The sequence below is a fragment of the Rhizobium sp. CECT 9324 genome, assembly GCF_918741265.1.
Taxonomy (GTDB): domain Bacteria; phylum Pseudomonadota; class Alphaproteobacteria; order Rhizobiales; family Rhizobiaceae; genus Allorhizobium.
Genome location: NZ_CAKKMZ010000001.1, coordinates 4,097,501 through 4,141,280, shown reverse-complemented (window position 1 = coordinate 4,141,280; position 43,780 = coordinate 4,097,501). Strand labels below are relative to the sequence as shown.

Sequence of the window (43,780 nt, the reverse complement as noted above, 5' to 3'; positions counted from 1 at the left end):
GCGTTCGACGTGGGGCCTGCACGTCCTGACCAGACTCCCTCAGTGTTCGCTGTAGGTGTCACGGCGCAGATCGTCGGCTTCCGTGGTGACTTGATCGTCGGGGATGACGTGGAGACGAACACCAACTCCATGACCCCCGACATGCGGGAGAAGCTGGCAGACTCCGTCCGAGAGTTCGACGCCATCATCAAGCCGGGTGGACAGATATCTTCCTGGGTACCCCCAGACGGAAGCCTCGATCTACAACGTCCTTGAGAAGGAGCGCGGGTACGTCATCAAGATCTGGCCTGCACGTTACCCCAACGGCAAGCAGCGTCGATCATACGGCTCCAGGCTGGCCCGCTGGGTTAGCTGGATGTTGGAGAAGGACCCAAACTCTACCGGCACCTCAACCGAGCCTACGCGCTTCAGTGACGAGGATCTGAGGGCACGAGAAATGTCCTGGGGCAAGGCGGGCTTCGCCCTCCAGTTCATGCTTGATACGAGCCTTAGCGACGTCGAGCGGTACCCCTCCGACTTGGCGATATCATGTGCATGTCTCTGGATCGCAGGACCGGGCCAGACCTCGTCTCCTGGGGCTCTGGGGACCACCTGGCACTCAAGGACGTCCAGACGATCAGCTTCGATGGGGACCGCGTCCACAGGCCTGCCAGCGTTCTGACAGCTTCTCCAAGTGGGAGCAAATCGTTGCCTTCATCGACCCCTCAGGCAAGGGCAAGGATGAGACCACGCTTACGATTGTCGCCGTGCTGCACTCCACCGCGTACTGCCTCAAGCAGGCGGGCTGGCTGGACGGTCACGGGAGAAGACCCTGAAGGAGATCGCCAACCTCCTGGTCCAGTTCAACGTGATGACTTGTCGCGTCGAGGAGGACTTCGGCCAGGGCATGTTCGCCAGCTTCTCCAGCCCCACGTCAAGAAGGCCTGGGAGGAGACCCTGAAGCAGCAGCCCCGGCACCCCGAGGACAAGCGGAAGGCGACAGAGATCGTCACCGAGCGGGCCAAGAAGCAGCAGAAAGAACTCCGCATCATCCAGACCCTGGAGCCCGTCTTCGCGGCCCATCGTCTCGTGTGGTGGCCAAGGAGGTCTTCTGGAGGACTACGCCACTACCCAGTCCCGTGACGGAACCGAGCTTCGGGACCGCTACAGCCTCATGTACCAGATCACACGTCTGGCCCGTGAGAAGGACTGCCTCACGCACGACGACCGCGTGGAGGGCCTTGCTGTGGGCCGTGAGCATGGTCCTGGAACGGTTGGGCCTCATGCCCGCCGAGCAGGCTGAAAAGGCCGAGGAGGAACGCCGGGAGAAGGAACTGGCGAAGTTCTTCAAGGACGCCGATGAAGTCACCGGAGGCGGGGCCGGAAGACGTGCTCTCAGGCGTGGTCTTCGAGGTGGTGGTAGGCGCTAAAAACTTACAACCTGGAGAGGATTAATAGGCCTGTACTAGAGGAGCCCCCCTAGGTAGCTACTACAGGGGTAAGACCTACAGGAGTTGGGAGAGACCATGTCTCTTCCTCTCCACCCCCTTCAAGTTTGCCACTAAAGGCTTCTCTCTCAGTAGTGCTCAAAGTGACCTACTTCCTGTCTCCTCCTCCATGTCCTCCCTCATGTCTCCCCCTCTTGTATAGCGGGGTGGGATGGTAATCCTCCCTACTCAAGGTGCTCAATATGACCGACTTCCTGTTTCTCCTCCAGTATGACCCCAAGTTCCTCCCCGGTACTACCTCGTGGTAGCCCAGGAGAAGGTGCAGGGTGCAATGAACTCCCTCCAAGTCCACATGGCCCGCCTCAAAGGGTATGGTGCTCCACTTCCCGGATCGCTCCAGGGGTAGCTCACGCGAGCCATCCGATTTACGTGACAACGCTGCGACTTCCCCCCTCTGGGGGTACGGCTGGGTAACGTGATAACATTACATGGCGGTGGCGGCTTCCAAAGGCCACTAGGCGGGGGTGCGCGGGGTGTAACCCATTGAGTTTCCTACACTTTGGACTTGCTTATGGATCAAGTACGCCCGCCACAAGCCACCATTCAGGCCCTAGGGTTGCGCATCATGCATGGCTCGCGGGGTACACTATGCGACATTGTGGGAGGTCGTTCTACAGATCGAATCAGTGACTCTTTTCGGTGACTTTGAGCATTCACTCATGGGGACCATGGGGAAGGGGTGAGGCATGGCCACCATCCACCCTAGACCATGAGGGCGACACAAGGCGGTCACTCTGAGCACTAGTGATGGTCTAGCGCCCGCATGGCCTGCCCTCATGTCCTGACCTCATGGCGCACCCTATATAGAGGCGTACGGCCTGCCCTCATGTCGTGGCCTGATGGTCCACCGGGAGACGGCGACACTATGGCGTTACATATGGTCTAGCGTGGCCTAATGAGGCGTAAGGCAGGGCGTAAAGGGAGACATTAGGGTAGAGATGATGCAGAAAGAACGACATTAAAACAGATACTTAGCGTTTTTATTCGCTATCAGTGCATTTTTCTGTTTACACACTACGACAAAGCACATAGTGTGGTTTTCACAAGAGAGGCGGTGACGCACTCTTGGGGGTCTAGGCCCCACGGTAACTGGCATGGCCGCCAAGCATAGAGAGCCAAGCCCCAGAGTGTGAGGAGCGCTTTGTATAACCTAAGGATGGCCCACGCGGAACGCGGGAAGGGAGAGACGCCAAGGGTGAGAGAGGTCTAGGGGTAAGCATCCCCTACTGACGAGACAAGCAAGTCGAAACCTCAAAGGCGGTCACAATGCGCAAGCTACGCTTTGCATACTACGCAATTACATGCGGCATGGACACGGCGCGGACGCTACAGCGTCTTGACGACATTCTGGCACGGATGAAAGCAGCAAGGAGCTACTGACAATGCGCACCATCTATCTAGGCGACACACTCCGCCGCAACCCTGACCAAAAGCCGACCACGCGCATTCACCACAAGACAGTCCAGATGGAACGCGCACCACGCGGAAACGACATGCCAGTCTTTGACAGATGGTCCTCAGGTGGTCGCGAGGACTATGAGGCCCCGACATACAGGGACGACGATGACGTGGTCCTAGTGAGACGCGGACGCGGGGCATACAGCAGGGCTTGAAGGCACCACAAAGGGCAGGCTTGCCGGAGCATACCGGAGCGCCCCGTAATGCGACCGCCACGCGATCCCAAAAAATCGTCCTCGTCGCTTCGCGACTCGGAGGGTGCCCCAAAAGACCCTCCTCATCACTCAGCTAACCATGGAGCCAGCACTGTGACGAAGTTGATCAACGCCTACCGCAAGGTACCCACTCCGACCAATCGAGCACGACTCCAGAAGTACCTGGAGAAACACCCGATGGCAGTAGTCATGGCCACGAAGGAGGAAGCTGAGTTCCTCAAGACGAACGACTTCCGCTTCTGACAACACTACGCATCTACACACCATCCAACCAAGGAGCCATAACCATGAGCGATAACCTGAAGTACGTCCGACAACTCCTCAAAGACGCAACCGATGCAGGCTTCACGCTGGTCTGCACGTACGGACACGGCGAGGACCCCGACTATACCGGAACGGACACCAAGTTGGCTCTGGAGGCTCTGACGGCCTGCGATGAGATGTACCTCCTGATCAAGCGGGACGGTAACACGGTGTCGCGAGCCTTCATCATCCCAGACGTGGTGAGTGACCCTGAGGAAGTCATCGCGGACTACGCGGGTGGCTGGATGGACGCATGGTGCAACGCCAACGTGAGGGAAGCGGCGATATGACCTGCCTCGACATCACCACAGACCACAAGTGGCGTCCGTTCAAGTACGACTACGAGGTTCCCACCAAGGTCCTCGAAGACAAGTACGAACACCTGAAGACAGACGAGGGGTATGAGCCCGACGGCTACTTCAAGTACCGGAACAACTGGTACCACCTTTCGGACTTCGCAACGATGCCCGAGAGGGACGTCACCGAGAAATAGTCGCCCTTACAGCAGCAGGCATCGTCACGCAGATGCAGCTTCTTACTCAGGCGTCCTCATAGAGGTATCCAAAGATGGCGAGGAGTATCGGGTCGCAACGTACACAAACTGAGGTGACACTATGACAAGGTACACAGAGGAGGTCACGCGGGACGGCATCACGTACCGAGGTGTCCTGACCGAGCATCACCAGTACTGCGAGGAGAGCGTGACGGCAGATGGCGAGACCATCCACTGGGCTGACTTCCACGCGGTCCAACTCGGAGACGCTTCCCGGAGCGGCTACGTCAAGTCAATGACCAGCAGCATCGCATACAAGCACAGCAGGAGGACAGAGGCATGAGCAAGGAGCTGACTTTCGCCTACATGGAGATCCGCCCAGTCCATGAGGCTCACGGCCAGATCGTGAGCTACCCAACGTTCGAGGCGTACAAGGAGACAGGCAAGGAGGCCGACTACTGGACCATCTACGGGATTTCACCGGAGCATGAGGCGACCGCTATCGGCGACTTCAAGACCTTCAAGGATGCCGCGAAGATCATGTGGGCGATCTACGCACCACTCTGGAAGGCGCGAGATGCACACGCAGAGGGAGCGGAAGTCGAGGACGTGGTGTCCATCCTTGAGGATGCCATCAACCAGTGCAGCAACGAGGAGCGGATATGAGACGCTGGAAAGATCCACACAACAACTTCGGCGTTCTTTGGACAGCCGCAACCCGGAACTTCACCGTAGAGTGGCGCACGGAGCAGTCCTTCGAGAAGTACGATGGGGACGACGAGGACGGAAGCATACAGGCTGACTTGGACAGCGGCGAACTGGTCATGTTCGACAGCAGCATCAGGGTCCTGGATCACTACGGCAAGGAAATCGCAGCCGACTACCTGGGGGCCAGCGTCTACAAGAGCGGCGAGGTCCTGAAGTTCATCCACGATGGGTACTTCATGGACATGCTGAACATGGCCTGTTTAGGAGCGCGAGAGCACTACCAGAAGAGACCCGTACTACGCCCAGCAGCGTAAGACAACACTACGCATCTACACATCATCCCAACATCCAAGGAAGACACAATGAGCACTCACAACGAGGTTGCCCACGCTTGGGCCAATCAGACCGGACGCCATCGTAAGGGCTTTTCAATGTTCTACGAGGGCACCATCATCTATTCTTGGGGCCATCACTTCCAATTGCGCGGATTGTAGAGACTGAAGAAGGCCCAGTGGTCCTCATGACCACCGAAGGATACTCGGTGTCCACCGCCAAGCACATCACCTACACCCGCCGCGCAGTCCAGCACATGAAGGTCTTCGACGTTCCCGGAGTCCGAGACATCGACTGGGGACTTCACAACGCACGGAACTACGTCGAACGGATCGTGGATCGCCTGGAGAAAGCCAAGCGAGCCCGCAAGTACGGCGACATGCACCTCCGCGAGGCACAGGACCTTATCGCTCAGGCCCAGGAGTACATCCGCCTGTTCAAGGTGGAGGGCTTCGAGTCCTTCAACTGGGAACCTGATGCCATCGTCGAGGGTGTCCGCGAGGCAGCAGCCATCCGCGCCGAGGCGGAAAACCGCGCCAGGATCGAGCGTGAGGCAGAGAACAGGCGCATCCGCCGAGAGGAGGTCTGGCCTGAGGTCAAGAACTGGCTGCGCGGCCAGAAGCAGACCATCGCCACACGGTACTACACCACCCGCCCGCTTCCCCGGATCATCGAGGACCGCGTCGAGACGACCTGGGGTGCATCCGTCCCATTGGAGGTCGCCAAGTCGCTCTACTGGCTGGCCGTCAAGTGCCGCCGCGAGCATCGCGAGTTCGTCCCCACCAAGACGATCCAAGCGGGAGACTTCAGGCTCTCTTCCATCAAGCCCAATGGGGACTTGGTGGTCGGGTGCCACGACATACCGTTCTGGTTCATGCGGTACGCCGCCTGCCGGAACAACATTCCAGCAATCCAACCACAAGGAGTTCCAGCTTGAGACACCTCCTGGAAGACACAGCAGCGTTCCTAGGCCTGATGACACTCGTGGCCGTAAGCGCCCTCATCCTCGTCTCTTTGACGTAGACACTACGACATTCCACACTCACAGAAGGAGAACAGTCATGCAATCTACAGCACTCACAATCTACAAGCCACCGGGACTCCCAGCGCTGGTTAACGAAGCAATCTTCACGGCCACTGCACTGGGTCTTGTTGGCACAGGTCGCACTCCGCAAGACGCTCGACGTGACCTCATGGAGAAGATCAGGCAGTCGGGAGAGCAGTGATGGATAAGACCCCATTCACTCCCAAACCCAACTCCTTCTTGGCACGTCTAGGAGTCCACTTCGTGGTCCAGCCTGGAGACAAGCCGATGGTAATCGGGCGCATCTCTAGGGTTGCGAAGAACAGGTACCAGTGGGTGCGCTACGCCAAGCCAGTACCCACCACGACCACCATGAAGACAGAGCCCGCCATCGCGGAGAAACACCACGTTCCCCGTCTCAACACTGCCATCTGGGCAGTACGCCTCAGCCACACCAACGCGACAGCCGCAACCAGCTAACACTCAAGGAACACACCGTGAAATCCCTCCACCAGCGTCTCACCACCCTCGACCAGCAGGGCCGTCAATACCTCCTCGACTACATCACCATGAGGAATGGCTTCGTGTACCGGAACGCCCATGTTCTCAGCCACAATGAGGAGTCCATCTTCATCAACCAGGAGGGGAAGAACGAGACGTTCATAAACATGGAGGACATCTCCACGGCCCAGATCATCAACCTCTAACCTACCACCAACCAGCCATCGAACAGGAGAACCATCATGGCCACAGAGAAAGACGCAAAGAACACCGAGAACAAGGACACCAAGGCTCCCCAGCAGGAGGAGCAGAAGGCTCCCGCCGTATGGGGAAGCTTCAAGATCGAGACTGGCATCGTACCGGAACGCGCCGGAGGCATCTCGAAGTACGACTGGGCATCGTTCCCTGCGCCAACCAAGCCGGATGACCCGCAGACCTGGCCCTCGGTCTTCATCCCAGACATCGGCGGCAAGACCATCTACAATTCCATCAACAAGTATCGCGAAAAGGTCCAGAAGGACGGCGGTACGGCTCCAGAGTTTACCGTCTCGGTGTCCAAGGACCCCAAGGGTGTGCGGGTTATCCGCAAGTCATAACGCCTCCCAGAAAATGAGGTGTTAAATCTCGCATTATACTACGCCTTGACACACAGTGTGGATAGGAGTATTGAAGTGCAACAGTTTCGCTTGACCTCCAGTTGAGCATCCTTGGGGGTTGGTCATGTCCTTCAGGCCAGCCCCTTTCCTTTTCCTAGAAGGACCGGAGAAGAGAATATGAACCGCATTGCAATCCATAAGGCAAACCACGAAGGCGCATTCCACATCGACGGCCTCACGGGTCAGGTGGTGACGCCTGTTGACGAGCGTCCCGACTGGGCAGAGGGATTCGCCGTTGCACTCCTGGGCGAGCGTACCGGGTGGTATGAGCAGCGCCTTGGTCAGCAGCTTCCCGAGAGCATCCGCAAGCCGGAGATGATCGACGCATCGGACCTGGGCTGGATCGCCTTCGACCACGAGGGCTCCGAGGTGGAGATCGAGGCAGACGCCGACCACCGCATGGACGTACTCGCAGGCATCCTCAACATCGACCGCGAGGACTTCGATGGGGAGAAGACCATCGGCAACGTCCTGGCCGAAGCTGAAGCCATCCACTCGTACAGCACCCACCCGACCGATGAGGCGACACTTGCTGAAGTCGAGGGCAAGAGCTTCGAGGAGGTCGCCAAGGCCGCTCAAGGCTAACCAGACGAGAACGCGAAGGAGGGGGCCAGTCTTGGCCTCCTCACCATCCAATCATCCATCTATCCATCATACACAGAAGCGTAGAATATGACCATTCTCCCGGTGTGCCTCCCGTCTATCACCTCGCTCCAAGATGCCGTGACGTTCGGGCTGAAGGCCTTTGAACCCGTTGACCTCTATAACTTCCTAAAGGACTATGCGGAGGGTAGAGACATCACCACATGGCTTGTCGCCTGGGTAGAAGATGGGGCTTGCGCACACTACGAAATGGCAGTATGTGTGGAGTCGCGTACAGATGGAGATGACACTCATGGCCACAACTTCCGACAATCGGGACACCTTGCGAGCTTACCTGGAGGCAAACCGCCGAGTTCAAGCCGCGCAGACTGAGGACACCCAGTACATCCCGATAACAATCCTCAACTCCTTTCTCGGAGTTGCTCTCTGGGGCGGGCTCACTTCTAAGGACGAGCCTACCCCACTTGAGGTGATAGCCGAACGTCTTTGCATCACGCCTCAGACACTCTCGACCCACTTACGATATCTTGGAGACAAGTACCGTGACGGTAAAGAAGGTATGGGTCTCGTGGAGCTAGATACCTACGTGCTCAACCGCCGAATGAAAGTCGCCAAGCTCACACCGAAGGGCAGGGCACTAGCCGACCAACTCATGTACATCCTTAGGGGAGCGACCAATGACAATCCGCCCCAGGGGCAAGGTATTTGAAGTCACGATCAACCGGGCTTCAGCACTCCCAGGTTTCACCCGCATCCGTAAGAGCGCCAAGACATTGGCCGAAGCGGAAGCTCTCGAAGTAGAGATCGAGACGGCCATCACCACCTACGGCAAGTGGCCTGTCTCTCCTACCGACAAACCCCTCCAGGTCCAGGCCGAAAGAGGACTCTACGCCGCCACCGCAGAGACCATCACGCGAAGCTTAGTGCGTCGTTCGGGAACTCTCCGTGAGGCCATGCAGATCGCCCTCGACACCCACTGGTACGGCACCCGGTACCACGCGTCAGTCCAGTACGTGGTTCCCCTAGTAGTGCAGTTCATGGAGGAGCGCGGGAAGCCGGACATTGACGCCATACTGTCTGAAGACATCGATGCCCTAGTGGTCCACCTAAGAGCTAAGAACCTAGCCCCCTCGTCCATCAACAAGTACCTGGGATCTCTCAGGGTTGTGAACGACGTTGCCCTCAAGCGCATCCCTCCACTCGCAACCGTGAAGCTCCCCATACCGCACGTCTCGGGGAAGCGGATAGAGAAGTGGTGGCTCAGGCCCGATGATCACCGAAAGGTCGTAACTTCCCTCCGAGATCCACTCGATGGTGACCTCATCACGGACCCGATGTTCGCTGACATAATCGACATCATCGTCTACCAGGGTCTCCGCGTCGAGGAGGTCCTCAGGATGGATGCCCGCATGTTTACCGGACTGGACACCAAGTCACCCTGGTTCAACCCAGCGGGTACCAAGACGTCTGACGCACAGAACGCCATCCCGGTCTACCCAGAGAGCATGGAGCCGATCCAGAGGTCCATCCAGAGGCAGAAGGACAACAGGTGGGGACGAATGTTCCCGATCACCCCACGGCAAGCAGGCGACAGATGGAACCACGTCAGGGAGTATCTGGGGGTAACCCACATCCCAACGGCGACCATGAAGTCTCTCCGCCGTACGTTCGCTTGGTATGCCAACTCTCGGGGTATGCCGACCGCGACCCTACAGAAAGTTCTTCGCCACAAGGGCATCGCCACAACGGCAGGGTACCTGGAGCTAGTAGGGGCAGGGGAGCTTGAGCAAAGCCGCCAGTACTTCACCGCACCGCAGCCACAGCAGGAGGCTCCACGAGGGAGCAACGTTGGGGAGATAATCAAGGCCTACGCTATGACTCCAGGGATCACCCCGGAGGAGGTCGCACGGTTCGCAAAGGAGTTGATGACTTGAAAGACAAGTACATAGACGAGAAGTTCGGGTACTGGTTCGTGTTCGGGGAGGGTCCAAACGGTGTGGACATCACGAGTAGCGACCAACAGATGGACACAGGCCCAGTGCCGAAGAGTGTCGCAGAGATCCTCATCCGAGAGCACAACAGGGTGCAGGCTCAACTGAGGGCGCTGGCCCAAGCCTTTGACCGTGCGTCACCGTCTGCATTCTCCGCATTCTGGTACGGCCAACCAACCGCGACTACCAAAGAGGCAATGGACGAGTCGCCCGCACTTTGTGAGCTTGCGTGGACAATCTACTGCGAGGAAACAGCGGGCGACATGCACGTAGTAGACTCTTGGGAGGCTCTACCCGTTCAGGTGAAGGAAAGGTACTTCAAGGAGGCCATGACGGCTCCGTATGGTGCCCCGCGCCGGAATCGAACCAGCACTCCGTGAGGAACCGCATTTTGAGTGCGGCGCGTCTACCAATTCCGCCAGCGGGGCATTATAGTGTCTCCATTAAGCGGAGACATTGGACGTGTCAACAGTATCACGACATGGAGTTTGGCTGGCAATTGGCTTGGCCATCTGTACCTACTTCCTGGGGCAGCAGGCAGGACAAAGTAAGGGCGAGGATAGGATGTCATCCGCTATCAACGGTGCATTCTCTCAGTGCCAGACCCAGGGTAGTTGGCTGTTGTGTCCGTCCCACATCCGCGCTATAGCCGCCACCGAGTGAAATGCCACAAACGCCACAGTGGCAGAACCTAACCCTTTGTAAACATTGAGTGTGCCACCGTCCAACACAGGACTCAAAATCGAGTTCCGAAAGGAGTGCTGGTTCGATTCCGGCATGGGGCACCAACATTCTCTTGAGAGAGCACGATCATGGCAGACGAGATCAAGGCAGCGGGCAAAATCAAGGCAGCAGGCAAGAAAATTCGTCTGGGACAGGCTGTGCGTCAGGTCACCGTCGATGCCGGGCTTTTGCCGAAGGCGGCGGGCGCTGCCGGTAGCAGTGCCAGTGCCAAGCCTGCAGAGGGCACGGCCCGGATCAATGTCGTGTCGCCGGTCACGCCCTCGGTGCTGGCCATGCGCAAGTCTATGAAGCTGCAGACAGCGAAGGCCCAGGTCGCCAAGGTTACCGCTGCGATCGATGCCGGCAGTGTACCGGCGGACGAAGCCAAGGCGCTGGTGCTGGCCCATCTGGCCAAGATCGCCGGAACGTCGACCGCTGCCGAAAAACTGTATCGCAGCCAGCATCTGGACGCCTTCGGCGGCCGCACACCGGCCCAGCTTGTGCGTGCCGGTGAGCTCAGAGCGCTGCTCGTGCACCTGAGCGCCGCCATGCCTGCGGCCAAGGCTTAACCGCAGGTCCTCGCCTTTCCGGCTCCTGATCGCGCTCCGGTGCGGTGGCTTGGCGGCGGCTGGCTGCCATTCGTCTCCAGGGGTCAATGTCTGCTTCGCATCTGCGCTGCAACCGCTTGGCGATTGTGCAAGTGCGAGATGGATGTTAGCAATTCTGCGATGAACATCTGGAAAAAACGGCATGTTGCTAGAGCCTAGCGCCTCCTTCGAGGCGTTGCAGCGCGATTTTCGCTGGGAGATTCCGGCTGATTTCAACATTGGCCGGGCCGTCTGCGACGACTGGGCCCTGCGGGATCCCGATCGGATCTGCCTCGAACATTTCAGTCCCGACGGCCGGCATCTCTGCCTGACCTACGGCGCGCTTGCGGCGCAATCGTCGGCCTTTGCCCATGCGCTGGTGTCACTCGGTGTCAAACCGGGCGACCGGGTGGCGCTGCTTCTGCCGCAGTGTTTCGAGACGGTGATCGCGCATCTGGCGATCTACAAGATGGGTGCGATTGCCCTGCCTCTGGCGCTTCTGTTCGGCGAAGAGGCGCTGGAATACCGGCTGAGCAATGCCGGCGCCACGGTCGTGGTGACAAACGCATTCGGGCTGTCGCGGCTGGCGCCGATCCGCGCCCGGCTGGATGGCCTGCGGCATGTCGTGTCGATCGATCTGGCGGATGCGCCGGTGCAGTCATTCGCGACCCTGGTCGGGCAGCATCCGGACAGTTTCGACATCGTCGCCAGTGGCCGGGACGATCCCGCACTGATGATCTATACCTCGGGCACGACAGGGGCGCCGAAGGGCGCGCTGCATGGCCATCGCGTGCTGGCCGGGCATATGCCGGGTTTTCAGCTGGCGCATGATTTTCCGCCACAGCCCGGTGACAAGATGTGGACGCCGTCGGACTGGGCCTGGGCGGGTGGCCTCTTGAATGCGCTGCTGCCCTCGCTGCTGCTCGGCATGCCGGTGGTTTCGTCACCGGCGCAGAAATTCGATCCGCATATGGCCTTCCGGATCATGGCGGAGATGAAGGTGCGCAACGCCTTCATTCCGCCGACGGCGCTCCGGCTGCTGGCGGCGGTCGAGAAGCCGCGTGAACAGTTCGACCTGGTTCTGCGCAGCATCGGTTCGGCCGGTGAATCGCTCGGGCGCGAGACCTATGAATGGGTGAAGACGGCGCTCGGCATCGTGCCGAACGAGTTTTACGGCCAGACCGAGTGCAATTTCGTGCTGTCGTCGGCTGCCCGTCTCGGCGTCTCGAAGGCAGGCTTCATCGGCAAGAGCGTGCCCGGCCACCGGGTGGCGATCATCGACGAGGCAGGTCATGAACTGCCGGCCGGCGAGACCGGGCAAGTGGCGATCGCCAGACCCGACCCGGTGATGTTTCTCGGTTACTGGCAGAACCCGGAGGGGACCGCTGCCAAGTTCGTCGGCGACTGGATGAAGACAGGCGATCTCGGCCGGCAGGACGAAGACGGTTATGTGCAGTTCTTCGGCCGTGACGACGACGTGATCACGTCCTCGGGCTACCGGATCGGGCCGGCGGAAATCGAGGATTGCCTGATCAGCCATCCGGCCGTGCGGCTGGCGGCGGTGATCGGCAAGCCGGATGCGCTGAGGACCGAGATCGTCAAGGCTTTCGTCGTGCTGCAGGCCGGTTTTTCCGGCAGCGAGGCGCTGGCGGCAGAGGTGCGCGACTGGGTGAAGCATCGGCTGTCGATGCATGAATATCCGCGCGAAGTGGCTTTTGTCGCGGAACTGCCGCTGACCACCAGCGGCAAGGTCATCCGGCGCTTGCTGCGCGACCAGGAGGTTGCAAAGGCGTCCGGTTGAGGCCCATGCCTGGCCGTGATCAGTTGCCGAAGCGGCGACTGAGGATCTTGTCGCGCAACAGGCGGGCGATGTTGCGGGTGTTGCGATACATGTGCAGCTGGGCGCCGACCTGGCGCACATCGCGGTCGGCATTCTGCCTGAGGCCGATCACCAGCGTTCCCATTGATTCACGTTCCTGCCAGAAGCGGCTCATGATCGGATGATCCGGCACGGCGCAGCTGTCGGTGCGCTCGATATTGGCGTCGTCGAGATGCCATTCGGTCAGGTCGGCCATCAACAGCTTGCCGGGCGAGAAACGCGCATAGGTCTCGTCATAGGCGGTCTTCCAGGTATAGGCCTCGCCGGCCATGATGAAGACGACCATGGACGCGACCGCACTGCCGTTGAGGTCGAGCGTGTGGATACGCACCTGGTCTGCCTCGGCCAGATTGGTAATGGCCTCGCGGGCAAAGGCCGCACGCAGGCGGTCGGTGATCATGGCGGAGCGCTTGCGGCCCTTCCAGCCGCTGGCCTCGAGCGCTAGAAATTCCTCCATGCGCAGGCGAATTTCCTCGGGCTGTCGGGCGACGTTGTAGCTGACCGGTCCGAGCTCGCTGAGCAGGCGGAACTGGCGGCGCATCTCGCGCAGATGGTTTTTGGAAAGGCTGTTCTGCAGGTAGCTCTGGCCATCCTCGATGCTGTGCAGCATCGGACGCTGATAGGGGCTGGTGATGGTCAGCGGCAGTTCGCGGCTCAGTGCTACAGCCTTGGCCAGATGGGCAAAGCGGCCGTTCAGCCGAAGGTCCGGAAGAACCAGGACGCCGGGCAATCGGGCCTCGGGGCGGCTGATCGCCTCGAGCAGATTGTCGATGGTCTCGGCCGCACCCTCGGCATCGACCAGCGGCGTGCCGAGCGGGCCGAAGGGATTGGCCCAGACGCGGATGATCGACGGGCCGACGGAGAAGCCGGGCTTTTCGACGGAAAAGGGAAACAGCATGCGCAGGCGCGAGCGGCGCTCGTCCTCATCGCGGATCACCGCGAGGCGCACCTGGCGTTCCTCGAGCCGCGGCATGGCCGGGGCGAGGAAACGCGGCGCGAAGAAGACATTGGCCTCCATGACGCGGTAGGTCAGGTGGTCGAGCTCGTCCTGCAGGTCGTAGCCCATCTGGCCGGGATAGATGCTGAGATGGCGGCCCGGGCGGCCGACGGCAATCTCGGTATCCGCGCCGATGCGCATTTCGGTGCGATTGGCCAGGCTGCCGATCAGGCGATTGGCGTCGCTGTTCATGCTCTCGTTGTAAATGGGCTTTTCCGGCATGGTCAGACAGGCCCTTTCGTCTTGTTCATCAGCGACAGCGGGTCGGCGAAGGCAAACACCACGATGCCCAGGGCATAACGCACGGTGATGTGCAAAAGCACGGCTTCGACCATGGTGGCAACCGCCGTCGCGGTGGCAGCGCCGGCCAGGCCGTAGATCGGTATCAGGGTCACGTTCAATCCGATATTCGTCGACAGTGCTGCGACATACAGCAGGACGCAGAGTTTTTGCCGGCCGGCCATGGTCAGCAGCATTTCGGCGGGGCCGACCAGCGCCTTGGCCATGTTGCCGACAAACAGGATCACCATCAGATGGTAGCCGGCGGTGAAGGCCGCGCCGAACAGCGAGAGCAGGAAATTGCCGAGGAGGAGCACAAGGCCGCCCACGGCAAGCGATGGCCAGAAACTCCAGCGGGCCGCGGTGCCGGCAAAGCTTGCCAGCGACGCCTTGTCGCCGGCCGCCATCATTGCGGAAAACTGTGGCGTGGCGCCGGCCTTGACGGCAAAATAGACGAATTGCACCAGCGCCATGGTCTTGGCAGCGGCGAAATAGATGCCGACCTGATCCGGCGGCAGATAAAGACCGACGACGACGACATCGGAATTGGTCAGCAGGAAGCCGAAGCCCTCGATCAGGAAGATCGGCAGGGCAACCCTGAACCAGGCGAGGAAATCGATCTTGCGGGCGCCCTTGTCGAAGCGCTGGACCATGCGGTGGTCGATGGTGAGGAACTGGCCGATCGTCGTGACATAGGTGGCGGCCAAAGCTGCCTGCATGGCGCTGGTGGCCGTCGGCGGCGCGCCCAAGGCAACGGCGGCGAGCATGAAGACGAGGATCAGCGTTGGGCGGATGATATAGGTCGGGCTCATCGCCGTGACCGGCCAGCTGTTGGCGCGGGCCGTGCCGTCGAGCACGTCGCCAAGCGCAATCATCGGCAGGGCGAAGAAGGCGAGGAACAGCGGCACCATGTAGTAGTGGTCGATCACCGCGCCGAAGACATGCAGCCCGGCAAGACCCACCAGCGCGATCAGGCTGGCGCAGCTCATGGCGAAGACGCGGGCGGTCATGGTCAGGCCGCGGATTTCGTCATGGGCGTTGGCCACCCGGTAGTGCGGCAGAAAGCGGATGATCGCGGTGTGGAAGCCGAGGCAGGAAAGATTGCCGAACAGAACCACGAGCACCCAGACGAAGACGAAGATGCCGTATTCGAACTCGCCCATCAGGCGGGCCTGGATGATCTGCGAGGCAAAGGCGATGCCGGCGCTGGCGACACGGATGGCGAAGGCGATCAGGGCCATGCGCTGGGCGCGGCCGGTGTCGTCGTTACGAGTGAGGATGCCGCAGAGTTTGCGGACGAGCGGATGCAGGCCCGAAGGCAGCCATTTTTCCGCTGTCTGGAGAACCGCCATCACTGATACGCACAACTCGTTGCAGGGCTTTCGATGCGGCTGAAGATCGCAGCGGGGAGCCTGAATGATTGGTCTGACGGGAAAAACAGCGAGACGGATCAGGCCGCAGGCCGTCAGACGCGACGTCCGCAGACTGGCAGAACACGGTTAAGAAACGGTTCAAGGAATGGGTGGGGACTGTAAACAAAAGAGGCGGCCCGAAAGCCGCCTCGTTAAAACTTTCCATCCTGCGTCCGGCTGATTGCCAGGGCAGTCTGCTCGCCGATCAGGCGCTTTCGAAGGCGCCGTGGCAATGCTTGTACTTCTTGCCGGAACCGCAGGGGCAGGCTTCGTTGCGGCCGATCCGGCCCCAGGTCGAAGGCTGATCCGGGTCGCGGTTTTCCGGTGCGACGAAACCGGCTGTGCTTTCGTCGGAACCTTCGCCGAAGTCATCCTCGCCGGTGGTCGCGTCGATGTGATGACCTTCCATGACCGGCGTGGTCGGTACCGGCGGGGCATCACGAACCAGCTCGACGCGCGACATCTGCATGGTGGCTGCATCGCGCAGGTTGGCGAGCAAGGCCTGGAAAAGTTCGAAGGCTTCGGCTTTGTATTCCTGCAGCGGATCGCGCTGGGCATAACCGCGGAAGCCGACGACCGAGCGCAGGTGGTCGAGGTTGACGATGTGCTCGCGCCACAGGTTGTCGATCGTCTGCAAGATGACCGAACGCTCGACATAGGCCATCAGCTCGCCGCCGAAACGCTCTGCCTTGTCGGCGGCGGCCTTGTCGGCGGCCTCGGTGATGCGGGTCAGGATATCGTCTTCGGCGATGCCTTCCTCGGCTGCCCATTCCTCGATCGGCAGATCGAGATTGAGGGTCATGGCGACTTTCTGCTTCAGGCCCTGGACATCCCACTGCTCAACATAGGCGTGTTCGGGAATGTGGATCGCCACCATGGTCTCGATGACTTCGTGGCGCATGTCGGCGATTGTCGATGATACGTCGGCGGCATCCATCAGCTCGAGGCGCTGCTCGAAGATGACCTTGCGCTGATCGTTGAGCACGTCGTCATACTTGAGCAGGTTCTTGCGGATGTCGAAGTTGCGGGCTTCGACCTTCTTCTGGGCGCGCTCGAGCGCCTTGTTGATCCATGGATGCACGATCGCTTCGCCGTCTTTCAGGCCGAGCTTGGTCAGCATGCTATCCATGCGGTCCGAGCCGAAGATGCGCATCAGGTCGTCCTGGAGCGACAGGTAGAACTTGGAACGGCCCGGGTCGCCCTGACGGCCGGAGCGGCCACGCAGCTGGTTGTCGATACGCCGGCTTTCGTGGCGCTCGGTGGCGATGACGTAAAGGCCGCCGGCTTCCAGCGCCTTCTGCTTGAGGGCAGCGATTTCCGCTTTGATGGTCTCGGTCTTGGCATCGCGCTCCGGACCCGGTTCCATGTCGGCCAGTTCATGCTCAAGACGCATGTCGAGATTACCGCCGAGCTGGATGTCGGTACCGCGACCGGCCATGTTGGTGGCGATGGTGACCGCACCCGGCACCCCGGCCTGCGAGACGATATAGGCTTCCTGCTCGTGGTAACGGGCGTTCAGGACCTTGAAGTCCTTGAAGCCGCTGTCGCTCAGCATGGTCGCGAGCAGTTCGGACTTCTCGATCGAGGTGGTGCCGACCAGGACGGGCTGGTTGCGCTCGCTGGCGGCCTTGATTTCGGTGATGATCGCCTTGAATTTTTCCTCGAAGGTCCGGTAGACCTCGTCGTCTTCGTCGATGCGCTGGATCGGCAGGTTGGTCGGGACCTCGATGACTTCGAGACCGTAGATATTGCTGAATTCCTCGGCTTCGGTCGAGGCGGTGCCCGTCATGCCGGCCAGCTTGCCGTACATGCGGAAGTAGTTCTGGAAGGTGATCGAGGCGAGCGTCTGGTTTTCCGGCTGGATCTTGACCTTTTCCTTGGCTTCGAGCGCCTGATGCTGGCCTTCGGAATAGCGACGGCCCGGCATCATGCGGCCGGTGAATTCGTCGATGATGACGATTTCGTCGCCGCGGACGATGTAGTCCTTGTCGCGGCTGAACAGCTTGTGGGCCTTCAGCGCGTTGTTGATGTGGTGAACGATGGCGACATTCTCGACGTCGTAGAGCGATTCACCCTTGAGCAGGCCGGCTTCACGCAGGAGGTTCTCGAGCTTCTCCGTGCCGACTTCGGAGAAATTGGCAGAGCGCTGCTTTTCGTCGATTTCGTAGTCTTCGGCGCTGAGCAGCGGGATGTAGGCGTCGATGGTGTTGTAGAGATCGGAGCGGTCATCGAGCGGGCCCGAAATGATCAGCGGCGTGCGGGCTTCATCGACGAGAATGGAGTCAACTTCGTCGACGATCGCATAATTGTGGCCGCGCTGGACCATCTGGCCGCGCTCGTATTTCATGTTGTCGCGCAGATAGTCGAAGCCGAGTTCGTTGTTGGTGGCGTAGGTGATGTCGCAGGCATAGGCCGCGCGGCGTTCGTCGTCGGTGATGCCGTGCACGATGACGCCGGTCGACAGGCCGAGGAAGCCGTAAAGCTTGGCCATGGTCTGGCTGTCGCGCTTGGCGAGGTAATCGTTGACGGTGACGACATGCACGCCCTTGCCGGCGAGCGCGTTGAGGTAGACGGCGAGCGTTGCCACCAGCGTCTTGCCTTCACCGGTCTTCATTTCGGCGATGGAATTGTCGTTGAGGATCATCGCCCCGACAAGCTGTACGTCGAATGGTCGCATGCCAAGCGCGCGGCGGGAACCTTCCCGGGCGACGGCGAAGGCCGGGACGAGAATGTCGTCGAGCGTCTTGCCGGATGCCAGCATCTGGCGGAACTCATCGGTCTTGCCGGCCAGTTCACTGTCGGAAAGTGCCTTCATGCTCTCTTCAAGCGCGGCGATCTGGGCAATGCGCGGCTGATAGGAACGGACACGTCGCTCGTTGGACGAGCCGAAAATTTTGCGCGCAATTCCACCAAGACTGACCATATCGATGGTCCTTTCTGACCTTCGTCATATCGTTAACACGCCCAAGTGCTGTGCTTTTGCTCAGTCAAATAGGCGCCGTGCCTCCAGAAACTACTCTGGACGCGAGGTTGCGTGACAGATAAGAGGGGGGTCGAATGATGTCAACGGCGCAGGCAGTTGCCAAAGGCCTGCGAATTACGGGCATCGGACAATTTTTTGCCCGATTCGAGCGGTCTTCAAACGGTTCACCATCCGAAAGGTCTTTCATGCTTCGCGTTAATAAGTTTCTGCTTGCCGCCTGTGTCTCCCTCGTTGCCCTCCACGGCCCGGTATTTGCCGAGGACGCCGTGGTCGCCAAGGTCGGCACGCTCGAGATCACCCAGTCCGAACTGGATCTGGCCATTGCCAACCTTGATCCGCAGCTGTCCCAGCTGCCGGACGAACAGAAGAAGGTTGCCGCTCTCTCCGGCGCGATCGACGTCAAGCTTCTGGCCGGCAATGCCGAAGCCGCCGGTCTCAAGACCGATCCGGAATATGTCCGTCGCATGCAGTTCATCGCCGACCGCGAGCTGCACAACATCTATTTCAAGAAGAACGTCGTCGACGCCGTGACCGAAGACGAAGTCAAGGCGCGCTACGAGAAGGAAATCGCAGCGCTGCCGAAGCAGGACGAGATCCGCGCCCGTCACATCCTGGTGAAGACCGAGGAAGAAGCCAAGGCGATCATCGCCGATCTCGATGCCGGCAAGGATTTCATCGAACTGGCCAAGGAAAAGTCGACCGACCCGAACAAGTCGGAAGGCGGCGACCTCGGCTATTTCGTCAAGGGCCGCATGGTTCCTGAATTCGAAGAAGCCGCGTTCGGCATGGAAAAGGGCAGCTATTCCAAGACCCCGGTTAAGACGCAGTTCGGCTTCCACGTGATCAAGCTGGAAGACAAGCGCGAAGCTGCGCCGCCGAAATACGAGGAAGTGGCTCAGCAGGTTCGCCAGCTGGTGATGCGCGACAAGTATCTTGAAGTGATCGAGAAGGCCAAGGCCGACCAGAAGATCGAGATCGTCGACGAGACCCTGCGCAAGGGTTATGAAGACGCGAACAAGCAGCAGGCCCAGCCGCAGCCGTAACGCATCGTTTGTTTCCCAGACAAAGGCCCGCAGATTGCGGGCCTTCCATTACAGGCCATGATCATGTCTTCCAGCATTTCCCCGCTTGCTCCGAAATCCTATGCCGACATGCCGGCCATCCGCGGTGTGCGCATGGCCACGGCCGCTGCCGGCATCAAGTATAAAAATCGCACCGACGTGCTGTTGATGGCGTTCGACAAACCGGCCAGCGTGGCCGGCGTGTTCACAAGGTCGAAATGCCCGTCTGCGCCGGTGGATTTCTGCCGCAAGAACCTGGCGGCCGGCGTGGCGCGCGGCGTCGTGGTCAATTCCGGCAATGCCAATGCGTTTACCGGCATCAAAGGCCGGGCTGCGACCGAACTGACCGCAAAATCGGCGGCAGCGGCGCTTGGCTGCGACGAGAGCGAAATTTTTCTGGCTTCGACCGGGGTCATCGGCGAGCCGCTCGATGCGAGCAAGTTTTCCGGCGTGCTGGGCCAGATGGCCAAGGACGGGACCGGCGACTTCTGGTTCGAGGCAGCCAAGGCGATCATGACGACGGATACCTATCCGAAGGTTGCCACCCGCACCGCGGAGATCGGCGGGGTCACCGTGACGATCAACGGCATCGCCAAGGGTGCCGGCATGATCGCGCCCGACATGGCGACGATGCTGTCCTTCGTGGTGACCGATGCCGATATCGCAGCGCCGGTGCTGCAGAGCCTGCTGTCGGCCGGTGTCGAGCCGAGCTTCAATTCAATGACCGTCGACAGCGATACCTCGACCTCCGATACGCTGATGCTGTTTGCCACGGGGGCTGCTGCCGAAGACGGCCAGCGCCGGATCGAGACCGCAGACGACGCCGCTCTCGACGGCTTTCGCGATGCGCTGAACGCGCTGCTCCAGGATCTGGCGATCCAGGTGGCGCGCGATGGCGAAGGTGCGACCAAGATGCTGGAAATCACCGTGACCGGTGCGACAAGCGATGCGGCTGCCAAGACGATCGCGCTGTCGATCGCCAATTCGCCGCTGGTCAAGACGGCGGCCGCCGGCGAAGACGCCAATTGGGGCCGTATCGTCATGGCGGTCGGCAAGGCCGGCGAAGAGGCCGACCGCGACCGGCTGGCGATTTGGTTCGGCGATGTGCGCGTTGCGGTCAACGGCGAACGCGATGCCGGCTATTCGGAAGAAGCGGCCTCGAATGTGATGAAGGGACAGGACATTCCGGTACGGGTCGATCTTGGCCTCGGCCATGGCTCGGCGACCGTGTGGACCTGCGACCTGACCAAGGAATATGTGGCCATCAACGGCGATTACCGGAGCTGATCGCCGGCATGCTTGCAACAGTACCAGACCAGAACCTGCCCCTCGTTCGCCGCCTCGAAGCGGTCGGTTTTCGCGCATGGCCGGCGACCAGCGTCGTCTATGACGGCAGCTGGCAGATCCGCCTGACCGGCAGCCATCCGTCCAAGCGGCTGAACTGCATCGTCGCGCTCGACCCGTCCGACAGCCGCGATATCGGCCTGCGCATCGAGAAGGCCGCACGCCGCTTCGAAGCGCATGGCCGCCCGTTGCTGATCCGCCAGACGCCATTGTCGCCGAAACCGATGATCGACTTCCTCGAGGCCGATGGCTGGGAGCGTTTCGAGGAAGTGCTGACGATGACCTGCGACCTGTCGCGGATCGATCTGCCGGATACGCTCGATCATCTCCCGACCCATGACATCGGACGCTATGTCGATGCCGATATCTCCGTGCACGGGGAAGGCCAGGCGCTGAAGCCATCGCTGGCCGAAATCATCAGCGCGATCAAGCCGCCGACCGGCATGTTCGTCATCGAGGATCCGCAGGACGGACCGATCGCGACAACGCTCTGCGTGCAGGACAATGACCTTGCCGGGATCATGTCGCTTGCGGTTCGACCAGACCGGCGTGGCCAGGGGCTCGGCATCGAGGTTCTGACCTCTGCGCTGCGCTGGGCGCGCATCGGCGGTGCCCGCACCGCCTGGCTGCAGGTGGTGGCCAACAATGCGCCGGCGCTCGCGCTCTATGCCAAGATGGGGTTCGAGGAAGCCTATCGATATTATTACTGGCGAAAGGTCGAGGCATGAGCGAGACGCCGAGACCGATCCTCCTGGTTGCTGCCTGCGCGCTGGTGGATACCGACAACCGAATCCTGCTCGCCCAGCGCCCCGAGGGCAAATCGCTGGCCGGTCTGTGGGAGTTTCCCGGCGGCAAGGTCGAGACCGGCGAGACGCCGGAAGAGACGCTGGTGCGCGAACTCGACGAGGAACTGGGCATTCGGACCAAGGTTGCGTGTCTTGCGCCCCTGACCTTTGCCAGCCACACCTATGAAACATTCCATCTGCTGATGCCGCTCTATATCTGCCGTCGCTATGAGGGCATTCCGCATGGACGCGAGGGGCAGGCGATCAAATGGGTGCGGGCCAAGGCGCTGCGCGATTATCCCATGCCGCCGGCCGACGAGCCGTTGATCCCATTCCTTCAGGATCTGTTGTGAGCGCGGGATATTTTCTCAAGCGTTCTTAATACAAAGTTTATAACCCTCGGGCAAAACTGATCGCTGTTCATGCGTCATGCGTGTGTGGAGCGTCATATGGCAAACGAAGATTTCTGGCGGGCTGCCCGATCCAGGGAACGGTCTTCGGTGAAAACCGGAAGAACCGGAGTTCTCAATATCGCCCTGCTGTTCGGTACGGCTGCGATTGCGCTGTCGCTTGTTGTCACGCCGATGCTTGCCGACAAGACCGAGAAGAAGACGCTGGCCTTTCAGCCGGACGAATACGACATGATGAGCACCGGTTCGATTCCAAAGGCTGATGGCGGGAAGCGTTATACGATCCGCCGCAGCGTGCTGCAGGAAACGCCGGGTTCGGTCTGCATCATCGATGGCTTCGGCCAGCGCTGTTAAGGCAAATAGGTTCAAGCAAGCTCGCCTTGGTGGCCGAGTTCCGCGTTCTACTGGAGCGAAGATGCGTTTGATCAGCAGGTTTATCTCGGATCGCCAAGGCGCCACCGCGATCGAGTATGGATTGATTGCGGCGATCATGAGCGTCGCGCTGATCAGCGGCTACGGGGCCTTCACCAACTCGCTGCAGAATACGTTCGGCGTCGTTGAGGACAGCGTCACCAACGCTGGCAATTAGACCATTTTCATGCCTGCCAGACTTGCCAAGGGCTTCTAGCCGCGTTCACCGGTGCCGGATGTGTTTGTCTTGCGATTCGGATCCAGCGCTTCGGCGAGGCGCATCTTTGCCGATCCCGGCTTGAGCGGCTTCTGCTGGCTTTCATGGGGCGCCCAGCCCGAGACGAAGATCATCGAAAACGTCGCCCGAATGCGCCCGTCCGGATCGGCGTAGCGCTCGGCATAGATTTCGGCGGCTCTCAGGAAGAAACGCCGCGAGAGCGGCTTGCGGCTGCGACCGATCAGCGGGTTGGCCATGCCCATCGCGCGCAGGTCGCGCATCAAGGCAAAGAGATTGTCATAGCGAACGGTGAAGCTTTCCTCGTCGATGACAGGCAAGGCGAAACCTGCGCGCTGCAGCAGCGAGCCGACGTCGCGGATATCGGGAAACGGGATGACCCTCGGGCTTGCGCCGCCGTAGAGCTCGGTTTCTGCGCTCAGCAGCACATCGCGCAGTTCGGCCAGTGTGCCGGCGCCGGGAATGGCGGCGAGCAGGAGACCGTCGGGCTTCAGGGCACGGCGCATCTGGATCAGCATGCCCGGCGTGTCGTTGGTCAGGTGTAGCGACAGCGGCGAGAGGATCAGGTTGACGGATTCAGGAGCCAGTGGAACACTTTCGAAGCGGGCTGCCGACAGGTGCTCTTTCGGTTCAGCGAAGACGGCGCCGGTTTCCACCCGTTCCAGCGCGTCGATCTTGCCCGTGGTCATTGCCGACCTTGCCGCGACACCGGTTGCGCCGAACAGTTCGACCGCGCGTTCAAAATGACGTTCGACCAGGGCCAACCGGTCCGCCAGTTCGCGCCCTGCCAATGCCAGCAGAAAATCGCTGCCCTCGATGTTGCGGGTCCTGGCCTTTTCGCGATTGGCTGTGATCAGGCCTTCGTCGAAGAGCGGGTTCATGCGGCATTTCCCTGTAAGCATGGGGTCTGGCTAAGGCGACATATCGCGCCTAAAGTCATGTCATGCTGGCTCACATAGTGCAGAAAACGCTCGCCGTCAGCCGGGAAACACCCCGGGCGCTGGCGTTTGGCCTGTTTGCGCTGTTTTATCCGCCGTCCTGTGCCCATTGCCATGCCCGCACGGCGCGCCATGCGGCCCTGTGTCCGTCTTGCTGGAGCCGGTTGCCGTTCATCGAGCGGCCGTACTGCGAGGTGCTCGGAACGCCGTTTGCCCATGATCCCGGTGACGGCATGGTGTCGGGGGAGGCGATCGCCAACCCGCCGGTGTTCGACCGGTTGCGTTCGGTGGCCCTGCATGAGGGGGTCGCGCGCGATCTGGTGCATGACCTGAAATATCGCGATCGCGGCGATCTGGCGCCGATGATGGCCGGCTGGATGGCGCGGGCTGCGGCGGCAGAACTGGCGCAGGCAGATGGCATCGTGCCAGTACCCTTGCATCGGACCCGGCTCTTTCGCCGCATGTTCAACCAGTCGGCCGAACTGGGCCGCCATCTGGCCGCAAGCGCAGGCGTACCCTTTCTGCCGCAGGTTCTGGTGCGCCGCAAACGGACCGAGCAGCAGGTGGGGCTGACGGCGAATGCGCGGGCGCTCAATGTGCGCGGGGCGTTTATTGTCCCCAAGGAGCGGCAGGACATGGTGTTCGGCCGCCGCCTGATCCTGATTGATGACGTCTATACAACCGGTGCGACGGTGAGTGCGGCCACCACTGCCCTGAAAAAGGCAGGTGCTGCGGATGTCACTGTTTTGACCTTTGCAAGGGCCGTGTCCGGTCCTATATGAAGGCAGCATTTTTTCACATCCTAGCCTTCGTGACGGAGAATTCATGGCAGGTGTTACGATCTATACGCGCCAGGGCTGCGGTTATTGTTCGCGGGCCAAGGCATTGCTGGCCTCGAAGGGCGTCGATTTTGTCGAGCATGACGCGACAGGCAGAGCCGAACTTCGCAACGAAATGATTTCCAGGTCCAATGGCGGAACGACCTTTCCGCAGATCTTCATCAATGACATGCATGTCGGCGGCTGCGACGATCTGCATGCGCTCGATCGTGCCGGCAGGCTCGATCCGCTTCTGGCTCAATAAAGGACGTATCCAATGGTGTTCAAGGCTGCTGCCGTCCAGATGTGCTCCGGTGTCGATCCGGAGAAAAACGCGGCTTCGATGGCGCGTCTCGTGCGCGAGGCTGCGGTCGAAGGTGCTGTCTATGTGCAGACGCCGGAAATGACCGGTGCGGTGCAGAAGGATCGCCCGGGCCTGATGGTTGTGCTGCGTGACGAGGATACCGATATCATCGTCAAGACGGCGTCGGATCTGGCGCAGGAGCTTGGCATTCATCTGCATGTCGGCTCGACCGCGATCAAGCTGGGCGACGGCAAGATTGCCAACCGCGCCTTCCTGTTCGGTCCGGACGGCCACAAGATCACCTCCTATGACAAGATCCACATGTTCGACGTGGATCTCGACAATGGCGAGAGCTGGCGCGAGAGCTCGGTCTACCGACCGGGCACGCGGGCGGTGGTCGCCGACTTGCCGTTTGCCAAGATCGGCTTCGGCGTCTGCTACGACGTGCGGTTCCCGCATCTGTTCCGGGCCGAGGCGATGGCCGGGGCGGAGATCCTGACGACGCCTGCCGCCTTCACCAAGCAGACCGGCGAGGCGCATTGGGAAATCCTGCTGCGCGCTCGGGCAATCGAAAACGGTGCCTATGTGATCTCGGCCGCCCAGGCGGGCGTGCATGAGGATGGCCGCGAGACCTTCGGCCATTCGATGATCGTCGATCCCTGGGGCAAGGTGCTGGCATCGGCCGGTGGCAGCGGCGAGGCCGTGGTGATCGCCGAGATCGATACCGATGCCGTGAAGGCGGCGCGGGCGAAGATCCCGAACCTGAAGAACGGCCGCGATTTCGAACTCGATTTTGCGCCGGTCCTGGCGAAGGGAGGCGTGACAGTTTGATCCGCTATTCGTTGTGCTGCGCTAGCGCTCACGAATTCGAGGGCTGGTTCTCCGAGAGCGCAGATTTCGAACGTCAGAAGGCGAACGGCTTTCTGACCTGTCCGGTCTGTGGCTCATCAGAGATCTCCAAGGTGCTGATGGCGCCGTCTGTTTCGACGGCGCGGCACAAGGAGACGATGCAGGCGCTGGCCATTTCGGGCGCGCAGAAACAGGCCGTGGTCAAGCTGAAGGAAGCGATCCAGGAGATCCGCGCCAATAGCGAGGATGTCGGCGCGCGGTTTTCCGAGGAAGCGCGCAAGATCCACTACGGCGAGGCGGAAGCGCGCGGCATCATCGGCCAGGCGTCGCCGGTCGAGGTCAGGTCCATGCTCGAGGAAGGTATCGAGATCGCGCCCTTGCCGGTCCTGCCGGACGATGCGAATTGAGCGGGCCGGCTCATCATATCGCGCTCTACAATTTCGGTCTTCATGTTGCCGACCATGACGATCCGGCGGTTGCCGGCTTCGTCCGCCGCGAGCCGTTCAATTTTGAGGCCGCCCGTCGCGCTGAAGGATTCGTCGGTCGTTCCGGATATGACGGAGAATCTGGCCCCGAAAGCTGGGGCGAGCAGGTCTTTCCCAGGTTTCTCAACGGAAGCGGTCGCGACAGCGGTCCGTCCTCGCTGTCGCTCTGGCGCGATATCGAGAGCCTGATGGCGTTTTCCTATTCCGGCGTGCACGCAGAGGCGCTGAAGAATGCGCGCCAGTGGAACGTGGTGCAGACATGGCCGCCGCTCGTCTTGTTCTGGGTGGAGGAAGGGCGCAGGCCGGATTGGGCGGAGGGCGTGGCACGGCTCGAAGCGCTGGCCGACAGGGGCGCCTCGGCTGATGCCTTCACTTTCAAACAGTCGTTCGATCCGCACGGCGCGCCCTATCGCATCGACCGGGAGCGCGTGAAGCAGATCGCCGTCGAAAATCGTGCGGGGCAGCACGACCTGCTGGAGATCGTCAAGACACTGCCGGCCTGATCCGGGTCATCCCTTGAAGCCGCCATCGTCCAGGTAGGCCAGCTCTTCTGCCGTCGATTCACGTCCGAGCGCCGCATTGCGATGCGGGAAGCGGCCGAAGCGGGTGATGATCTCCTGGTGGACGACCGCGTAGCGAAGGCATTCCTCGTCGTCGACCCGTTCATGATGGGCGGTGAACAGATCCATGCTGGTCTGCTGGTCGGCTGGATCTTCGGAATGCTCGAAGGGCAGGTAGAAGAAGATTGCCATCGGCGGGTCGACCCGCTTGTCGAATCCCTTGTCGACGGCCTGCCGCGCAATGGACAATGCCAGCGGATCGGTGGCGAAGGCATGGCCGCTGGCGCGGAACATGTTGCGCGGGAACTGGTCGAGCAGGATCAAAAGGGCGAGCGTGCCGTCCGGCGTGTCGCACCAGTCGCTGCATTCATTGCGGGCGGCGGCAAAATGCAGATCGGTAAAGCGTGCCTTGAGCTCGGCGTCGAGCGCCTCATTCTTGACGAACCACTTTTCGCGCCCGGCGTCGCGCCAGAAGGCGATGACTTCCTGTGCGGCACTCATGCGGCCGGCCGTCTGGCGAGGACCATGTAGTTCACGTCGATATCGGACGAGAGGTTCCACTGGTTCTGCAGCGGATTGAAGAAGACCCCCTTCATCTCGACGATCTGCATGCCGCTAGTCGTCAGCGGCGCCTCGATTTCCTCGGGACGGACCAGCTTTTCGTATTGATGCGTGCCGCGCGGCAGCCAGCGCAGGACATATTCGGCGCCGACGATGGCAAGCGCTGCCGCCTTGAACGTGCGGTTGATCGTCGAGACCAGCATCATGCCGCCGGGGCGGACCATGGAGGCGCAGGTCGAGAGGAAGAAGTCGACATCGGCGACATGTTCGACGACTTCCATGTTGAGCACGATGTCGAAGGTCTCGCCGGCTTCTGCCAAGGCTTCGGCGGTCACCGCGCGGTAGTCGACCGGCACACCGCTTTGGGCGGCATGGGTCATGGCGATCTTGATGTTCTTTTCGGAGGCATCGGCGCCCAGGACCTCGGCACCCATGCGAGCGACCGGTTCCGACAACAGACCGCCACCGCAGCCGATATCGAGGATGCGCAGACCCTCCAACGGACGATGGGCCTTGGGGTCGCGACCGTAATGGGCGCAGACCATGTCGCGGATATAGGCGAGGCGGACGGGATTGATCTTGTGCAGCGGGCGGAACTTGCCGGTCGGGTCCCACCATTCCGCCGCCATGGCGGAAAAGCGATCGACTTCGGACTGATCGATGGTGGTGCGTGCCTCTGCGGTCATGATGCTGCCCTCTTAAGGTGGTTGCGCTTCAAGTCGGATGATCGGCCCGCAAAGTCAAGGGTAGCATGGTCGCAGGCTCTGGTGACAGCCCAGGCGGAACCTTGGCCGATGGTTCGACGTTTCGCTCACACGATTCGCACATACAGGCGGCTTTGCCGTAATGAGTTCAAGGAGATCTACGATGCACAAGTTCTGGGTTTTGGCGGCTGCAGCGGTGTCGGCCACAATGGTTCCCGCCATCGCCGAGGCCGCGCCGGCTTTTTCGACCGCCAATGTCAACATGCGGTCCGGCCCGAGCACCCGCTACCCTGCCGTGGTGGTTGTGCCGGTCGGGACACGCGTCAACATCATCGGCTGCATGTCGTCGGCCAACTGGTGCGACGTGTCCTTCGCCGGCTACCGCGGCTGGGTTTCCGGCTCGTATCTGCAGGCAAGCGTTTCGCAGCGCCGGGTTTACGTTGGACCGGAATATTACCGACCGCTCGGCATTCCTTCGGTCACGTTCAGCATAGGGCGCTACTGGGACGACAATTATCGCGGCCGTGACTTCTACCGGGATCGTGACCGCTGGCGCGATGGCAACTACCGCCCGGGCGTCGACAGGCGCGACGACCGTCCGCGGTTCGACAGGGACCATCAGCGCAACGAAGATCGCGCCCGCGACATCCGACGCGACAGCGACCAGCGGGCGCAGGAATTGCAGCGCGACCGCGACCGCCGCGAGGATCAGCGCCGCGCAGGTGGCCCGCGCGACAATCGCGATCCGAACGCATTCCAGCTGTTCTGCGGGCAGGATCCGAATTGCCGGGCTCGCCAGGGTAACTGACGCGATACAAAAAGAGCCGGATAACACGATGAGAAAAGGGCGCCGATCGGCGCCCTTTTCTGTTGTCGTCAGTTCGGGATGCGTTTTGCCAGACCGTCGGTGATGCGTTTGGCCAGGGCCTCGTAATCGCCATCAAAGTGATGGCCTCCGGCAATCTCCTGCGTTTCGATCTTCGAACCGACGAGGTCGCGGCAGGCATCGTCTTCTTCTTCCGATCCGTAGAAGCACTGGATCAGCGACGGGGAGATCTTGCGGATATCGTCCAGCGGGTCGTGGCCGGTGCTGGCTGCCTGACCGAGCCAGCCCGATACCGAGACTTCATAATCCACCTGATGGGACAGGGCGAGCAGGCTGATCTGTGGCACGCGCGCCTTCAGCTTGTCCGGCAGGCCGTCGAATGCCGCAGGCAGAATGTCGGCGCCGAAGGAATAACCGACCAGCAGCACATGGTGGACGTTCCAGCGCTTGCCGTAGGTGTGGATAATCTTGGCTAGATCGCTGCTTGTCTGCTCGGGCGTGCGCTCGGACCAGAAATAGCGCAGCGAATCGACGCCGACGATCGGGATGCCGGACGCCTGGAGCTGGCTGGCCACTTCGCTATCGAGGTCGCGCCAGCCGCCGTCTCCGGAATAGATCACCGCCATCGTATCGCTGGACGGGGTCGCATCGAGGATCGTCAGCGGCATTCCCAGAGGACTGTCGGTCTGGCTCTGGACGGCGATCAGTTCGTCGAGGGTGGCTGAAAATGTCGTGTCGGCAGCATCGGTGACATCCCTGAGGTCGATGTCGGGATGACGGGCAATCAGCGACTGGACATGATCCAGGCCGTCCTTGGGTGCCTTGTCGGTGACCAGGATCGTTGCCGGATCAGGCAGGTCGCCGTCGGTCAGGGCATATTGCATGCGGTCGCCCGCCTTGGTCTTTTCCGCCGGTGTGCACAATTGCTTTGCCAGCGGGATGCCGGCCTGCGGGTCGAGCGCCAAGGTCTGGCCGATCGTCGCCTTGGGGGTCTGGGCGAGGATGGCCAGTGCCAGTGCGCCGCCTTCGCCGCGTCCGGCGATGATCGGCGGCAGGAAGGCGGCGTTGCCGGCCTTGCGCTGCAGTTGGTGGCTGAGTGCCTCGATGTCGGACACCGTGTAGATGCAGTCGCCCTGGTCGGCGGAAAGCGAGGTCAGGTATTTGGGCGTATCGATGCCGATGACAATCGCGCCATTGCCCTGCAACCGTTCGGCTTCCGCCTGGTCGCCCGCCTGCCAGCCGGCGCCGTCCGACAGCAGGACGACGAGTGCCTTGGCGTCGTCGTCGGGCAGAAGCGTGACCGGTGCCGGAATCATGCCGATATCAAGGGGCGGCTCCTGTGCCAGCGCGGGCACGGTCGACAGAAGCGGGAGGGCAAGCAGAGATGCCTTGAGGATGGGGTTCATTTCTTCACCACGCCTTTCAGGCCGCCGCCGATCAGAAGCGTCGCATCGACGAGGGCAAGGATTGGGTTGAGACCGCCGGAGACGGCCAGATATCGCGGCTGCCAGTCGGGATGGAATTTTGCCTTGAAGGCACGCAGGCCCTTAAAGTTGTAGAAGCGCTCGCCGTGTTCGTAGAATGTATTGGCAATACGGTCCCATACCGGTGCCACCTGGCGGCGCGACAGGCCAGATAGCGGCGCCATGCCGAGATTGAAATGCTGGAAACCCTGGTTGCGCAGGTGGGTGAGAAGGCTGACGAACAGATAGTCCATCGCGCCTTTGGGCGCATCGGGCGAAAAGCGCATCAGGTCTATGGAGGCTTCCTCCTTCGTTTCCGTCAGCAGAATATTGGCAAAGGCGACAATGCGACCTTCCAAACGCAGGATGGCGACCGGTTGCGACAGCATGTAGGCGTCGGTAAACGCGCCGAGCGAAAAGCCCTTTTCCTTGGCGCGATGATGGGCAAGCCAGGCATCCGAGATCGCTTTCAGATCGGCAAGCGCGGCCGGGACGTCGGCGGTGTCGACGATTTCGAATGTCAGACCGTCGCGTTCGGCGCGGGTGGACGACTGGCGCAGGCCTGCCCATTTGCTGCCCTTGAGATCGAATTGCGCAAGATCGACCACGGCGAGTTCGCCGAGCTTGAAGGCTTTCATGCCGGCATCGGCAATCGCCGGCAGAAGCACCGGCGATGCCTGGTAGAACACGGCCCGGCAGCCGGCGGCGCGGGCGGTTTCGACGAACAGCCAGACGAGTTCGTTGCGCGATGCCTTGGGACCAACGGGATCGAGAAAGGCGATAAACGAGCGGCCCTGCTTGCCATACATCAGGAAAGCCTTGCCGTCGGGTGAAAACATCACGGTCTTGTCGCCGGTGCGGACCAGATTGGCGTCGGCAATGCCGTTGCGGTCGAGGATCTCGACGGCCGTGGCAAGCTCATGCGCGCTCGATGGCAGAACTGCGGGGGTCGCCGGCCGCATCAGGCTGAACAGGGCAATGGTGCTCGAGGCGATGGCGAGGCCGAGAACGGCGCGCAGCGACCGCGGGGCTTCGGCGGAGAATTCGAACTGCCACCAGAGTTGGTGGCTGTAGTCTACGTCGCGGTAGACAAAGAGCAGGATGACAACGGCGCCGATGACCAGCACGGCAATGGCGAGAAGCCAGGATGTGGTTAGGGCCTGGCGCAGCGAGGCGGGGCGGACGAATGCCCCGCGGCTCGACAGCAGGCCGACGAGAAGGATTGCCAGCATGGCGGCTTCGAGAAGTGCGATTGCCTTGGCGATCGACAGAACCAGGGCGAGCAGCGTGAGAGTGACGGCCGCCCACCATGCGCCATCGAGACGCTGAGACAAGCCGCGGGCGGTCACGATCAGCAGCAGGCCGGTCAAGCTCGCCAGGAAATGCGCGCCTTCGACAAGCGGCAGGGGCAGGTAGCTGGCCAGGACATCGAGGTTGGCGTCGGGCGTCGGCGTGACGCTCGAGACGATCAGCATGGCGCCGAGGACGAGGGCCAGGGTTGCCAGAAGTGCCGGCGCAAGCCGGCCGGCCGTGCGGGCAATACCGGCCGAAAGGGGGCTTGCCGCGACATGGCGCAGTTCGCTGGCGGTGACGAGCAGAATGGCGATCAGGAGCGGCAGGACATAGTAGATCAGGCGATAGGCGACGAGGGCTGCGAGCACGGCGTCGGTGCCGATACGGCTGCCCAGCGTTGCGATCATCACCGTTTCGAAAACGCCGATGCCAGCGGGGACATGGCTGACGATGCCGATGCCGATGGCGACGGAATAGATCGTGAAAAAGGCCGGCCAGCTGATGGCGGCCTCGGGCGGCAGAAGCACGTAGAGCACGGTGGCGGAGAATGCGATGTCGAGCACGGTGACGAGAAACTGGCGCGACAGGGTTCGACTGTCAGCCAGCCGCAAGGTCATCTTGCCGATCGTCAGGCCATCGCGGCTGGCGATCACCAAAAGGGTGGCGATGGCGATCAAGACGATGACGGCGCCGCCGAGCAGCCATGCGGGGTCGAGGCCAATCAACGGGGCGATTTCGCCCGACATGGGGATCAGGGCAAGCGAGGTGATGACGGCGAGGCCAAGCGAGAAGGACAGGGTGACGAAGCCGATGATGCGGCCGATCTCATCCGGCATGAGGCCGGTCCGGGAATAGGCCCGGTAACGGATCGCCCCGCCCGACAACGCGCCGAAGCCCGCGACATTGCCAACGGCGTAAGCGCTGAAGGCGGTCAGGGCCACGAGAGCGATCGGCCGCCGTCGGCCGATATAAGCCAGTGCGTTGAGATCATAGAGGCAGAGCGTGGCAAAACTCAACGCGGTGAACAGGACGGCAAGGACGATCGAGGTCGAACCGGTCGCTGCCAGGCCGCGGACCACATCCGCATAGCTGACCTCCTCGGTCAACCGGTAGATGGCGAAGGCCACCATTGAGAAAACGGCCAGTGTCAGGACCGCTGCGATCGGCTTTGCATGGCGGCTGAACGGGGAAGGAAGGGGGAGGGCGACGTCTTCGGGCGGAATTGCGGTGTCCTGGTCCAGGCTGGCATTCATGATGGCGTTCCGATTTCGTCTCAACGCATGTTGCAAGGCCGGCGCGGCCTGCAGGTGATGGTTGGCGCTCGAATTCGTGCCAAATTATGGCAAGCAAAAAACGGCGGCGGGACAAGGGAAAAGGCGCGCAAGGCGTACCGATACGGGCCCAAGTGGCCGTTGCGTGTGCCGCGCTTATTCGCTAAAAGCGCCGCAACCTGCCGGCTTTCGAAAAGGGTCGGTTTTCCTCCGCCGGGATTCCGGCGTTTCTCAAGGGCATACGGTTAAGTCTATGGCTCGCATTGTCATGAAGTTCGGCGGTACATCCGTCGCCAATCTCGAACGCATCCACAATGTCGCGCGCCATGTCAAACGTGAGGTGGATGCCGGCCACGAAGTGGCTGTGGTCGTCTCGGCGATGTCGGGCAAGACCAATGAACTGGTCGGCTGGGTCGAGAACATGCCGAAGGTCGCCGGTGCCGACTCGCCGTTCTACGATGCGCGCGAATACGATGCGATCGTCGCCTCCGGCGAGCAGGTGACGTCGGGGCTTCTTGCGATCGCGCTGCAGTCGATGGGTATCAATGCCCGCTCCTGGCAGGGTTGGCAGATCGCCATCAAGACCGACAATGCGCATGGCGCCGCCCGCATTCAGGAAATCGACGGTTCCGACATCGTGCGCCGCATGGGCGAGGGCCAGGTGGCCGTGGTCGCCGGCTTCCAGGGCATCGGCCCGGACAATCGGATCGCGACGCTCGGCCGTGGCGGTTCGGATACGTCCGCGGTTGCGATCGCGGCCGGGTTGAAGGCTGACCGCTGCGACATCTATACCGATGTGGACGGCGTCTACACGACGGATCCGCGCATCGAGCCGAAGGCGCGCCGCCTGAAGAAGGTGGCGTTCGAGGAAATGCTGGAAATGGCATCGCTCGGCGCCAAGGTTCTGCAGGTCCGTTCGGTGGAGCTGGCCATGGTTCACAAGGTTCGCACCTTCGTGCGTTCCAGTTTTGAAGATCCCGATGCGCCGGGCATGGGCGATCTGCTCAACCCGCCCGGCACGCTGATTTGTGATGAGGATGAGATCGTGGAACAGGAAGTCGTAACCGGTATTGCCTATGCCAAGGATGAAGCGCAGATCTCGCTGCGCCGGCTTGCCGACCGTCCGGGCGTTTCGGCGGCCATCTTCGGGCCGCTGGCCGAATCCCATATCAATGTTGACATGATCGTCCAGAACATTTCGGAAGACGGTACCCGCACGGACATGACCTTCACGGTTCCGTCCGGCGATGTCGACAAGGCGCTGAAAGTGCTGTCCGACAACAAGGACAAGATCGGCTATGACGTGGTCCAGAGCGAAAAGGGCCTGGTCAAAGTTTCGGTCATCGGCATCGGCATGCGCAGCCACGCCGGCGTTGCCGCAACAGCCTTCCAGGCGCTGGCGGAGAAGGGCATCAACATCAAGGCGATCACCACTTCCGAGATCAAGATTTCCATCCTGATCGACGGTCCCTACGCCGAGCTTGCCGTTCGCACTTTGCATTCCTGCTACGGTCTGGATAAGAATTGATTCCATAGAGCGGGTCACTGATCTCCGGCGTCGGAAATGCCGGGGGCGGTCGAGCCGCTGACCAATGGAAGTGGAGCCAATCCGCGATGAGAGACCTTTCAGCGGGTCCCCGCGTCCTGCTCAAGCGACTGCGCGAATTGATGGCGGAGCCGCTCGAGCCGCAGGAGCGTCTTGACCAGATCGTTCGCCAGATCGCGAGCAACATGGTCGCGGAAGTGTGTTCCGTCTACGTGCTGCGTTCCGATAGCGTTCTTGAGCTTTACGCAACGGAAGGTCTGAACAAGGACGCGGTCCATCTGGCCCAGCTGAAAATGGGGCAGGGCCTGGTCGGCACGATTGCGGCGTCTGCCCAGTCGCTCAACCTTTCCGATGCCCAGGCGCATCCCGCATTTCGTTACTTGCCCGAGACCGGCGAAGAGATCTATCATTCCTTCCTCGGCGTGCCGATCCTGCGCGCGGGCCGTAGCCTCGGTGTTCTCGTCGTCCAGAACAAGGCGCAGCGCAACTATCGTGAGGACGAGCTCGAAGCGCTCGAAACCACGGCCATGGTGCTTGCCGAAATGATCGCCACCGGTGAACTGAAGAAGATTACCCGTCCGGGCCTCGAACTCGACCTGACGCGACCTGTGACCATCGATGGCGACAGCTATTCGGAAGGCATCGGGCTTGGTTATGTCGTGCTGCACGAGCCGCGCATCGTCGTCACCAATCTGCTCAACGAAGACACCGAGACGGAAATCCGCCGGCTGGCGGATGCGCTCGGCTCCTTGCGCATTTCGATCGACGACATGCTGTCGCGGCGGGAAATTTCCATGGAAGGCGAGCATCGCGACGTGCTCGAGACTTACCGCATGTTCGCCCATGACCAGGGCTGGGTGCGGCGCATGGAAGAGGCGATCCACAACGGCCTGACGGCGGAAGCGGCGGTCGAAAAAGTCCAGAGCGACACGAAGGCGCGGATGATCCGGCTGACGGATCCCTATCTGCGCGAACGCATGCATGATTTCGACGACCTGGCGAACCGGCTGCTGCGCCAGTTGACCGGTTTTTCGCCGCGCAGTGCTGCCGAAGGCTTCCCGGCCGATGCGGTGATCTTTGCCCGTGCGATGGGCGCTGCCGAACTTCTCGACTACCCCCGCGCCAATCTGCGCGGCCTGGTTCTCGAAGAAGGTGCTGTGACCAGCCATGTGGTGATCGTTGCCCGCGCCATGGGCATTGCCGTTGTGGGACAAGCGGCCGGTGCCGTGGCCCTGGCCGAAAACGGCGATCCTGTCATCATCGACGGCGTCGATGCCAAGGTGCATATCCGCCCGGTGGCCGATCTGCAGAAGGCTTACGAGGAAAAGGTACGGCTGCGCGCTCGGCGCCAGGAGCAGTTCCGCGCGCTGCGCGACGTTGAGCCTTTGACCAAGGACGGCCAGCGCATCAAGCTGCAGATGAATGCCGGCCTGCTGGTCGACTTGCCGCAACTGGCCGAATCCGGCGCCGACGGGATCGGCCTGTTTCGCACCGAGCTGCAGTTCATGATCTCTTCGACCATGCCGAAGGGCGACGAACAGGAGACTTTTTACCGCAGTGTGTTGAAGCAGGCGAATGGCCGACCGGTGACCTTTCGGACTCTCGATATCGGCGGGGACAAGGTCGTTTCCTATTTCCGTTCCCAGGAGGAAGAAAACCCGGCGCTGGGCTGGCGCGCGATCCGGCTTTCGCTGGACCGACCCGGACTGCTGCGCATCCAGCTGCGTGCGCTGTTGAAGGCTGCCGCCGGTGCCGAGCTGAAGATGATGCTGCCGATGGTGACCGAAGTTGCGGAAATCCGCGCGGTGCGCGAACTGATGCAGAAGGAGGTCCAGTATATTTCGAAGTTCGGCCATCCGCTGCCGAAGAAGCTGCAGTTCGGGGCCATGCTCGAAGTGCCGGCACTGCTTTGGCAGCTTGACGAATTGATGGAAGAGGTGGATTTCGTCTCCGTCGGGTCGAACGATCTCTTCCAGTTTTCGATGGCGGTGGATCGCGGCAATGCGCGCGTGGCCGATCGCTTCGATGTTCTGGGACGGCCTTTCCTGCGCATCCTGCGCGACATCGTCCGGGGTGCTGATCGCAACAATACGCCGGTGACGCTGTGCGGGGAGATGGCCGGCAAGCCGCTTTCGGCCATGGCGCTGCTCGGGATCGGCTTCCGTTCGATCTCGATGTCGCCGACGGCGATCGGACCGGTCAAGGCGATGCTGCTCGGGCTTGACGTGTCGAAGCTGTCTGTGGAACTTGAGGCGGCGCTTGACGACCACCGTTCGCTTGTGCCACTGCGCGACCTGCTGGTCCGCTTTGCGGAAGACAATAATATTCCCGTCTAAAGCAATAAAAAAACTGGAGTGAAGGGTGGCGAAGCTTCCTGTCGAGAAAATGCGCGAGCTCGAGCGCCGATTTGGCGAGATCGAAGCGCGAATGTCGGCAGGACCGGCAGCCGACGTCTACGTCAAACTTGCCTCGGAATATTCCGAACTCGAGCCGGTGGTGAAGAAGATCCGCGAATACCAGGCGGCGACGGCTGAAGAGGCCGATCTTCGCTCCATGCTGAGCGACAAGGGCACGGATCGCGAGATGCGGGATCTGGCCGAGATGGAACTGCCCGACGTACAGGCTCGGCTCGAGGCGCTCGGTACCGAGATGCAGATCCTGCTTTTGCCGAAGGATGCCGCCGACGAAAAAAGCGCGATCCTGGAAATCCGCGCCGGGACCGGCGGCTCGGAAGCCGCCTTGTTCGCCGGCGACCTGTTTCGCATGTACGAGCGCTTTGCCAGCACCAAGGGCTGGAAAGTCGAGGTGCTGTCCTCCAGCGAAGGCGATGCCGGTGGTTTCAAGGAAATCATCGCGACGGTCACCGGACGGGGTGTGTTCTCCAAGCTGAAATTCGAGTCCGGCGTTCACCGCGTGCAGCGCGTGCCCGATACCGAAACGCAGGGGCGTATCCATACTTCAGCGGCGACCGTTGCCGTTCTGCCCGAGGCGGAAGACATCGACATCGAGGTGCGCGCAGAAGACATCCGCATCGACACGATGCGCTCGTCAGGCGCCGGCGGCCAGCACGTCAACACGACCGACTCGGCCGTGCGTATCACCCATCTGCCGACCGGGCTCGTGGTGACGTCGTCAGAGAAATCGCAGCATCAGAACCGGGCAAAAGCCATGCAGGTCCTGCGTTCGAGGCTCTATGACATGGAGCGGCAGAAGATCGACAATGAACGCTCCGCCGACCGCAAGAGCCAGGTCGGTTCCGGCGACCGCTCGGAGCGAATTCGCACCTATAATTTCCCGCAGGGACGCGTCACCGATCATCGCATCAACCTTACGCTCTACAAGCTGGACCGGATGATGGAGGGCGATATCGACGAAGTGGTCGATGCGCTGATCAATGACTATCAGGCCGGGCAGCTCGCGCAGCTGGGCGAAAGCCTGTGACGGACCCGGCGGCGACTTTCCAGAGCCTGATCCTGGAAGCCCGCCGCCGTTTCGAGGCCGGGGGCATTGCCGATCCGGCCACCGACGCAAGGATCCTCGTGATGAGCCTTCTCGGCCTCGGCCAGACGGATCTGGTGCTGCGGGGCGATCAGCCGGTCGATGGCGCGTTGCTTCCGGTGGTCGAGCAGGGGATCGCGCGGCGCCTGGCGCGGGAGCCGGTGCACCGCATCCTCGGCCAGCGTGATTTCTACGGACTGGCGCTGATGCTTTCTCCGGGGACGCTGGAGCCTCGCCCGGATACGGAAGTGCTGGTCGATGCCGTTCTGCCGCATCTTCGTCATGTCGTCGCGGCAAAAGGATCGGCATCGATCGTGGATCTGGGCACCGGTACGGGCGCGATCGCCCTGGCGCTTCTTGCCGAATGCCCTGGGGCACGGGCGGTCGGAGTCGATATTTCGACAGACGCGTTGGCGACCGCAGTGCGCAACGCCGAACGCCACGGATTGGCGCAGCGCTTCGCAGCGCGAGAGAGTATCTGGTTTGAAAATCTGCCGGGCAAGTTCGATCTGATCGTCTCCAATCCGCCCTATATCCGCAGTGATGTGGTGCTAACGCTTGATCCGGAAGTTCAGAATTTCGATCCCGCGGCGGCGCTCGATGGTGGAAAAGATGGACTTGAGGCCTATCTGGCGATTGCCGAGCAAGCATCGGCGCATTTGCAGAAAGGCGGCCTGATCGGCCTGGAGATCGGTTGGGATCAGCGCGAAGACGTGACGCAAATATTTGAGAGAAAAGGTTTTTCTCTTGTTGAGTGGCGCAAGGACTTCGGCGGAAATGATCGCGTTCTGGTGTTTGCGAGCCGTGATCGCTGAGTTTTTTGCTGCGCTTGCTAAGGATAATTCCGCCTAACAAAGAAAAATGCTTGGTTTTCCGAATGAAGCGAGATAGCTTGCGGGCACGCAACGGGTGACGGAGAAAGAACGAAAGATTCGTTCCTGTCTGGGTCGGCTTCGACAATGGTTCGCTCGATGAACCTCACGAAGCGAAAAAGACCGATGCGTGAATCAGTTAACTTGACTCTCACCAGCGGCGAGCAAGCCGACGGCGCAGTCTGCGGACAGCGCGCGGAGACTTGGTCCGGTTTGACCAGAGCCGATGGCGTAGCCTTTTATCAGCACAACAAAGACATTCAGGTGATTCTTCTATGAGGCCAGGACAGCAGAACAAGCGTGGTCGAGGGCGTAACAATAGCGGCGGCGGTGGAAGCGGCGGCGGTAGTGGCGGCGGCGGTGGCGGCGGTGGCAATTTCAACCGCAAGGGCCAGAACCCGTTGACCCGGTCCTATGACAGCTCCGGCCCTGACGTGAAGATCCGCGGCACAGCCCAGCACATCGCCGAGAAGTATCAGAATCTCGCACGCGATTCCCAAAGCGCCGGCGACCGCGTGATGGCCGAGAACTACCTTCAGCACGCTGAACACTACAACCGCATCATTGCCGCCGCCCAGGCGCAGATGCAGGAACGGTTCCAGCGCGAAGAACGCAACGACTTCAGTGACCGTGACGGCGATGATGGCGATGGCATGGATGACGGCGGCTCGCAGGGCCACCAGAGCCACCAGCAGCAGGAATTTGCCGGTAGCGGTCCGCAGCCCGTGCTGGAAGAGATGCCAGCCGAAGCGGCTGCAGCGGCGGCCGAAAGTGCTGCCGAGGCAACCGGCGGCGAGCGCAACCAGCCGCGCCGCCGCAATGCCACCAATCGTCCCCGTCGCCAGCCGCGCCGCGCTGCCGGTTCGGAAGACGGTGGTGAAAACGGCGATGGTGGCGAGGCCGGCGAAGCACCAGCCCTGGCTGATGTCACCGAATAAGCTGGGCATTCGCCTCGCGCCCAATTGACACTGAATTGACGAATGCAAAACTCCGGGACATGTCCCGGAGTTTTTCGTTGAAATGCCTCTTTAAACGGCAAAAAACACCCCCCATATCTCGGTCAACGGAGCGGTCATACGCTTCAGGGCTTGCCTGTCTGGGAGCCCGATCCTTAACAGCCGGGTTGTGCCGAATGCGGGCAGCACGGGAAACGGAGAGTGGCAAATGAACATCGAAAAATATTCCGAGCGGGTGCGCGGTTTCCTGCAGTCGGCGCAGACTTATGCGCTGTCGGAAGGTCACCAGCAATTCACCCCTGAACATGTGCTGAAGGTTCTGCTCGACGACGACCAGGGCATGGCGTCGTCGCTGATTTCGCGCGCCGGCGGTGAGCCGAAGGCCGTGCGGCTGGCAAATGATGCGGCCCTTGCCAAGCTGCCGAAAGTGTCAGGCGGCGATGGACAGGTCTATCTGGCAGCGCCCTTGGCCAAGGTCTTCACCACCGCCGAGGATGCCGCCAAGAAAGCCGGCGACAGCTTCGTGACAGTCGAAAGGTTGTTGCTGGCGCTCGCGATCGAGTCCTCGGCGTCGACCTCCGCCAGCCTGAAGAAGGGCGGCGTCACCGCCAATGGTCTGAACCAGGTGATCAACGAGGTGCGCAAGGGCCGAACGGCCGACGGCGCCAACGCAGAAGCGGGGTTCGACGCGCTGAAGAAATATGCCCGCGACCTGACAGCGGAAGCGCGCGATGGAAAGCTTGACCCGGTGATCGGCCGCGATGACGAGATCCGCCGGACGATCCAGGTCTTGTCGCGCCGGACCAAGAACAATCCGGTGCTGATCGGCGAACCCGGCGTCGGCAAGACGGCGATTGCCGAGGGCCTTGCGCTCCGCATCGTCAATGGCGACGTGCCGGAAAGCTTGAAAGAGAAAAAGCTGATGGCGCTCGACATGGGCTCGCTGATTGCGGGTGCCAAGTATCGCGGCGAGTTCGAAGAGCGGCTGAAGGCGGTGCTGAACGAGGTCCAGGCCGAAAACGGCGAGATCATCCTGTTCATCGACGAGATGCATACGCTGGTCGGTGCCGGCAAGGCCGATGGCGCGATGGATGCATCGAACCTGTTGAAGCCGGCTTTGGCACGCGGCGAGTTGCACTGCGTCGGCGCGACCACGCTCGACGAATATCGCAAGCATGTCGAGAAGGATGCAGCCCTTGCCCGGCGTTTCCAGCCGGTCATGGTCGACGAGCCGACGGTCGAGGATACGATCTCGATTCTGCGCGGGCTGAAGGAGAAATACGAGCAGCATCACAAGGTGCGGATCTCGGATTCGGCGCTGGTGGCGGCGGCGACGCTGTCGAACCGCTACATCACCGACCGCTTCCTGCCCGACAAGGCGATCGACCTGATGGACGAGGCGGCGTCGCGCCTCAGGATGCAGGTGGATTCGAAGCCCGAAGAGCTTGACGAGCTCGATCGGCGGATCATGCAGCTGAAGATCGAGCGGGAAGCCCTGAAGAAGGAAACCGACACGGCCTCCGTCGACCGTCTGAAGCGTCTCGAGACCGAACTGACCTCGATCGAGGAACAGGCGGATGCGCTGACCGCCCGCTGGCAGTCGGAAAAGCAGAAACTCGGCCTTGCCGCAGATCTGAAGGGCAAGCTCGAGGAGGCGCGCAACGAACTGGCCATTGCCCAGCGCAAGGGTGAGTTCCAGCGGGCCGGCGAACTGACCTATGGGGTCATTCCGGATCTCGAAAAGGCGCTGGCGACCGCCGAAACGCAGGACGCTTCGAGCAATGCCATGGTGCAGGAGGTGGTGAACCCGGATGCGATTGCCCATGTGGTGTCGCGCTGGACCGGCATTCCCGTCGACAAGATGCTCGAAGGCGAACGCGACAAGCTGCTTCGCATGGAGGACGAGCTGGCGAAGTCCGTCGTCGGCCAGGGCGATGCGGTGCAGGCCGTTTCGCGGGCGGTGCGCCGCGCGCGCGCCGGTTTGCAGGATCCGAACCGACCGATCGGCTCGTTCATCTTCCTCGGGCCGACCGGCGTCGGCAAGACGGAGCTGACCAAGTCACTCGCCCGCTTCCTGTTCGACGACGAAACCGCGATGGTGCGGCTCGACATGTCGGAATACATGGAGAAACATTCGGTCTCGCGGCTGATCGGTGCGCCTCCCGGTTATGTCGGGTATGACGAAGGCGGTGCGTTGACGGAGGCCGTTCGGCGCAAGCCCTATCAGGTGGTGCTGTTCGACGAGATCGAAAAGGCGCATCCGGATGTGTTCAACGTGCTGTTGCAGGTGCTCGACGACGGCCGTCTGACCGATGGCCAGGGCCGCACCGTCGACTTCAAGCACACGATCATCATCATGACTTCCAATCTCGGTGCCGATTACCTCACCGGGCTTGGCGAGAACGAGGATGTCGATAGCGTCCGCGATCAGGTGATGGATGTGGTGAAGGCCTCGTTCCGACCGGAATTCCTCAACCGTGTCGACGAGATCATCCTGTTCCACCGGCTGAAACGCAACGAAATGGGCGCGATCGTCGATATCCAGATGAAACGGCTGGTGTCGCTTCTGGCGGAACGCAAGATCGATATCGACCTTGCACCCGATGCGCGGAGCTGGCTTGCAGACAAGGGCTACGATCCGGTCTATGGGGCACGGCCGCTGAAGCGGGTGATCCAGAAATATCTGCAGGATCCGCTGGCCGAGCAGATCCTGTCGGGTCAGGTTCTGGACGGGGCAAAGGTCACGATTGCTGCCGGCTCGGACCGGCTGCTGATCGCGCCGGAAAAACCGGTCAGTGAAGCCGCCTGATCAGTTCGGGTGATATGCAACGCGAAACGGCGGCCATTGGCCGCCGTTTTTGTATATACGCCACATTGCTTTCTTCAGTTGCTGGCGACCTGAGCCGGTTTACCGCCGACCATCAGCAGGGCATCGATACGCTGGCGCTCGATGTCGAAACGGGCAAGAGGCTCGCCGTCCAGCGCCTTGCCACCGGGCAGGCGCACCTTCATCGCATCGACCTTGGTGCCATTGACGATCAGTTCGTAATGCAGATGCGAGCCGGTCGACGAGCCGGTCGAGCCGACAAAGCCGATGACCTGTCCCTGGGTGACCTTGGCGCCGGGCACGACGCCCTTGGCGATGCCGCTCTGGTGGTTGTAGGACGAGACATAACCATTGGCGTGGCGCACAAGGGTCTGGTTGCCGTAACCCGAGGCCCAGCCGGCCTTCTCTACCACACCATTGCCCGATGCGATGATCGGCGTGCCGCGCGGTGCTGCCCAGTCGACGCCGGTATGCATGCGCGAATAGCCGAGGATCGGGTGGCGGCGCATGCCGAAGCCCGAGGTGAATCGGCCGTTGGGCACCGGGTTGCGCAGGAGGAACTGACGAATGCTCTTGCCGTTTTCATCGAAATAATCGATCGAGCCGTCTTCCGGGTTCTGGAAGCGGTAGAAGGTCGTGATCGTGTCGCCGAAGCGGGCGCGGACAAAAAGCAGTTCGGATTCCGCCGTTGCCCGGCCTTCGTCATCGGTGACGGAGAAGAAGGCTTCCAACGTGTCGGTCGGTTTCAGCTGCGCCTGGAAGTCGACATTGGCGGCAAGCAGGCGGACGATCAGGGCTGTCAGCTCCTGGCTCATGCCGTAGGACAATGACGCCCGATAGATGCCGTCATACACGCGCGGCAGATCGCGGCCGGCCAAGGCTGCCGGGGCATTGTCGTCAAAGGCGTTGGCAATGGCCGACAGTTCCGGCGGCTCGTTGCCACGGACCATGCGGCCGCCATCATTGACGGCGAGCGTCACGACATGCTCGGACTTGCGATAAAGCGAGATGCGCACCAGGCGGACCTCTTCGCCGCGCTGGATCAGGCCGATGCGCAGGACGTCGCCCTCGACAAGCGTCGGCGGACCGGTAAAAGGCGCAAGTTCCCGAGCCACGTCCTCCGCCTTGGCT

Annotated in this window: 44 protein-coding genes and 1 tRNA gene (1 of these 45 only partly in view); 35 read left to right on the top strand and 10 right to left on the bottom strand. The window is 61.3% G+C overall.

The genetic code is table 11. The features are described 5' to 3' along the window. The 15 genes from LQ231_RS19950 to LQ231_RS19885 form a co-directional block, all read left to right on the top strand. The coding region (locus LQ231_RS19950; RefSeq protein WP_230173186.1) for a hypothetical protein at window positions 1-255 on the top strand (255 nt) is incomplete at its 5' end. A 2,998-nt stretch (window positions 256-3,253) separates the two neighbouring features. After that, on the top strand, window positions 3,254-3,403 hold the full coding sequence (locus tag LQ231_RS19945; protein WP_230173185.1) for a hypothetical protein: 150 nt from the start codon (window positions 3,254-3,256) through the stop codon (window positions 3,401-3,403). A gap of 44 nt (window positions 3,404-3,447) precedes the next feature. Beyond that, complete coding sequence (locus tag LQ231_RS19940) at window positions 3,448-3,753, top strand: hypothetical protein (protein WP_230173183.1); 306 nt, start codon at window positions 3,448-3,450, stop codon at window positions 3,751-3,753. Further along, window positions 3,750-3,956, top strand: a complete 207-nt coding sequence (locus LQ231_RS19935) for a hypothetical protein (RefSeq protein WP_230173182.1) — start codon at window positions 3,750-3,752, stop codon at window positions 3,954-3,956. The genes LQ231_RS19940 and LQ231_RS19935 overlap by 4 nt, the downstream gene beginning before the upstream one ends. Before the next feature lie 121 nt (window positions 3,957-4,077). Further along, on the top strand, window positions 4,078-4,299 hold the full coding sequence (locus tag LQ231_RS19930; protein WP_230173181.1) for a hypothetical protein: 222 nt from the start codon (window positions 4,078-4,080) through the stop codon (window positions 4,297-4,299). Next, the gene (locus LQ231_RS19925; RefSeq protein WP_230173180.1) at window positions 4,296-4,622 is read left to right on the top strand and encodes a hypothetical protein; all 327 of its coding nucleotides are present in this window, start codon (window positions 4,296-4,298) and stop codon (window positions 4,620-4,622) included. The genes LQ231_RS19930 and LQ231_RS19925 overlap by 4 nt, the downstream gene beginning before the upstream one ends. Further along, window positions 4,619-4,978, top strand: coding sequence for a hypothetical protein (locus LQ231_RS19920; protein ID WP_230173179.1), 360 nt, complete (start codon window positions 4,619-4,621; stop codon window positions 4,976-4,978). The genes LQ231_RS19925 and LQ231_RS19920 overlap by 4 nt, the downstream gene beginning before the upstream one ends. 48 nt (window positions 4,979-5,026) lie before the next feature. Then, the gene (locus LQ231_RS27230) at window positions 5,027-5,158 is read left to right on the top strand and encodes a hypothetical protein (protein ID WP_290371371.1); all 132 of its coding nucleotides are present in this window, start codon (window positions 5,027-5,029) and stop codon (window positions 5,156-5,158) included. A 47-nt stretch (window positions 5,159-5,205) separates the two neighbouring features. Beyond that, window positions 5,206-5,934 carry a hypothetical protein gene (locus LQ231_RS19915; RefSeq protein WP_230173178.1) on the top strand — a complete coding sequence of 243 codons (729 nt, stop codon included), beginning with the start codon at window positions 5,206-5,208 and terminating at the stop codon, window positions 5,932-5,934. A gap of 584 nt (window positions 5,935-6,518) precedes the next feature. Then, window positions 6,519-6,728: a hypothetical protein gene (locus LQ231_RS19910; protein ID WP_230173177.1), complete on the top strand. Its 210-nt coding sequence runs from the start codon at window positions 6,519-6,521 to the stop codon at window positions 6,726-6,728. Between the two features lie 36 nt (window positions 6,729-6,764). Beyond that, entirely contained in the window at window positions 6,765-7,118 is a 354-nt protein-coding gene (locus LQ231_RS19905; protein ID WP_230173176.1) for a hypothetical protein, read from the top strand. A 177-nt stretch (window positions 7,119-7,295) separates the two neighbouring features. After that, on the top strand, window positions 7,296-7,763 hold the full coding sequence (locus tag LQ231_RS19900; protein WP_230173175.1) for a hypothetical protein: 468 nt from the start codon (window positions 7,296-7,298) through the stop codon (window positions 7,761-7,763). A gap of 310 nt (window positions 7,764-8,073) precedes the next feature. Continuing rightward, window positions 8,074-8,490 (top strand): hypothetical protein, encoded by a 417-nt coding sequence (locus tag LQ231_RS19895; RefSeq protein WP_230173174.1) that lies wholly within the window; start codon window positions 8,074-8,076, stop codon window positions 8,488-8,490. Beyond that, on the top strand, window positions 8,459-9,715 hold the full coding sequence (locus LQ231_RS19890) for a site-specific integrase (RefSeq protein ID WP_230173173.1): 1,257 nt from the start codon (window positions 8,459-8,461) through the stop codon (window positions 9,713-9,715). Before LQ231_RS19895 ends, LQ231_RS19890 begins: the two co-directional genes overlap by 32 nt. Then, the gene (locus tag LQ231_RS19885; RefSeq protein ID WP_230173171.1) at window positions 9,712-10,152 is read left to right on the top strand and encodes a hypothetical protein; all 441 of its coding nucleotides are present in this window, start codon (window positions 9,712-9,714) and stop codon (window positions 10,150-10,152) included. Before LQ231_RS19890 ends, LQ231_RS19885 begins: the two co-directional genes overlap by 4 nt. Here the strand turns inward: LQ231_RS19885 and LQ231_RS19880 are convergent. After that, window positions 10,116-10,200, bottom strand: a tRNA-Leu gene (locus tag LQ231_RS19880). The two genes, LQ231_RS19885 and LQ231_RS19880, sit on opposite strands and share 37 nt — an antisense overlap. Window positions 10,201-10,584: 384 nt before the next feature. On the opposite strand from LQ231_RS19880, the gene LQ231_RS19875 reads away from it, so the two are divergent. Together LQ231_RS19875 and LQ231_RS19870 are read left to right on the top strand one after the other, a co-directional pair. Then, window positions 10,585-11,064, top strand: coding sequence for a hypothetical protein (locus tag LQ231_RS19875; RefSeq protein WP_230173169.1), 480 nt, complete (start codon window positions 10,585-10,587; stop codon window positions 11,062-11,064). A 181-nt stretch (window positions 11,065-11,245) separates the two neighbouring features. After that, window positions 11,246-12,883 (top strand): AMP-binding protein, encoded by a 1,638-nt coding sequence (locus LQ231_RS19870; RefSeq protein ID WP_230173167.1) that lies wholly within the window; start codon window positions 11,246-11,248, stop codon window positions 12,881-12,883. A gap of 19 nt (window positions 12,884-12,902) precedes the next feature. Here the strand turns inward: LQ231_RS19870 and LQ231_RS19865 are convergent, their stop codons facing one another. The 3 genes from LQ231_RS19865 to secA form a co-directional block, all read right to left on the bottom strand. Further along, window positions 12,903-14,150: a GNAT family N-acetyltransferase gene (locus LQ231_RS19865; protein WP_230173165.1), complete on the bottom strand. Its 1,248-nt coding sequence runs from the start codon at window positions 14,148-14,150 to the stop codon at window positions 12,903-12,905. 32 nt (window positions 14,151-14,182) lie between these two features. Then, complete coding sequence (locus LQ231_RS19860) at window positions 14,183-15,589, bottom strand: lipopolysaccharide biosynthesis protein (RefSeq protein WP_230173163.1); 1,407 nt, start codon at window positions 15,587-15,589, stop codon at window positions 14,183-14,185. Between the two features lie 265 nt (window positions 15,590-15,854). Further along, window positions 15,855-18,572, bottom strand: a complete 2,718-nt coding sequence (gene secA, locus LQ231_RS19855; protein ID WP_230173161.1) for a preprotein translocase subunit SecA — start codon at window positions 18,570-18,572, stop codon at window positions 15,855-15,857. A gap of 245 nt (window positions 18,573-18,817) precedes the next feature. Here secA and LQ231_RS19850 point away from each other — a divergent pair, with 245 nt between their 5' ends. From LQ231_RS19850 to LQ231_RS19825, 6 genes are all read left to right on the top strand, one after another. After that, window positions 18,818-19,675 carry a peptidylprolyl isomerase gene (locus LQ231_RS19850; protein ID WP_113142918.1) on the top strand — a complete coding sequence of 286 codons (858 nt, stop codon included), beginning with the start codon at window positions 18,818-18,820 and terminating at the stop codon, window positions 19,673-19,675. A 63-nt stretch (window positions 19,676-19,738) separates the two neighbouring features. After that, window positions 19,739-20,980 (top strand): bifunctional glutamate N-acetyltransferase/amino-acid acetyltransferase ArgJ, encoded by a 1,242-nt coding sequence (argJ, locus tag LQ231_RS19845; protein WP_230173159.1) that lies wholly within the window; start codon window positions 19,739-19,741, stop codon window positions 20,978-20,980. An 8-nt stretch (window positions 20,981-20,988) separates the two neighbouring features. Next, window positions 20,989-21,765, top strand: a complete 777-nt coding sequence (locus LQ231_RS19840; RefSeq protein ID WP_230173157.1) for a GNAT family N-acetyltransferase — start codon at window positions 20,989-20,991, stop codon at window positions 21,763-21,765. Next, window positions 21,762-22,175, top strand: coding sequence for an 8-oxo-dGTP diphosphatase MutT (gene mutT, locus LQ231_RS19835; RefSeq protein WP_113142920.1), 414 nt, complete (start codon window positions 21,762-21,764; stop codon window positions 22,173-22,175). Before LQ231_RS19840 ends, mutT begins: the two co-directional genes overlap by 4 nt. A 96-nt stretch (window positions 22,176-22,271) precedes the next feature. Further along, on the top strand, window positions 22,272-22,586 hold the full coding sequence (locus tag LQ231_RS19830; RefSeq protein WP_113142921.1) for a hypothetical protein: 315 nt from the start codon (window positions 22,272-22,274) through the stop codon (window positions 22,584-22,586). A 61-nt stretch (window positions 22,587-22,647) separates the two neighbouring features. Then, window positions 22,648-22,821, top strand: a complete 174-nt coding sequence (locus LQ231_RS19825) for a Flp family type IVb pilin (protein WP_007607556.1) — start codon at window positions 22,648-22,650, stop codon at window positions 22,819-22,821. Window positions 22,822-22,856: 35 nt separating this feature from the next. On the opposite strand, the gene LQ231_RS19820 is transcribed toward LQ231_RS19825, so the two are convergent. Further along, complete coding sequence (locus LQ231_RS19820; protein ID WP_230173155.1) at window positions 22,857-23,759, bottom strand: methyltransferase domain-containing protein; 903 nt, start codon at window positions 23,757-23,759, stop codon at window positions 22,857-22,859. Window positions 23,760-23,821: 62 nt separating this feature from the next. Between LQ231_RS19820 and LQ231_RS19815 the strand changes: the two genes are divergently transcribed. Genes LQ231_RS19815 through LQ231_RS19795 form a run of 5 tightly spaced genes read left to right on the top strand, consistent with a single transcriptional unit; the run spans window position 23,822 to window position 26,775 of the window. After that, window positions 23,822-24,598: a ComF family protein gene (locus tag LQ231_RS19815; protein WP_113142923.1), complete on the top strand. Its 777-nt coding sequence runs from the start codon at window positions 23,822-23,824 to the stop codon at window positions 24,596-24,598. Between the two features lie 43 nt (window positions 24,599-24,641). Beyond that, entirely contained in the window at window positions 24,642-24,899 is a 258-nt protein-coding gene (grxC, locus tag LQ231_RS19810) for a glutaredoxin 3 (RefSeq protein WP_007607566.1), read from the top strand. Window positions 24,900-24,911: 12 nt separating this feature from the next. Further along, complete coding sequence (locus LQ231_RS19805) at window positions 24,912-25,769, top strand: carbon-nitrogen hydrolase family protein (protein WP_230173153.1); 858 nt, start codon at window positions 24,912-24,914, stop codon at window positions 25,767-25,769. Beyond that, window positions 25,766-26,194: a DUF1178 family protein gene (locus tag LQ231_RS19800; protein ID WP_230173151.1), complete on the top strand. Its 429-nt coding sequence runs from the start codon at window positions 25,766-25,768 to the stop codon at window positions 26,192-26,194. Before LQ231_RS19805 ends, LQ231_RS19800 begins: the two co-directional genes overlap by 4 nt. Then, window positions 26,191-26,775: a DUF3291 domain-containing protein gene (locus LQ231_RS19795; protein WP_230173149.1), complete on the top strand. Its 585-nt coding sequence runs from the start codon at window positions 26,191-26,193 to the stop codon at window positions 26,773-26,775. The genes LQ231_RS19800 and LQ231_RS19795 overlap by 4 nt, the downstream gene beginning before the upstream one ends. 6 nt (window positions 26,776-26,781) lie before the next feature. Here LQ231_RS19795 and LQ231_RS19790 read toward each other — a convergent pair whose 3' ends face one another. Then, on the bottom strand, window positions 26,782-27,333 hold the full coding sequence (locus LQ231_RS19790; protein WP_230173147.1) for a DUF924 family protein: 552 nt from the start codon (window positions 27,331-27,333) through the stop codon (window positions 26,782-26,784). Beyond that, window positions 27,330-28,079, bottom strand: coding sequence for a bifunctional 2-polyprenyl-6-hydroxyphenol methylase/3-demethylubiquinol 3-O-methyltransferase UbiG (ubiG, locus tag LQ231_RS19785; protein WP_230173145.1), 750 nt, complete (start codon window positions 28,077-28,079; stop codon window positions 27,330-27,332). The genes LQ231_RS19790 and ubiG overlap by 4 nt, the downstream gene beginning before the upstream one ends. A gap of 181 nt (window positions 28,080-28,260) precedes the next feature. Here ubiG and LQ231_RS19780 point away from each other — a divergent pair, with 181 nt between their 5' ends. Beyond that, window positions 28,261-28,905 carry an SH3 domain-containing protein gene (locus LQ231_RS19780; protein ID WP_113142929.1) on the top strand — a complete coding sequence of 215 codons (645 nt, stop codon included), beginning with the start codon at window positions 28,261-28,263 and terminating at the stop codon, window positions 28,903-28,905. 68 nt (window positions 28,906-28,973) lie between these two features. Here LQ231_RS19780 and LQ231_RS19775 read toward each other — a convergent pair whose 3' ends face one another. Together LQ231_RS19775 and mprF are read right to left on the bottom strand one after the other, a co-directional pair. Further along, window positions 28,974-30,329, bottom strand: coding sequence for an AcvB/VirJ family lysyl-phosphatidylglycerol hydrolase (locus LQ231_RS19775; RefSeq protein WP_230173144.1), 1,356 nt, complete (start codon window positions 30,327-30,329; stop codon window positions 28,974-28,976). Beyond that, on the bottom strand, window positions 30,326-32,932 hold the full coding sequence (mprF, locus tag LQ231_RS19770) for a bifunctional lysylphosphatidylglycerol flippase/synthetase MprF (RefSeq protein ID WP_230173143.1): 2,607 nt from the start codon (window positions 32,930-32,932) through the stop codon (window positions 30,326-30,328). The genes LQ231_RS19775 and mprF overlap by 4 nt, the downstream gene beginning before the upstream one ends. Window positions 32,933-33,203: 271 nt before the next feature. Here mprF and LQ231_RS19765 point away from each other — a divergent pair, with 271 nt between their 5' ends. The 6 genes from LQ231_RS19765 to clpB all read left to right on the top strand — a co-directional run bounded on the left by LQ231_RS19765 (window position 33,204) and on the right by clpB (window position 42,631). After that, on the top strand, window positions 33,204-34,478 hold the full coding sequence (locus LQ231_RS19765; protein WP_113142932.1) for an aspartate kinase: 1,275 nt from the start codon (window positions 33,204-33,206) through the stop codon (window positions 34,476-34,478). A gap of 86 nt (window positions 34,479-34,564) precedes the next feature. After that, complete coding sequence (ptsP, locus tag LQ231_RS19760; RefSeq protein ID WP_113142933.1) at window positions 34,565-36,832, top strand: phosphoenolpyruvate--protein phosphotransferase; 2,268 nt, start codon at window positions 34,565-34,567, stop codon at window positions 36,830-36,832. 25 nt (window positions 36,833-36,857) lie between these two features. Further along, window positions 36,858-37,937: a peptide chain release factor 1 gene (prfA, locus tag LQ231_RS19755; protein WP_113142934.1), complete on the top strand. Its 1,080-nt coding sequence runs from the start codon at window positions 36,858-36,860 to the stop codon at window positions 37,935-37,937. Continuing rightward, window positions 37,934-38,809, top strand: a complete 876-nt coding sequence (gene prmC / locus LQ231_RS19750; protein ID WP_230173142.1) for a peptide chain release factor N(5)-glutamine methyltransferase — start codon at window positions 37,934-37,936, stop codon at window positions 38,807-38,809. The genes prfA and prmC overlap by 4 nt, the downstream gene beginning before the upstream one ends. Window positions 38,810-39,141: 332 nt before the next feature. Beyond that, complete coding sequence (locus LQ231_RS19745; RefSeq protein ID WP_230173141.1) at window positions 39,142-39,804, top strand: DUF4167 domain-containing protein; 663 nt, start codon at window positions 39,142-39,144, stop codon at window positions 39,802-39,804. A gap of 226 nt (window positions 39,805-40,030) precedes the next feature. Then, window positions 40,031-42,631 (top strand): ATP-dependent chaperone ClpB, encoded by a 2,601-nt coding sequence (gene clpB / locus LQ231_RS19740; protein WP_230173140.1) that lies wholly within the window; start codon window positions 40,031-40,033, stop codon window positions 42,629-42,631. 74 nt (window positions 42,632-42,705) lie between these two features. Here the strand turns inward: clpB and LQ231_RS19735 are convergent, their stop codons facing one another. After that, window positions 42,706-43,780 carry the 3' portion of a M23 family metallopeptidase gene (locus LQ231_RS19735; protein WP_230173139.1) on the bottom strand. Its footprint extends 872 nt past the window's final position, so the window shows 1,075 of its 1,947 coding nt (coding positions 873-1,947); the start codon falls outside the window, past its right edge; the stop codon is at window positions 42,706-42,708.

Coding starts and splice junctions, on each gene's coding strand:
- LQ231_RS19840 (WP_230173157.1), top strand. CDS start 20,989: ATGCTTGCAACAGTACCAGACCAGAACCTGCCCCTCGTTCGCCGCCTC.
- LQ231_RS19775 (WP_230173144.1), bottom strand. CDS start 30,329: ATGAACCCCATCCTCAAGGCATCTCTGCTTGCCCTCCCGCTTCTGTCG.
- mutT (WP_113142920.1), top strand. CDS start 21,762: ATGAGCGAGACGCCGAGACCGATCCTCCTGGTTGCTGCCTGCGCGCTG.
- LQ231_RS19905 (WP_230173176.1), top strand. CDS start 6,765: ATGGCCACAGAGAAAGACGCAAAGAACACCGAGAACAAGGACACCAAG.
- ptsP (WP_113142933.1), top strand. CDS start 34,565: ATGAGAGACCTTTCAGCGGGTCCCCGCGTCCTGCTCAAGCGACTGCGC.
- grxC (WP_007607566.1), top strand. CDS start 24,642: ATGGCAGGTGTTACGATCTATACGCGCCAGGGCTGCGGTTATTGTTCG.
- LQ231_RS19935 (WP_230173182.1), top strand. CDS start 3,750: ATGACCTGCCTCGACATCACCACAGACCACAAGTGGCGTCCGTTCAAG.
- argJ (WP_230173159.1), top strand. CDS start 19,739: ATGTCTTCCAGCATTTCCCCGCTTGCTCCGAAATCCTATGCCGACATG.
- LQ231_RS19790 (WP_230173147.1), bottom strand. CDS start 27,333: ATGAGTGCCGCACAGGAAGTCATCGCCTTCTGGCGCGACGCCGGGCGC.
- LQ231_RS19765 (WP_113142932.1), top strand. CDS start 33,204: ATGGCTCGCATTGTCATGAAGTTCGGCGGTACATCCGTCGCCAATCTC.
- LQ231_RS19920 (WP_230173179.1), top strand. CDS start 4,619: ATGAGACGCTGGAAAGATCCACACAACAACTTCGGCGTTCTTTGGACA.
- LQ231_RS19875 (WP_230173169.1), top strand. CDS start 10,585: ATGGCAGACGAGATCAAGGCAGCGGGCAAAATCAAGGCAGCAGGCAAG.
- LQ231_RS19925 (WP_230173180.1), top strand. CDS start 4,296: ATGAGCAAGGAGCTGACTTTCGCCTACATGGAGATCCGCCCAGTCCAT.
- LQ231_RS19745 (WP_230173141.1), top strand. CDS start 39,142: ATGAGGCCAGGACAGCAGAACAAGCGTGGTCGAGGGCGTAACAATAGC.
- LQ231_RS19895 (WP_230173174.1), top strand. CDS start 8,074: ATGGCCACAACTTCCGACAATCGGGACACCTTGCGAGCTTACCTGGAG.
- LQ231_RS19870 (WP_230173167.1), top strand. CDS start 11,246: ATGTTGCTAGAGCCTAGCGCCTCCTTCGAGGCGTTGCAGCGCGATTTT.
- LQ231_RS19825 (WP_007607556.1), top strand. CDS start 22,648: ATGCGTTTGATCAGCAGGTTTATCTCGGATCGCCAAGGCGCCACCGCG.
- LQ231_RS19860 (WP_230173163.1), bottom strand. CDS start 15,589: ATGGCGGTTCTCCAGACAGCGGAAAAATGGCTGCCTTCGGGCCTGCAT.
- LQ231_RS27230 (WP_290371371.1), top strand. CDS start 5,027: ATGAGCACTCACAACGAGGTTGCCCACGCTTGGGCCAATCAGACCGGA.
- LQ231_RS19930 (WP_230173181.1), top strand. CDS start 4,078: ATGACAAGGTACACAGAGGAGGTCACGCGGGACGGCATCACGTACCGA.
- clpB (WP_230173140.1), top strand. CDS start 40,031: ATGAACATCGAAAAATATTCCGAGCGGGTGCGCGGTTTCCTGCAGTCG.
- LQ231_RS19890 (WP_230173173.1), top strand. CDS start 8,459: ATGACAATCCGCCCCAGGGGCAAGGTATTTGAAGTCACGATCAACCGG.
- LQ231_RS19900 (WP_230173175.1), top strand. CDS start 7,296: ATGAACCGCATTGCAATCCATAAGGCAAACCACGAAGGCGCATTCCAC.
- ubiG (WP_230173145.1), bottom strand. CDS start 28,079: ATGACCGCAGAGGCACGCACCACCATCGATCAGTCCGAAGTCGATCGC.
- LQ231_RS19865 (WP_230173165.1), bottom strand. CDS start 14,150: ATGAACAGCGACGCCAATCGCCTGATCGGCAGCCTGGCCAATCGCACC.
- LQ231_RS19940 (WP_230173183.1), top strand. CDS start 3,448: ATGAGCGATAACCTGAAGTACGTCCGACAACTCCTCAAAGACGCAACC.
- secA (WP_230173161.1), bottom strand. CDS start 18,572: ATGGTCAGTCTTGGTGGAATTGCGCGCAAAATTTTCGGCTCGTCCAAC.
- LQ231_RS19820 (WP_230173155.1), bottom strand. CDS start 23,759: ATGAACCCGCTCTTCGACGAAGGCCTGATCACAGCCAATCGCGAAAAG.
- LQ231_RS19780 (WP_113142929.1), top strand. CDS start 28,261: ATGCACAAGTTCTGGGTTTTGGCGGCTGCAGCGGTGTCGGCCACAATG.
- mprF (WP_230173143.1), bottom strand. CDS start 32,932: ATGAATGCCAGCCTGGACCAGGACACCGCAATTCCGCCCGAAGACGTC.
- LQ231_RS19830 (WP_113142921.1), top strand. CDS start 22,272: ATGGCAAACGAAGATTTCTGGCGGGCTGCCCGATCCAGGGAACGGTCT.
- LQ231_RS19805 (WP_230173153.1), top strand. CDS start 24,912: ATGGTGTTCAAGGCTGCTGCCGTCCAGATGTGCTCCGGTGTCGATCCG.
- LQ231_RS19815 (WP_113142923.1), top strand. CDS start 23,822: ATGCTGGCTCACATAGTGCAGAAAACGCTCGCCGTCAGCCGGGAAACA.
- LQ231_RS19850 (WP_113142918.1), top strand. CDS start 18,818: ATGCTTCGCGTTAATAAGTTTCTGCTTGCCGCCTGTGTCTCCCTCGTT.